General features: G+C 40.3%; 38 protein-coding genes. 24 read left to right on the forward strand and 14 right to left on the reverse strand.

The annotated features are described in order from the left end of the window. From AB7E63_RS05230 to AB7E63_RS05240, 3 genes are all read left to right on the forward strand, one after another. On the forward strand, positions 1–601 hold a 601-nt coding region (locus tag AB7E63_RS05230), incomplete at its 5' end, for a hypothetical protein (protein WP_428418901.1). Between the two features lie 12 nt (positions 602–613). Then, a complete protein-coding gene (locus tag AB7E63_RS05235) occupies positions 614–1,252 on the forward strand; it encodes a hypothetical protein (protein WP_006341371.1) in 639 nt (212 codons plus the stop codon). 448 nt (positions 1,253–1,700) lie between these two features. Continuing rightward, the gene (locus AB7E63_RS05240; RefSeq protein ID WP_226987468.1) at positions 1,701–1,937 is read left to right on the forward strand and encodes a hypothetical protein; all 237 of its coding nucleotides are present in this window, start codon (positions 1,701–1,703) and stop codon (positions 1,935–1,937) included. Between the two features lie 225 nt (positions 1,938–2,162). On the opposite strand, the gene AB7E63_RS05245 is transcribed toward AB7E63_RS05240, so the two are convergent. Then, the gene (locus tag AB7E63_RS05245) at positions 2,163–3,386 is read right to left on the reverse strand and encodes a cation:proton antiporter (protein ID WP_006341368.1); all 1,224 of its coding nucleotides are present in this window, start codon (positions 3,384–3,386) and stop codon (positions 2,163–2,165) included. 421 nt (positions 3,387–3,807) lie between these two features. Here AB7E63_RS05245 and AB7E63_RS05250 point away from each other — a divergent pair, with 421 nt between their 5' ends. Continuing rightward, positions 3,808–5,163: an amino acid carrier protein gene (locus AB7E63_RS05250; RefSeq protein WP_006341367.1), complete on the forward strand. Its 1,356-nt coding sequence runs from the start codon at positions 3,808–3,810 to the stop codon at positions 5,161–5,163. Here the strand turns inward: AB7E63_RS05250 and AB7E63_RS05255 are convergent. Beyond that, positions 5,160–5,963: an inositol monophosphatase family protein gene (locus tag AB7E63_RS05255; protein WP_006341366.1), complete on the reverse strand. Its 804-nt coding sequence runs from the start codon at positions 5,961–5,963 to the stop codon at positions 5,160–5,162. The genes AB7E63_RS05250 and AB7E63_RS05255 overlap by 4 nt on opposite strands. 154 nt (positions 5,964–6,117) lie before the next feature. Between AB7E63_RS05255 and AB7E63_RS05260 the strand changes: the two genes are divergently transcribed. After that, positions 6,118–7,989: an acyl-CoA dehydrogenase family protein gene (locus AB7E63_RS05260; protein ID WP_006341365.1), complete on the forward strand. Its 1,872-nt coding sequence runs from the start codon at positions 6,118–6,120 to the stop codon at positions 7,987–7,989. Between the two features lie 37 nt (positions 7,990–8,026). Here the strand turns inward: AB7E63_RS05260 and AB7E63_RS05265 are convergent, their stop codons facing one another. Next, positions 8,027–8,464: an ester cyclase gene (locus AB7E63_RS05265; RefSeq protein WP_006341364.1), complete on the reverse strand. Its 438-nt coding sequence runs from the start codon at positions 8,462–8,464 to the stop codon at positions 8,027–8,029. A 184-nt stretch (positions 8,465–8,648) separates the two neighbouring features. Between AB7E63_RS05265 and AB7E63_RS05270 the strand changes: the two genes are divergently transcribed. Beyond that, positions 8,649–10,196 (forward strand): glycine--tRNA ligase, encoded by a 1,548-nt coding sequence (locus AB7E63_RS05270; RefSeq protein WP_006341363.1) that lies wholly within the window; start codon positions 8,649–8,651, stop codon positions 10,194–10,196. 38 nt (positions 10,197–10,234) lie between these two features. Here the strand turns inward: AB7E63_RS05270 and AB7E63_RS05275 are convergent, their stop codons facing one another. Both AB7E63_RS05275 and corA read right to left on the reverse strand, forming a co-directional pair. After that, positions 10,235–11,113, reverse strand: coding sequence for an HIT domain-containing protein (locus AB7E63_RS05275; RefSeq protein WP_006341362.1), 879 nt, complete (start codon positions 11,111–11,113; stop codon positions 10,235–10,237). A gap of 26 nt (positions 11,114–11,139) precedes the next feature. Continuing rightward, complete coding sequence (gene corA / locus AB7E63_RS05280; RefSeq protein ID WP_006341361.1) at positions 11,140–12,201, reverse strand: magnesium/cobalt transporter CorA; 1,062 nt, start codon at positions 12,199–12,201, stop codon at positions 11,140–11,142. A gap of 134 nt (positions 12,202–12,335) precedes the next feature. Here corA and AB7E63_RS05285 point away from each other — a divergent pair, with 134 nt between their 5' ends. The 10 genes from AB7E63_RS05285 (at position 12,336) to rpsJ (ending at position 21,967) form a co-directional block, all read left to right on the forward strand. Then, on the forward strand, positions 12,336–13,010 hold the full coding sequence (locus AB7E63_RS05285) for a TIGR00153 family protein (RefSeq protein WP_006341360.1): 675 nt from the start codon (positions 12,336–12,338) through the stop codon (positions 13,008–13,010). After that, positions 13,010–14,422, forward strand: coding sequence for an inorganic phosphate transporter (locus AB7E63_RS05290; protein ID WP_006341359.1), 1,413 nt, complete (start codon positions 13,010–13,012; stop codon positions 14,420–14,422). The genes AB7E63_RS05285 and AB7E63_RS05290 overlap by 1 nt, the downstream gene beginning before the upstream one ends. A gap of 16 nt (positions 14,423–14,438) precedes the next feature. After that, positions 14,439–14,987, forward strand: coding sequence for a hypothetical protein (locus tag AB7E63_RS05295; RefSeq protein ID WP_232503244.1), 549 nt, complete (start codon positions 14,439–14,441; stop codon positions 14,985–14,987). A gap of 93 nt (positions 14,988–15,080) precedes the next feature. After that, positions 15,081–15,413: a hypothetical protein gene (locus AB7E63_RS05300; RefSeq protein WP_241208991.1), complete on the forward strand. Its 333-nt coding sequence runs from the start codon at positions 15,081–15,083 to the stop codon at positions 15,411–15,413. A 468-nt stretch (positions 15,414–15,881) separates the two neighbouring features. Continuing rightward, on the forward strand, positions 15,882–16,583 hold the full coding sequence (locus AB7E63_RS05305; protein ID WP_006341354.1) for a hypothetical protein: 702 nt from the start codon (positions 15,882–15,884) through the stop codon (positions 16,581–16,583). 323 nt (positions 16,584–16,906) lie between these two features. Then, complete coding sequence (locus tag AB7E63_RS05310; RefSeq protein WP_080502588.1) at positions 16,907–18,202, forward strand: ankyrin repeat domain-containing protein; 1,296 nt, start codon at positions 16,907–16,909, stop codon at positions 18,200–18,202. A gap of 300 nt (positions 18,203–18,502) precedes the next feature. Then, entirely contained in the window at positions 18,503–18,874 is a 372-nt protein-coding gene (rpsL, locus tag AB7E63_RS05315) for a 30S ribosomal protein S12 (RefSeq protein ID WP_013924496.1), read from the forward strand. A gap of 169 nt (positions 18,875–19,043) precedes the next feature. Continuing rightward, positions 19,044–19,517 carry a 30S ribosomal protein S7 gene (rpsG, locus tag AB7E63_RS05320; RefSeq protein WP_006341350.1) on the forward strand — a complete coding sequence of 158 codons (474 nt, stop codon included), beginning with the start codon at positions 19,044–19,046 and terminating at the stop codon, positions 19,515–19,517. Positions 19,518–19,531: 14 nt separating this feature from the next. Further along, the gene (gene fusA / locus AB7E63_RS05325) at positions 19,532–21,619 is read left to right on the forward strand and encodes an elongation factor G (RefSeq protein ID WP_006341349.1); all 2,088 of its coding nucleotides are present in this window, start codon (positions 19,532–19,534) and stop codon (positions 21,617–21,619) included. A gap of 12 nt (positions 21,620–21,631) precedes the next feature. Continuing rightward, a complete protein-coding gene (gene rpsJ / locus AB7E63_RS05330; RefSeq protein WP_006341348.1) occupies positions 21,632–21,967 on the forward strand; it encodes a 30S ribosomal protein S10 in 336 nt (111 codons plus the stop codon). A 43-nt stretch (positions 21,968–22,010) separates the two neighbouring features. Here rpsJ and AB7E63_RS05335 read toward each other — a convergent pair whose 3' ends face one another. The 3 genes from AB7E63_RS05335 to AB7E63_RS05345 form a co-directional block, all read right to left on the reverse strand. Then, positions 22,011–23,084 carry a hypothetical protein gene (locus AB7E63_RS05335; protein ID WP_039376381.1) on the reverse strand — a complete coding sequence of 358 codons (1,074 nt, stop codon included), beginning with the start codon at positions 23,082–23,084 and terminating at the stop codon, positions 22,011–22,013. A gap of 66 nt (positions 23,085–23,150) precedes the next feature. Further along, positions 23,151–23,588 (reverse strand): hypothetical protein, encoded by a 438-nt coding sequence (locus tag AB7E63_RS05340; protein WP_006341346.1) that lies wholly within the window; start codon positions 23,586–23,588, stop codon positions 23,151–23,153. Beyond that, positions 23,588–24,730, reverse strand: a complete 1,143-nt coding sequence (locus AB7E63_RS05345) for an FtsW/RodA/SpoVE family cell cycle protein (RefSeq protein ID WP_006341345.1) — start codon at positions 24,728–24,730, stop codon at positions 23,588–23,590. Before AB7E63_RS05345 ends, AB7E63_RS05340 begins: the two co-directional genes overlap by 1 nt. Positions 24,731–24,822: 92 nt before the next feature. Here AB7E63_RS05345 and AB7E63_RS05350 point away from each other — a divergent pair, with 92 nt between their 5' ends. Next, positions 24,823–25,554 (forward strand): biotin--[acetyl-CoA-carboxylase] ligase, encoded by a 732-nt coding sequence (locus AB7E63_RS05350; protein WP_059359963.1) that lies wholly within the window; start codon positions 24,823–24,825, stop codon positions 25,552–25,554. Positions 25,555–25,558: 4 nt separating this feature from the next. Here the strand turns inward: AB7E63_RS05350 and ppdK are convergent, their stop codons facing one another. Genes ppdK through AB7E63_RS05365 form a run of 3 tightly spaced genes read right to left on the reverse strand, consistent with a single transcriptional unit; the run spans position 25,559 to position 29,845 of the window. Further along, positions 25,559–28,342 carry a pyruvate, phosphate dikinase gene (gene ppdK, locus AB7E63_RS05355; RefSeq protein ID WP_284452511.1) on the reverse strand — a complete coding sequence of 928 codons (2,784 nt, stop codon included), beginning with the start codon at positions 28,340–28,342 and terminating at the stop codon, positions 25,559–25,561. An 8-nt stretch (positions 28,343–28,350) separates the two neighbouring features. After that, complete coding sequence (locus AB7E63_RS05360) at positions 28,351–28,938, reverse strand: hypothetical protein (protein ID WP_006341342.1); 588 nt, start codon at positions 28,936–28,938, stop codon at positions 28,351–28,353. Between the two features lie 31 nt (positions 28,939–28,969). Beyond that, a complete protein-coding gene (locus AB7E63_RS05365; RefSeq protein ID WP_006341341.1) occupies positions 28,970–29,845 on the reverse strand; it encodes a hypothetical protein in 876 nt (291 codons plus the stop codon). A 219-nt stretch (positions 29,846–30,064) separates the two neighbouring features. On the opposite strand from AB7E63_RS05365, the gene AB7E63_RS05370 reads away from it, so the two are divergent. Then, positions 30,065–31,396 carry an ATP-binding protein gene (locus AB7E63_RS05370; RefSeq protein WP_006341339.1) on the forward strand — a complete coding sequence of 444 codons (1,332 nt, stop codon included), beginning with the start codon at positions 30,065–30,067 and terminating at the stop codon, positions 31,394–31,396. Here the strand turns inward: AB7E63_RS05370 and AB7E63_RS05375 are convergent. Continuing rightward, positions 31,368–31,847 (reverse strand): DUF4442 domain-containing protein, encoded by a 480-nt coding sequence (locus AB7E63_RS05375; RefSeq protein WP_006341338.1) that lies wholly within the window; start codon positions 31,845–31,847, stop codon positions 31,368–31,370. The genes AB7E63_RS05370 and AB7E63_RS05375 overlap by 29 nt on opposite strands. 67 nt (positions 31,848–31,914) lie before the next feature. On the opposite strand from AB7E63_RS05375, the gene AB7E63_RS05380 reads away from it, so the two are divergent. Further along, positions 31,915–32,286: a VOC family protein gene (locus AB7E63_RS05380; RefSeq protein WP_006341337.1), complete on the forward strand. Its 372-nt coding sequence runs from the start codon at positions 31,915–31,917 to the stop codon at positions 32,284–32,286. 15 nt (positions 32,287–32,301) lie between these two features. Here the strand turns inward: AB7E63_RS05380 and AB7E63_RS05385 are convergent, their stop codons facing one another. After that, the gene (locus AB7E63_RS05385; protein ID WP_006341336.1) at positions 32,302–33,342 is read right to left on the reverse strand and encodes a hypothetical protein; all 1,041 of its coding nucleotides are present in this window, start codon (positions 33,340–33,342) and stop codon (positions 32,302–32,304) included. A 231-nt stretch (positions 33,343–33,573) separates the two neighbouring features. Between AB7E63_RS05385 and AB7E63_RS05390 the strand changes: the two genes are divergently transcribed. The 5 genes from AB7E63_RS05390 (at position 33,574) to AB7E63_RS05410 (ending at position 40,326) form a co-directional block, all read left to right on the forward strand. Beyond that, entirely contained in the window at positions 33,574–34,608 is a 1,035-nt protein-coding gene (locus AB7E63_RS05390) for a S49 family peptidase (protein WP_006341335.1), read from the forward strand. Between the two features lie 50 nt (positions 34,609–34,658). After that, positions 34,659–37,349, forward strand: coding sequence for a DNA polymerase I (gene polA, locus AB7E63_RS05395; protein WP_006341334.1), 2,691 nt, complete (start codon positions 34,659–34,661; stop codon positions 37,347–37,349). Next, positions 37,343–37,945, forward strand: coding sequence for a dephospho-CoA kinase (gene coaE / locus AB7E63_RS05400; RefSeq protein ID WP_006341333.1), 603 nt, complete (start codon positions 37,343–37,345; stop codon positions 37,943–37,945). Before polA ends, coaE begins: the two co-directional genes overlap by 7 nt. A gap of 180 nt (positions 37,946–38,125) precedes the next feature. Continuing rightward, entirely contained in the window at positions 38,126–39,352 is a 1,227-nt protein-coding gene (rho, locus tag AB7E63_RS05405) for a transcription termination factor Rho (protein ID WP_232503263.1), read from the forward strand. A gap of 131 nt (positions 39,353–39,483) precedes the next feature. Continuing rightward, positions 39,484–40,326, forward strand: a complete 843-nt coding sequence (locus AB7E63_RS05410; RefSeq protein ID WP_036746214.1) for a PepSY domain-containing protein — start codon at positions 39,484–39,486, stop codon at positions 40,324–40,326. Positions 40,327–40,360: 34 nt separating this feature from the next. Here the strand turns inward: AB7E63_RS05410 and AB7E63_RS05415 are convergent. Next, on the reverse strand, positions 40,361–42,624 hold a 2,264-nt coding region (locus AB7E63_RS05415), incomplete at its 5' end, for a protein-tyrosine phosphatase family protein (RefSeq protein WP_428418914.1).

The raw sequence follows: 42,624 nt of genomic DNA on the forward strand, positions 1-42,624 counted from the left end.
TATTTCTCAATTAATCACATCTACTTTTTCAGGAGGAATTCAAAACATGAACAATGAAATGTATCAAAGTGCAGGCTTAGTCGTTGTCTTAGCTGGTATTATTTGGGTTTTAAGCAACTGGGTAAAACAAAAAATTAGCATTATGGAAAGTTGTATCGAAATTATGACTCAAGAGGAACTCTTGATTCGTAAAAAATGGTTAATTTTGTTTGTTTCACTCAATTGTTCGACTTGGCTTCTGATGATGATTAAGGGAATGATGGATGGGAAGGCGGATTTCTGGATAGGGGGATTTCTAGCGATTTCCTTTTTTTGCAAGGGGTGTTTGATCTATTGGAGGGCTTGGATCAAAAAGGGGACTTGGCTTTTAACCCTGATTGGTTGCCTAGGAATCCCAGTGGGGCTGATCATCCTGACAAGTATTCCCAGAACAATGATTTTTTTACATCAGACGAATGGAATTAAGGATCTATTGCATTATAAACCGTACGCTAACTTTGTTCTGCAGTGCATGTTTGTGTATTTTAGTTTTTATTGTTGGAGACTAAGAAGTAAAAATTATGCGTACAAAATGCGCAAGCTTATTTCTGTACCAGCTTAGTAGGAGAATAAGATGTCTTTAAATGAATGTTTAAATATCGGCTATTGGTTCATCGCTCTTGGATTTTTAGGAGTGGCTTGTTATGAGCTAAAGAAGTGGTTTAATCGAAAAGTAGATGTGCTTCAGGAGCAATTTATCCATGACTTATCCTTAGACTGTAATCAGACCGCTGAGCAGCAAGAAAAGATTCAAAGTGAGTTGAGTATTCGAAAAAAATGGCTTAAAACATTTACTATAATCAATTTGTTAAATTGGTTGGACAAATTACTGCTCATATTTTTTTCATTAAGTTCAAATGCAGTGGCATTTATTTTAAGTGAATTTTTTTTGACTCTGATTTTTATGGCTGTTTCTGGATTTGTTTTTTGGAGAATTTGGATCAAGCAAGGAACTTGGCTATTAATGTTAAATGCCATTATGGGATGTCTTTTTTCTCCTATCGCATTAATAGCGCTCAGTCTGAAGTTTATGTTTTCTATGATTAATAATGGAATTCTGGGACTTTACAATGCAGAGGATTTCGCTTTATTTACTTCGGGTGTTTTTATGTATTATTCAATTCATTACGGAATTTGTTGTTGGGAATTAAGGAAAATCAATTATGCCGCGCGTAAACAAAAGAAAGTCTTAAAACTGGCAACTGTAACCTAAATTAATTTATAAAATATCCATTTTGTGTTACCTCATGGGAATAAAAGTCTTTAAGGGAAACAATATGGATGAGCAATTAGAGTTCAAAAAAAGGGCAAGTCGGTGGATGATCTTGCTTGCTCCCCTATCTGTGCTTCTTTTTCTTTTGCTCGCCTTCTTTCTTTTTTTTAAGGCCTAACTTCATTCCGGGTTTGTCTCAATTGAAAAATGGGGACAAACAGGAGATTTTTTTGGTGGGATTCTGAATCCGATTCTCGCTTATTTCAGTTTTATTGGGGTCTTGTTCACTATCTTTTTAAATCAAAAATATTTGGAAAAATCTACGCAAGAAGTCAAATTATCACGAGAAGAAATGTCTTGATCTACACAAGCTTTGCAAGAGCAAAATGTATATATTCGATTACAGCGTTTAGAGACGATTTTTTTTGAACTGTTGAAGCATCTTTCCTTGATCACACAAGATATCTTCCTAGATTCAAAACGTTTGGAAGAAAGGGATTTGCCAAAATCCGCATCAAACCAAGGCGTTTATATTGGCAAGCTGGCTTTACAAGAATTGCTCTCCCTTTTTATTGCCTACCGTAAGCAATTTTCTGAAAAGGGGGCGGTCGAAGCTCCTAAGGGTTTTTTTGAAAGACAGGTGATTTGGTCGATTTTTATGTCGACACGATTTCCATTATTTTAAGATTTTTGAATTCCAACTTTTTTGAAACGAGAACGTTTTATCGAGATCTTTTGTCTGCTCAAATGTCTCGGATGAATTGTTGTTGCTATTCTATTATTCTTTGCAAAACCAAGAGAGTGAATTGGCTCAAAATATGATAAAATCCCATATTTTAAAGGTTTTACCTTCATCTGATCTTATTGATGAAAAGAACGATTTGCCTCTTTTCAAAGCATATAGTCAAGTTTAATGGCCGTGGAGCTCTTCTTTCTCGTCATGTTCGCTTTGTGCAGGCGTTTCAATCAATTTAAAAAGGAGTGGATTGAGTGCAATGGAGACTAGCGCGACAGCGACAATCGCATCATAGCCTTCGTCGGGAAGTAGCTTTAACCGCATGGCTTCTTCAGACAAAATAAAAGAAAACTCCCCGATTTGTGCGAGGGCTAAGCCTACAACAGTTGCTGTATAAGTGGTTTGTCTAAGGGCAATAGCGATGAGAAATGCGGCTAAGGGTTTTACAATTAAAACGATTCCGAGGATTGAAATGAATAACGGAAAAAATTCCCAAATAGCACCTGGATTAAAAAGAGTCCCGACGGAGAGAAAAAATGTGACAACGAAAGCATTTTTTAAGGGCTCAGCATGCCGAAATGCTAGATGTTTAACGTCAGATTGCCCAATGATCATTCCGGCAATGAAGGCTCCCATTGCGATGGAGGCACCAAAAACTAAGGCAGAAGCTGTGGCGACTCCAAAGGTCAGAGCTAAAATGGCAACTGTGAATAACTCTTTAGACTTTGTTCTTTCGACAGCAGACAAGATATAGATTACTAGCTTTTTACCAATGGTAAACATCAAGATCGTGAGAAGCGCAAATTTAGAAAGAGCAATCGCCATGAGGTAGAAGCTTTCCCGCATGGAAAATCCTCCACTTTTGGAGAGAGATGCAATAACGGGTAGCAAAATGAGCATGATCACAGTTAAAATGTCTTCTACAATCAGCCAACCAACGGAGATTTTCCCTTGTTGGGTATGCAAAAGATGAAAATCAGATAAAATACGGACTAATACAACTGTACTTGCCACTCCAATCGCAAGGCCGACGATAATGCCTGTCTGGATGGGCCAACCGAGATAGGACATAAAAAGAGTGGAAAAGATGGTTGCACAAAAAGTTTGGCCTATTGCCCCTGGAATAGCGATCCATTTGACATTATACAGATCTTCTAGTTTAAAATTTAGGCCGACCCCAAACATCATCATGATGACACCGATTTCGGCAAGCTGTTCTGAAACGTCAATTTCCGTGACAAATCCGGGCGAATAGGGTCCAATAACATACCCGGCAAGCAGGTAGCCTAAGAGAGGGGATAAGCGCATGCGGAGAGACAAATAACCCAGCAATCCTGCTAAAGCGAATCCGATGGTTAAAACAAGGACGATTTTTAAACGGAAAAGTTCGGTATCCATATGTCCTCTCTATTGTCTTCACTATACATAGTCAAAAATAACTAACAATCTTAATTTTTAGGAATTTTAGCAGAGGAAAAGAACACAATCTTTTTGAAAACAAACCTTGACTCTAAAGACAAAAACGTTTAAATTTGTTCTAAATAATTCAAGTTAAAATTATCAAAATGAATGTTTAATTTCATAGGGTAAATATGTATTGCGCTTTTAATGGTTGTTTGTTGAATGAAAATCAATATAAGCAGTATAATCTTTTGAAATTCAAACCTTCCTTCGTTAGTTCTAAATGAATTAACTTCTTTTTATGATGTTTAGTTTCCATGAACATATTAGTTGTTTGTGAGATGCCCGTGTGAATTAATAGTAAATTGTTTTTTTTGATTGTACGAGTGAAGACTGCAGGAGCTTTTAGAGAATGTCGATGACAGATGCTTTTTTTTATTACCTTAGCCAATTAGATAGCATTTTCTGGAGTTATATTGCATTTGTTTTAGTCATGATTCTGGGAATTTACTTGTCAATTCGCACCCGTTTTTTCCAAATTCGCGCTATCCCCTCCATTTTTCGAACCTTTGCTAGTTTTCTTAATAAGTCAAATTCAGAGACAACCCGAGGCGTCCATCCCTTGCGAACATTTTTTGCTTCAGTAGGAGGGATGATTGGAATTGGGAATATTGTCGGAATTGTGACCGCCATTCAAATTGGTGGGCCAGGAGCGCTTTTTTGGGTGTGGATGGCGGCTCTTGTGGGTGGAATTATTAAATATTCAGAGATTTATCTTGGGATTAAGCATCGTGTGACAAATAATCATGGCGGTTATGATGGAGGGCCGAAGTATTTTCTGCGCTCCGCTTTTAACAATCAATGGATCTCCATTTTTGTGGCTGTTTTGCTGTGTATCTATGGTGTAGAAATCTACCAGTTTTCTGTTGTAACCAATAGCCTTTCCACAAACCTGGGAATTAATCGTTTTGTGATTATCGCCTCTTTGCTCGGTGTTATTTTGTATGCGGGTGTAGGAGGGATTCCTCGGGTTGGGAAAATTTGCAGCTGGATCATGCCATTTTTTATGGTGATATATCTAGGAATGAGTTCGTGGATTATTTTAAACGAAATCGCTTTTTTACCTGGGGTTCTTAAAAATGTCTTTATTTCAGCTTTTACAGGGCATGCTGCTGTAGGTGGCTTTGCTGGGAGCTCTGCTTTGCTTGCGATTCAACATGGGATTTCAAGAGCTGCTTATTCTTCAGATATTGGGATTGGATATGATTCCATCATTCAGAGTGAATCGAGTACTGTTTATCCAGAAAGACAGGCTCAGCTTGCCATTTTAGGTGTCTGTATTGACAACTTAGTTTGCACAATGAGTATCCTGATCGTTTTATTGTCAGGTGTGTGGACAGCCCCAATTGAAGGATCTTCTTTAGTTCAGCAAGCCTTGAGTGCTTACTTTCCTTTTATGCATGTTTTTATTCCGATATTTCTTCTCATTGTCGGATATACAACGATGATTGCCTATTTTTGTGTGGGCATTAAATGTGCGCGCTTTTTAAGCCCAACGTATGGCTTTGCAGCTTATGTAGTTTATGCGATTGGTGCATTTATTTTCTTTTCTTTCTTTGATCAAACCCAAGCGTTGTTGGTGATGTCCGTTGCAGGTTCATTGCTTTTAATAACCAATCTTTTAGGGATTTTCAAATTGCGTCATCAGATTGTTTTTTCTCTCGTTCCTGCAGAAAAAACGGATACGGCGCTTTCAGGGAATGGGAATGCCTAAGAGCTTAAATATTGAATGAGCTCTTGGTGAATTTTTCCATTAGAAGCTAAAAGCGAGCTTGAATTTTTCAGTTGGCAGGTTGATCCATCTACTTGTGTGACAACCCCTCCAGCCTCTTCTATCATCAAAATGCCGGCTGCAATATCCCATGGACTTAAAGCTCCACTGATACTCCAGTAGGCATCGAGCCTTCCCGCTGCTATATAACCCATATTTAAAGCTGTTGAACCGAGAGCTCGCATCGGGGAACCTAAGTGGGCGACTTTGCTAAAAACATCAATCGAATGAGTGGGATGTAGATGGAGATTAAAAGAAAGGCTGGTTCCGATATAGGCTGCATGGGCTGAGGAGGTGGCGCTAACCTTTAAACGTCTTCCATTTAAATAAGCCCCTTTCCCTTTTTCTGCTATAAATAGCTCCTCTAAAACCGGTGCATATGTGACTGCACATAGAACGTCGTTTTCTTGGCAGGCTGCAATGGTGACACAGAACAGGGGGACATGGTGGGCGAAATTAACAGTCCCATCGAGAGGATCGATCATCCAACAAATCGACCCGTCTGGATGGGGCATTGCCCCACGTTCTTCACATAAAAATGAATGCGTGGGAAATTGATCACTTAAACGCGCGACAATTAATTGTTCAGAGGCGTAGTCATAGCTTGTGACAACATCATTTTTCATCTCTTTAGGGATGATATCGAAATCTTTTTGATAACCCGATTTTAAGAGACTTCCAGCTTCTTTAGCAACGTGAAAAGCAGCTCGAGCTAAATCTGAAAAATGATTGGGAATGTCCATTAGTTACTACAATTGGTTCCTTTTTAAGAAAAATAGTATAAAAAGACTTTATGCTCAATGGGGAAATCATTAAATGATGTCTTTTTGTAAATTTTTTATTTTACAAACAAAAAAAACTCTCTAAAGTAAAGAAAAAGAATGTAAGGAGAGAGAAATGGGGACTCAATTAGAACCAACTAAAACGACGCACGATCAGGCAATGGAAGTTGCTGAAGAGGCACGTACTGAAGGAGGTAAACAGCCAAGCTTTGGTGCTCAGCTATTTACGGGAAATTTTGACTGGCGTTTATTATTTCCGTTTCCTGAGCAAGATCCCGAAGATCAAAAAATAGGGGATGCCTTTGCAGACCAGCTCATGGCTCTTTTAACCACGCAGCTTGATCCTGACAAAGTCGATGAAACACGGGAAATTCCTAAGGAGGTGATTGCAGAAATGGCTAAGCTTGGTGTTTTTGCCATGAAAATCCCCAAGCAATATGACGGATTAGGTTTTTCCAATACCAATTATAATCGGACCGTCATGAAAGTTGCATCCTACTGTGGATCAACGGCTGTGCTGATTTCGGCTCATCAGTCTATTGGTGTTCCTCAGCCTTTGCGCTTATACGGCACAGAAGAGCAAAAGAAACGGTTTTTCCCCAGGTTTAGAAAAGGATCGATATCAGCTTTTGCTTTAACAGAACCAGAAGTCGGATCCGACCCCGCTAGAATGGTCGCTGAAGCTAGGTTATCGGAAGACGGAAGCCACTACATTTTAAATGGGGACAAGCTGTGGTGTACGAACGGAACTATAGCCGATATCATCATTGTGATAGCCAAGACAGCTCCTAAAATTGTGAATGGCAAAGAAAAGCAGCAAATCAGCGCATTTATTTTGGAGATGAATACTCCGGGAGTCGAAGTGGTGCATCGTTGTAATTTTATGGGTTTAGGGGGAATTTACAATGGATTATTACGATTCAAAGATGTAAAAATTCCTGTTGGAGATCGTCTTGGAGAAGAAGGGCGTGGACTTGCCATGGCTCTTGCAACTATTAATGTAGGGCGTCTAACACTTCCTGCAGCATGTACAGGAGCTGCTAAACAATGTCTCTACATAGCACGCGAGTGGGGGACTCATCGTGTGCAATGGGGCATGCCGATTGCTTTGCATGAAGAAGGTCGTCAAAAAGTTGCGTACATCGCCTCCACAACTTTTGCAATGGAAGCTGTGTGTTGGTTGACTAGTAACTGGGCCGATCAGGGGAATGTGGATATTCGCATTGAAGCTGCCATGTCAAAGCTATTCTGCACGGAAGCCCTTTGGAAAATTGCCGATTTAACCTTGCAGCTGCGTGGTGGGCGGGGTTATGAAAAAGCAAGCTCATTAAAAGCTCGAGGGGAACTTCCATACCCCGTAGAAAGAGTTTTGCGTGATTGCCGAATTAATACCATCCTGGAAGGTTCAACCGAAATCATGAAGCTGTTCCTTGCTCGAGAAGCGATGGATTCCCATCTTCAAAAATTAGGATTTCTATTAAAGGGCAAAATACCCGTTTCGCAGCTTTTTCTGCAGGTGCCAAAATTAATTGGGCATTACAGCTGGTGGTATTTAAAACAGCTCTTTAAACCCTGGAAAACAGCGTCTTACAAAGAGCTTTGGGCTTTAGAAAAACATTACCAATTCATTGAAAAAACGGCTCCGAGATTAGCTAGAACCGTTTTCTATTATATGGGGAAATATAAGAAAAAGCTCGAGCATAAACAAATGCTATTAGGGCGGTTAGTGGAAATTGGTACCGATTTGTTTGTGATGGCCGCCACCTGTTCTTTTGCGATTCTAAAATCAGAAAAAGAAAAACAAGAATCCGCCATCGATTTGGCCGATTATTTCTGTGTGGAAGCTAAGCGACGTATTGAAGAGAACTTTGCGGCTTTAACCGATAATAATGATGCGCAGACAAATAAGATTGCTAAGCGTGTTGTTGAACGAGATTACAAGTGGTTAGAAAAAGGGGTTGTGGATCTCGATACACTCTTTAAATAGGCGATGGCAAAGCCTCAAGGCCTTTATGGCCTTGGGGCTAGTTATGCAATGCTGAAGTCATGGCAATTGCTCCTATTTGTTCTAAAAGGCTTAAGCGATCCCATGATTGTGCAATGTCGGCAATTTTTCCGTTAACAATATGAAAGATACTGATGCCTGTCACTTTAATATTTTTTCCTGTAGCAGGGATGTCTTGTAAATGACCCGAATGGGTGCCCTGAATTGTCCATCTCACCACAACCTTATCTTCGGCTGCAAAAATATCGTCGAGACGAGCTACTTTGTTCGGAAAGGCGGTTCGATAAGTATTTTCTCTTTCTTTCATTGCTTCAATTCCCCCTCTAAAGTTCGGCATGGCGGGATCAATTAAGCGCACATCGTTTGCAAAGAGTTGGTCACACAAGGCCGTATTGCCTTTTGTGTAAATTTCTTCATAAAGCTTCCGGACTAGAGAAATATTGGATTGATGATTCATCGAATAGATTCCTGTTTAAAAAATAATTTTAATGATTTATTTCTGCTTAAGGGAACTTTACTTTTTTGTCAAATGGTAGAATTGTGCTTTTCAAAGATCCGGCCGGTAATTATAATCTTACCTTAATTATCTCTTGCCAAAGAGATTAATCCAATGCATGAATTTCAAAAAAAAGAGTTTCTCTATGTCAGAAGTCAAAGTTTCTAGCAAAATGGACAAATTGGTCGCTTTATGTAAGCGAAGAGGATTTATTTTTCAATCTTCTGAAATTTACGGAGGGATTAATGGATTTTGGGATTACGGTCCATTAGGTGTCGAGCTAAAACGCAATCTCAAAGAAGCTTGGTGGTACGACAACGTATTGTGTCCTGATATGGGGATTGATGGAAAGTTTGTCGAGATGGTTGGATTAGACTCCTCAATTATCATGAATCCTAAGGCGTGGATTGCCTCAGGACACGTTGGTGGGTTTAGCGATCCGATGGTGGATTGCCGTGAAACAAAGAATCGCTATCGTGCAGACCATCTTAAATGTGCAGAATTGGTTGTGGTAGACCAAACTGAAAGACATTCTCTAGGCTGGTTAGCGGTTGTGGATGCTGAAGATGTCGAAAATGTCTGGAAGAAACGCGCAGAGAAAATTCTAAAAAAAGACAAAAGAGAATGGATTCCTCCCACAGAGCTTTTTCCCTATACAGAGCTGCCAAGTGATATCCAAAGAATCATGATTGGTCCCGATACCGATCAACCAGGGACATTGACAGAACCTCGTCTATTTAATCTGATGTTTAAAACAATGATTGGTGCAATTGAAGACCCCTCTGCTATTGCTTATTTGCGTCCAGAGACTGCACAAGGTATCTTTGTTAATTTCCGCAACGTTTTAGATACTTCGCGCGTTAAAATGCCGTTTGGTATCGCTCAGATTGGGAAAGCATTTCGCAACGAGGTGACACCCCGCAATTTCACATTTCGTTCACGTGAATTTGAGCAGATGGAAATCGAATTTTTTGTTCCACCCAAAGACGCGGCTGATTGGTACCAATACTGGAGAAAGAAACGGTATGAGTGGTGGCAGTCCATTGGGATTTCCTCTGAAAATCTGCGGTTACGAGCACAAACTCTCGAAGAGCTGGCTCACTATGCGAAAGAAGGGGCAGGAAGTAGCGATATCGAATATAAGTTTCCTTTTACGGATCCCGATTTTGGGGAATTAGAAGGAATTGCGCACCGTACAGATTATGATTTAAGACAGCATGCAGAACATTCAGGTCAAGGCGATCGCCTCAAGTATTATGACCAAGAGAAGAATGAGCGTTATTTCCCTCATGTGATTGAGCCTTCTGCAGGAGCTGATCGCGGAGCGTTGGCACTGCTTTGTGAAGCCTATCATGACGATCCAAATCGACCAAGTGGGGTGGTGATGAAATTTCATCCAAGAATGGCACCGATCAAAGCCGCTATTTTCCCATTAGTTGACAAAGATGGAATGCCTGAAATTGCTAGACAATTATTTACAGATTTGCGCAAAAAATGGCCTATCCAGCTCGATGTGAAGCAAAATATTGGAAAGCGGTATGCGCGTATGGACGAAGTGGGAACACCTTACTGCTTTACTGTAGACACGCAGACCCTGCAAGACCAAACTGTAACAGTGCGTTATCGGGATACACTTCAGCAAGAAAGAATTGGCTTAGATCAAGTGAAACAATTTCTCACAGATCATATTTAAGTTCAAAAAAGCAGGTTGCGCAATGCAACCTGCTGACGTTATGCCACAAAATGGGGCTTATAAAGATCAATTCGCTTTTTCAGTTCGGGTTTAGATAACGCTGAAGGAAGAAGAAGTCTTAAAAAAGCTCGGATTCTCTCCCACCTATTTTTCGGAAATTGGATGCCGATAATGTGACTGTGTTTATGTGGGACACTCTGGAGCTTTTTCCCATTCCTCTCTAAATATAGACAATCTTTGAACTTTTCTTTTTCAAAAATTTGCATCGTTTTTTGCACAAGCTCGAGCATGTGGATACGTCTTTTTAACGGCACTTTTGAGCCATCCACGTGACCACTTTCGGCTGAAGGAATAATTAAAATATGCGGATCTTTTTTTAATCTTCCTTTGGGGCGATTATCATGTAAAATCTCGTAGTTCTCTCCTTCTTTAGAAACGGTCGCGATGCGTTGCTTGCTCAAGACAACATCCTTACAAAAAGGATCTGCGGGCTTTTTGAGTGGCTTTTCTAAAGTCGGCAGGCTTTCAATGTCACTCTCGAAATCCATATTCTTAAAAGCGGTTCGATAAAACTGACTGATTTGATCGATTTGATTTTGTTTTAATATTGAGCTTCCAAAAATAGCGTGGTATGCCCCTTGAACCTTTTCGTACCAATTACAACGGGGGTAGGGGACAAATGTGATCGCGCGTTGTCTTCCAAAAATCAACGAGTTCGAAATATGCTCTTTTTCGTGTATTTGTAAAATTTTTTGTGTAATCGCAGCAAGATTAGTTAAATCCTCTTTACTCCATTCTGTAAAAACAAGGTAATTGGCGTGAGAAACGGTTAAAGTGCCGACTTTGCCTCGATAGCCGCCTATAGGTTTTGATTCAATCGCAATTTTTAAATGATTATATTGATAAATGAGATTCATGTTTGACCAATGTATGAATAAATGTGTTAAATCCATTTTTTTCGTCTAAAGTAGACCATCATGCCACAGGCAAGGCAAGCCATGACGAATAGGGTGAGCGGATAGCTCCATTTCCACTCGAGTTCTGGCATATGCTTAAAATTCATTCCAAAAATACTGGCGATAAAGGTCAGAGGAACAAAAATGGTGGAAACAACAGTAAGAACTTTCATGATTTCATTCAACTTTTGACTTAAAGTTGAAATATAAATTTCAAGCATACTGGAGGCGATATCTCGAAAGCTTTCAATAGTATCTATTGTTTGGATGGTATGATCATAGACGTCATGTAGATAAAGTTTTGTACTTTCAGAGACAAGGGGTGTCTCGCTTTTGCGAAATTGATTAATGACCTCTCTTAAGGGCCAAATCGATTTGCGTAACATAATCATGTCTCGTTTGGATTTTTGCAAACGTGTTATGGTGACTGTTTTTGAGGCTTTTATAACCTCTTCTTCAAGCTTGTCGAGCTTTTCATCTATCTTTTCTAAGATTAAAAAGTAGTTATCGACAATGCAGTCGATCAGGGCATAGCATAAGTAGTCGATCCCCAGTGTGCGGATACGGCTAGATTCTTTTCTAAGGCGCTGTCGAACGGGATCAAAAACATCTTGGTCTGCTTCTACAAACGAAAGCAAAAAATTCGGACCTAACACTAAGCTTACTTGCTCATCTTCGATGGAGTCTGTTGTTTCCTGGTAACGAAGCATCCGGATCACAATAAATAAAAAATCTTTGTAGTCATCTAGTTTAGATCTTTGTCCTGATATTAAAATATCTTCTTGTGCAAGAGGGTGAATATGAAAATGTTCTCCCAAAAAACTGATGGCATGCGTATCGTGGCTGTTTTGCACATGGATCCAATTGGATAGATCTTGATTTAATTGTTGAACACTCGCTTCTGGTGAAAGATTTTGGTGTTCTTCAAAAGTATGGCTATCATATTGAATGAGAGAGATACAAGCTGTAGAGGGTGTACTATCGGTATTTACCAAAGCGCCAGGCGGAAGGCCAGCTCTTTTTGCACTTTTCTTGAGGGTCTTGAACATGAATTTTGTCCTAATTGACTGTTTATTTTAATTTATAATGTTTATTGTTTTTTTGAATATGCTAGAAAGTTTGGGTTTACAGAAACTCGCATATCATGTATTCAATAAGCAGTTTTTTGCAGAGAGATCACACGATGTTGACAATTCTTAATCTTTTTGGACGTTCTCCTTTTGCTCTATTAGAATCTCATATGGGCAAGGTGGCTTCCTGTGTTTATTTATTGAAAGATTTATTTCAAGCGATCAAAGACCGCGATTATCAGGCGGTAGAACAAATTGCCGAGAGAACCTGCGAATTTGAGCATCAGGCAGATATTGCAAAAAATGACATACGAAATCATCTTCCTAAAAGTCTTTTTTTGCCCATTGACAGAGGAAACCTTCTGCAAATTTTAACGATACAAGATAGCATAGCGGATAAAGCTGAAGATATTGCTGTGTTAGCCACTTTAAAAGAGATTACTTTTCTGGCTCCTTTGGAAAATCATTTTCAAGAGTTTTTGGATAAAAATTTAGAAACTTTTGAGGGTGCCCGTCATATTATTCAAGAACTTCACGAATTATTAGAATCCTCTTTCGGCGGAATAGAGGCTGAAAAAGTACGCAGGATGGTCGATGAAGTTTCTTTCAAAGAACATGAGGCAGATCTTATTCAAAGAAAGCTCCTTAAAGGATTGTTTCAAATGGATCAAGAGATTTCCTATGGAACATTCTATCTTTGGCAACGTATTTTCTACTCTTTAGGAGAAATTGCCAACTTGTCTGAAAATCTAGCTCATCGAGTTAGGACAACTTTGGAATTAAAATAATGTCAATTGAAATTATCTTGTTAATTCTAGTCCTTGTGGCTGGTTTTTACATGTCTTGGAATATTGGGGCAAATGATGTTGCCAATGCTATGGGGACTTCTGTAGGATCAGGCGCTTTAACTTTAAAACAAGCTGTGATTATTGCTGCTGTTTTGGAGTTTTCAGGGGCTTTCTTTTTTGGATCCCATGTATCGTCCACGATTCAAACAGGGATTGTGGATCCGGAAATTTTCGCGCATGATTCCCGTATATTAGTCTATGGGATGCTTTCTTCCTTGATTGCAGCGGGAGCCTGGTTACAAGTGGCTTCTTATTTTGGATGGCCGGTCTCTACCACCCACTCCATTATTGGGGCTTTGATTGGATTCGGTGTTGTTGTAGGGGGGATCGAAGCTGTTTATTGGTCGAATGTTTTTTCAATTGTTTCGAGCTGGATTGTATCACCTCTGCTAGGTGGATTAATCTCTTATGGTGTTTTTAGTTTGCTTCGCAAACAGATTTTTTATTCCTCTTGCCCATTGAAGGCCGCTAAAAAGTGGACGCCGCTACTGGTTTTTCTTCTCATTTTGATCCTCTTTTTGATCATGATTCCTTCAGGATTGAAAAATTTAAATCTCTCTCCTCTGCAGGGCCTTTTTATGAGCTTGGTTGTGGGGGGAATTGGAGCATTCATCAGTTGGTTATGTCTTAAGCGCTTATTTCCTACCGAAGTGCAGATCCGGTCGGTTGCTCAAATCAACCTTGAGCAAATAAAAGAAATGGAAAAAGCCAAAAAATGCCTGGAGCGTGTGCAGTCTGCATCTTGTGGAGAATTACAATTTCATTTAGAGAATGTCGTTGAAGAAATCGATGGGATGATTCACAAACAAAGTGAGCCACATGATGATGCGCATTCCGAATATAGTGGTGTGGAAAAAATTTTTGGATATTTACAGATTATCAGCGCTTGCTTGATGGCTTTTGCCCATGGTGCGAATGATGTTGCGAATGCTATTGGTCCTTTATCCGCTTCCGCATCCATTTTGCTAACGGGAGAAATTCCTTTTGAAGCACCTGTGCCAGCTTGGGCTTTAGCTCTGGGTGGGGTTGGGATTGTGGCAGGATTAGCGACTTGGGGATGGCGTGTGATTGAGACAATTGGAAAAAAAATTACGGAACTCACTCCAACCCGAGGCTTTGCGGCCGAATTTGGTGCTGCAACGACAATTTTACTAGCATCGCGTTTAGGATTGCCTATTTCGACAACACATACTCTAGTGGGGGCTGTCATAGGCGTTGGTCTTGCGCGCGGAATAGAAGCTTTAGATCTTGGAACAATGCGCGAGATTGTCATTTCGTGGGTCGTGACAGTTCCAGCCGGAGCTGCTGTGGCTGTGGCTGTATTTTATTTGATAGCAGGAATTTTTGGTTAAAATCGTACGAGGAATTGTGAACAAAAAAATTATCTCTTTAATTTGTCTATGTTTGTGGCTGGCATCTCTTGGAATTGCGCATGAAACAAATACCTCTAAAGCTCTCCTGAAAGGGGAAGTTTCCATAAAGCCTGTTGCGACTGTTGACAATCCACCAGAACAAATGCGAGAGGGGCAAATTCAGGCCGGTATAGAAGTGGCTTTTAGTGTAAAAGTTAAGAACGAAGGAAACCAAGCGAGCCAACCGGGAACTCTGCAAGTCTACTATCGATTCCCCCCTTCTCTTCAACATCTATCATCTGCCTCTTTATTCGAAACAGAGGAGGTTTCTTTACCAGTATTACAGCCAGGTGAAGAAAAGATGATCACATTTGATAAAAAACAAAGAATGCCTACATTATACGATTTTGTGAGAGATGATTGGGGAAAACGCGAATATCAAGCTATTGCTAGAGTGGCAGGGCAAGATCAAGTTCTGCATGTGGTTGCATTGACATTTTCAGCTTATTATTACGAAATTCCGATATCAACCAAAATTGCGGCGGTTCCTGTTTTTAATCACTAAATCGTTGGTGCATAATGCCCCTGTTCCTTCACCCTGTTTTGCAATCTTCTTTAACGAGAGTGTTGCTATTAAGAATGGTATAGGGGCGCAAATTTGCTAAAGAGAGCTGCGGACAAATTTGTAAGTGAAGTTTTTGTTAGGTTCAGAATAGGTGTAATTGTCCTGATTGGAAGAGGGGAATCACTTGTCAAGGAGATAAATATCATAGCCATCAACATGATTGGCATTTTTTCTGATGAAATGCTTGAAAGAGGAGAGCTTGAAGCTTGCTTTTTCAAAGGAGTTGTGGTTTCTGTTTATGCTTTGGCTAGAACTGGAAGAGCCTTTATGCTCATCATGCGGATTGAAGGAAAGGCGATGTACAATTTCATGAGATTTCTTCCCAGGATCCGGCTAGATTTAAGATTTTCTCGAAAAAGTACGTAGAGCCAGGATTGAAGAATACCTAGCACAGAAAAAATTGGCGTGTGGGATCTCCAGACGGCAAAGGCTAAAAAACATGTGCACATTTTACCCCACATCTAAATAAGATCTACCCTATGCGGCTTTCTGACGAAAAGTGTTCCATTTTAAGAAAAGCTTCTGTTCATTCTGGATGCATCTAGTCAATTTGCGCACATTAAATTTGAAACAAAGGCGCAGGCATTGCTCGCCCTGTAATCTTGTAAAAAAAAAGATGATTGCATTTGATAAAAAACAAAGAATGCCTACATTATGCGATTTTGTGAGAGGTTGATTGGAGAAAGCGTCGGTACCGAGCTGTTGCGAGATTGGCTGAGTGGATCAAATTCTGCACAGGATTGCTATGGCATTTTCAGCTTATTATGACGAAATTCCGATATCAACCAAAATTGCGGTGATTCCTGTTTTTAATCATTAAATTGGTTGTGCATAATGCCTTTGTACCTTCAACCTTTTTTGCAGCCTTCTTTAACGCGAACGTTGCTACTAGGAATGGTAGAGGGGCACGAATTCGCTAAAAAAGAGCAGCAGACAAACTTCGTAAGTGAAGTTTTTATTCGATTCAGAATAGGTGTGATTGTCCTGATTGGAAGTGGCGAATCACTTATCAGTGGGATAAATGTGATTGCCATCAACATTATCGGCATTTTTTCTGATGAAATGCATGAAAGGGGAGAGCTGGAAGCTTGCTTTTTCAAAGGGGTTGTGGTTTCTGTTTTAATTTCTGTTTATGCTTTGGCTGGAACTGAGAGAGCTCTTGCGCTCATCGTGCGGATTGAAGAGGAGGCTGATGCGCAATTTCATGAGATTTCTTCCCAGGGGCTAGCTAGATTTGAAGAGTTTCTCGAAAAAGTACGTAGAACCAAGGTTGAAGAATACTTGGCAAACGGGAACAATCCTGTAGAGCTTTTTCCTGGCGTTTGGGACCACCAGACGGCAAAGGCTAAAAAAGCATTTGCACATTTTACCCAACATTTAAATAAGATCTATCCCATGCAGCTTTCTGACGGAAAGTATGCGGTTCTAAGAGAAGCGAGAAAGACGATTCAGTTCATTCTGGATGCTTCTAGTCAATTTGTGCTAGTAAAAGAAGATGTTGAGCAGCCTTTATTCACTCCCTTCGATTTTATTTAGTAATTCTATTGATTTTTTTATTTAGAGATTAAGATTTGGTTGTCTTTATCAGATTTTTTTTGTTTAATGCTACCTTGTGGTTTTCTGGTAAATAAATTAATTTAAACTTCCGTTAAAAATTTCATCTATAACTAGGAATAAACTTTTTCTTGTTATTCTTTGAGCAAAGAGGATGATTTTTTATCACGAAATGAATTCTGTAGACGATGTTTAAGCTCATCACGTGTATAGTAGATGTTTGCCTTAGGGATTGCAAATAACTATTCGATTTTTACGATTTTTATTAATTTCAAATCAATGACATGTCTTAGTTAAGAGGGATTATGATCGCAAGAGTTCAGACAAAAATAAATGATGCGTACGCCGCTCTAATTCTGGAAAATAAACCGGTGTATTTAACAACGCGGTTAGAATTAAAAAATGAACGAATCAAAATTCGCTTTCATTTTTTGCATAATCTTTTGCGTTTCTTTGGAATGCGACTGGCGTCGACAAAAGAATCTGAAGTCGCAAAAATTCTACAAAAAGTTGCGATAGAAAAGAAATATAAGTTGGATGATGAATATAAAAATAAATTAGTTGCACTTGTTGAAAAATTGAAAGAAAAAACCCTGCAAAGTAAGAATGCAAAAATTTGTTGTGAGTTCGATACGATAAAACAACGCATTGGTGGAAAGGTTATAGAAATAAATAATAAAGCTAATGCGATCATTCCTGAAGGGGATTCCATAGGAAGTGATAAGCAAGGGGTGTCGAGTGATATTGTGAGAGATCTGGATTCACTCAGGATAAACAATGCAGATAGAGAAGAAAAGTTAAAGAAAGAAGAGCCTGAGGAAGAAGATACCCAGGATGTAGAGCCCAAAAATGTAGAGCAAAAATTATCTGATGATAATGTGACAGAGCAAGATTCTTCCAAAAATAGTCATGGCGACCCTCAAGTTGAACTGAAGCAAAAAGAGGTTTCTTATGAATCTGTTCCTGAGGGGCATGAAGGAAAGCGAAGTCCTATTGACTTTGCTACAGTAGCACCGCTACCACCGGTTCCTCCTGCTCCTCCAACGCCTCCGCCAGCGCCGTTGCCAAATGTTAATTCTAATAATAGAATGCAAAAGGGGACTGGGAATAGAGCGTCGGTTGCGCAGAAAGTGAGGGCGCAAGTTCCGCACCTTACAATCGATTTGGCAGCTATTAATGAGGCAAGAGCTCGTTTGAACAGTTCTGGATCAGTACGAGTTAAAAAGGCGCTTCCCCAAGCAAGCTCTATTGAAAACAAGCCTGCTGCATCGACTCCAAAAAATATGAAACAAGGAACGGCGAGAATTAATACACGACTAAAAGGGGCATTATTAAATCTTGTCACATTGGAAGAATTTTTTGATGGGAAAAGTTCTGAAGAAATCAACCGCGAACTTTCAGCGACAGATGAAAATGGAAATACGATATTGCATCTGGCGATTAAAGCTAAACCGAGGTTTATTAAAGATTTGATCGAATATGGGGCGGATCCTTCCAAAACCAACAATTTTGGAAAGATAGCGCTTCAATTATATAATGATGAATTAGGATCTTATGGAGATGAAGAAATTCGCACATTATTAACTCCCCAAACTGTTTAATTGATCAGATTTAACCCGGTTAGAAGAATGGCCGGGTTTCTATTTCTCCCTTTATTATTAAAAAGTTAGGGTGTTATTCACTGCATTTCTAAATTTAAGTTTGCGTTTTGGGCTTGTCTGCTTTTTATCTTTAACTTCTCTTTGCAAAAATCTTTCTTTCCTCTATACTTACTCCATGTCTTCATAAGGAAATCTAAAATTTCCAGAGGACTATTTCGTTAAATGTTATCTTTAAATTTAACAAAATCAAACCGTATCACATGAAGAAAATCGTGTGGAAAGTATAAGGAGAAGGCAAACATGCCGACAATTAACCAGTTGGTTCGAAAAGAACGACGACCAAAGACAAAACGTAGTAAGTCTCCTGCTCTGCAAGCATGTCCACAAAGACGTGGTGTATGTCTGCAAGTTAAGACAAAGACTCCAAAAAAACCTAACTCCGCTTTGCGTAAAGTAGCTTGGGTTCGGTTGTCTACAGGTCAAGAAGTTATCGCTTACATCGGTGGTGAAGGTCACAACCTCCAAGAGCACAGCATTGTTCTCGTGCGTGGCGGACGTGTAAAAGACTTACCTGGTGTGCGCTACCATATCGTACGTGGAGCATTAGACTGCGCGGCGGTTAAAGACCGTAAGCAAGGAAGATCTAAGTATGGGGCAAAACGTCCTAAGTAACACTGGGATTCTCCTGAATGAGTATCCTAGTTCGTGATTTGTGTTTTAAATGTTAAAACGTAAATCACGCACAGGCTGACAGATTTGTCAAGCCAGGTGAATTCGTTGAGGTTTTCCTATTCAGGCTTTATAATACCTGTTTTAAGAACACAATTTTATTGAGGAAATTATGTCAAGAAGACATCGCGCAGAAAAGCGAGAAATTGAACCAGATCCCCTTTACGGGAGTGTGCTACTCGCAAAATTTATTAACAAAGTGATGGAGCAAGGAAAAAAATCTTGCGCACGCAGAATTGTCTACGGTGCGTTGGATGAATTTTCTAAAAGAGTGAAGTTTGAAAGCCCATTAGAAGCTTTCGAAGAAGCTTTAGAAAACGCAAAACCTTCTCTCGAAGTTAAATCCCGCCGTATCGGTGGTGCAACGTATCAAGTTCCAATCGAAATTTTGCCTCACCGTCGTACTTCGATGGCAATGGGTTGGATTATTGATAATGCAAGAAAAAAACCAGGTCGTTCAATGAAAGATGCGCTTGTTGCAGAGTTAACAGACTGCTTTAACAAACAAGGAAGCACGATCAAGAAAAAAGACGACACTCACCGTATGGCAGAAGCTAACAAAGCCTTTGCTCATTACAAATGGTAAAAGGAGAATGACGCATGGCAAGAGGTGAAAAAAACCAATTAAAGAACATTCGTAATATCGGGATTATGGCTCACATTGATGCCGGTAAAACGACAACAACAGAGCGTATTCTCTACTATTCAGGCCGCGTACACCGTATGGGTGAAGTGCACGAAGGTGCAGCGACAATGGACTGGATGGAACAAGAGCAAGAGCGTGGAATTACCATTACTTCTGCGGCCACGACTGTATTTTGGAAAGATGCAAAAATCAACATCATCGATACCCCTGGACACGTTGACTTCACAATCGAAGTAGAACGTTCTCTCCGTGTTCTCGATGGCGCTGTTGCTGTATTCTGCTCCGTATCTGGCGTTGAACCTCAATCTGAAACTGTATGGCGTCAAGCTGACCGCTATGGAGTTCCACGTATCGCATTTGTAAACAAAATGGACCGCGTTGGAGCTGACTTTGCAGATGCTGTTCGCACAATGCGTGAAAAGTTACATGCAAACGCAATCCCTGTGCACTGCCCAATCGGTGCAGAAGCTGATTTTAAAGGGATGGTTGATCTTGTTAGCATGAGAGCTCTTTTTTTCCATGATGAAACCCTCGGTGCTCAGTGGGAAGAAACAGACATTCCAGAAGATCTTTTGGAAAAATGCAAACAGATGCGTACAGAACTGTTAGATGAATTGGCGACAATTGACGACAGCGATGATGAATTCATGACAAAAGTTTTGGAAGATCCAGATGCTTTGACTGTTGATGAAATCAATGCTGTAATCCGAAAAGGGGTATGTGCAAATAAATTCAACCCAGTTCTTTGCGGATCAGCTTTTAAAAACAAAGGGATTCAGCAGTTACTAGATGCGGTTGTTAGTTGGATGCCTTCTCCATTAGATCGTGGTGCAATTAAAGCACATGATTTGAATACGGATGAAGAGATCATGTTGCAACCATCAGATGACGCCCCGTTTTCTGCGCTTGCATTTAAGATCATGACAGACCCCTATGTTGGTCGTTTAACATTTATCCGTATTTATAGCGGAATGTTGACTAAAGGGATGAACCTGATCAACAGTACAAAAGATAGTAAAGAACGTATTTCTCGTTTGCTTGAAATGCACGCTAATAAGCGGGAAGAAAGAGACGAGTTTTACACAGGGGATATCGGAGCTTGCATTGGCCTTAAGAAAGCAAGTACAGGCGATACTCTTTGTGAAGCAGAACGTCCTTTCGTCTTGGAAAAAATGGAATTCCCAGAGCCTGTGATTTCAATGGCGATTGAGCCAAAGTCAAAAGCAGATCGGGAAAAACTTTCTGGTGCGCTTTCCGCTCTATCAGAAGAAGATCCTACTTTCCGTGTAACAACGAACGAAGAAACGGGTCAAACAATCATCGCAGGGATGGGTGAGCTTCACTTAGAGATCTTGCATGACCGTATGAAGCGTGAATTTGGCGTGGAAGCAAACGTTGGTAAACCACAGGTATCGTACAAAGAAACGATCACAATCCCAGGGGCTTCTCAAACGAAGTTTGTGAAACAGTCCGGTGGTCGTGGACAGTACGCGCACGTTGAGCTTGAAGTCCAGCCTAATGAAAAAGGTAAAGGAAACGAAGTCGTCAGCAAAATCGTGGGCGGTGTGATTCCTCGTGAATACATCCCAGCTGTTATTGCAGGTGTAAACGAAGGTCTTGCGACGGGCGTGTTAGCTGGTTACAACCTAGTTGACGTAAAAGTTGCGATTGTTTTCGGATCTTATCACGATGTCGACTCTAGTGAGATGGCGTTTAAAATCTGCGGTTCCATGGCGATTAAAGATGCTGCACGTAAGTGTAAGCCAATTATCCTTGAACCGATCATGAAAGTAGACGTTACAACTCCTGAAGCTTCTTTAGGAGATGTGATTGGAGACTTGAACCGTCGTCGCGGGAAGATTTTAGGACAAGAGAACCACAAAGGATCTGTCATCGTAAGCGCTGAAGTGCCTTTGAGTGAAATGTTCGGATACTCAACGCAATTGCGTTCGTTATCCTCCGGACGTGCAACGTATACGATGGAACCAAGTCACTTTGAGAAAGTTCCAGCTAAAATCCAAGAAGAAATTACTAAGAAGTAAGGCTTATCCTATATGGCAAAACAAGAAAAACATACTAAGCAATCTAAGCAAAAAATCCGTATTCGGCTTAAAGGTTACGACCAACGTTTGTTGGATCGTTCAACAGCTGACATTGTGGAAACTGCTAAACGTACTGGAGCTGGAGTGGCTGGTCCAATCCCTCTTCCAACACGTTGCGAGAAGTTCACAGTGCTACGTTCTCCAAACATTGACCGTAAATCACGGGAACAGTTTGAGATTCGTACGCACAAAAGATTGATTGACATTCTACACCCAACAGGTAAAACAATCGATGCTCTTAAGACATTGACATTGCCTGCTGGTATTGATATTAAAATCAAAGCTTAAGTCCTTTTTAAGGCTGTCTCTCAGAAGACAGCCTTTTTCTTATCTATTTCAGATATTCAATCCACCCATCATTTAAAATTTGTTTAACAATAACTGGATAATCTTCATAAGCTTGTTGTACAGATTGTTGAAAGACTTCCCTGGCCTCTTCTACCCGTTGATCTAAGATCAAGGCTCGCACTTGATAAGCAGCTATGCGCCAATGTGCAAAAGGTGTTTGTTGTAAGGTTTTAAAGTGTTGAGCAGCTTCATTATAAAAATGGTTGCCTAAGTCTTGTAAAGCTTTCCATAAAAGATAAGTAATCTCTCCACCATTTTTGCCAGAAGAGGCGTAGAATCTTTGATAAAGCTTTCCAATTTTTTCCCCTTCGGCAGAATAGGGTTTACTAGCAGCTATGCCAAACAATTCTTTATCGACGATATCTTGTAAATAAGACTCTGCTTGATTTTCTGGATCAAACAAAAGAGACGCTGAGCAAGCTTTGACAAGATCTGACACGACAACGTGAGGATAAAACTTGCGGTTAAAAATGAGAACAATATCACCAATTGTGTAGAATTCATGATGCGGATTCATTTCTTTAATCTGTGCGTACATCTCCCTGACAGGCAATAGGGCTCTTTGATCTGGAAAATACATCCCTCGAATATCATCAATAAGGATTACATCATCGGCAGAACCGTAGGCCTTAATAATATTTAATTCTGTAGGAATTGGATTGTAGCCAGGAATTCCACCAGTCCCTTCTCCGGAGCAGTGGGCGTCCAGCCAATAGAGGCGTCTTTGAGGGGCCAACTGAATCATATCTTTCAATAAGACGCAGGTATCGCCTAGATACAGGCGCACATTAGGATATTTATCTAATCTTTTCTTGGCGATCCGATAGTTGTTTTCGAAGATTTCGATGCTATGTACTTGAGGAAATGTTTTGGCGGCTAATTCTGTTGTTTCACCGCCAGCCGTACCCGTTTCAACGAAAGAAAAGATCCCAAAAACTCTTTGAAAGTTGCGAAGATCATGAATGTTGAACGTATAGAGCTCTTTAGAAATTAAAGTGATATCGTTTGCATACGCAAGTATGGGTAACAACAGTAAAGCTAGTAATGTTTTTTTCATAATCTATCCTTGGTTGATAGAAAATGTAGATAGCATGCTGTGCGATTTATTTGTATAAAAATATGTTTAAGTTGTTTTTTTCCAAATTTTCCCATCGATAATGGTTCTAAAGTCTTCTGAAGACGAAAATTCTGCATGCAAAGCGTACTCTTCCAGTTCGGGATTGAAAATGTAGACTTCAAATCCTTCTAAGGTATCACTTCGAAACTCCCAAGCAATTTTATTTTGCTCGATGACCCCTATACCAGATACCTTTCCCATCGTTTCGTTTTCTAGCTCTAAAGAAAAAGAGGTGGGGGTGATATCAAAAAAACGAAAGTGGTTACGCATTTGCTCAGTGACGCTCTCCATTTCCACTTGCTGAAAAGTATGGATTTCATCTTGAACGAGCGAAGACACTGTCCATTTTGTGAAAAATCGCAATGTTTCTGAAGATGTATTGAACGTGAGTTTTCCTTCGCCAATCCAAAGACCAGGTTGAAAAATAAAAAGATGTTGAAACATTAAAACATGAACCTCCGACTATAAATGCTCTGTAAAATTCCCAGGGCCGCCATGGTGGATAGAATCGAAGATCCTCCATAGCTAACTAGGATTAAGGGAACTCCTGTGATCGGTAAGAAACCACTCATCATTCCGATATTAATTAAAATGTGAATTGCCAGGTAGACGGTGATACCAGCGGATAAAAGCCGACCAAAAGGGTCTTTTGCGACAGCAGTTGCTTGGAAACTTAAATAAATGAGGGCATAAAAAAGGGCGATTAAGGCCACTAACCCAAAAAAACCAAATTCTTCTCCAAAAGAGGGGAAAACAGAGTCTGTATAGGGAAAAGGCAGCCAGCCTCCACGCGTGTAGTCGCTATTGCGCCAACCCGTTCCTGTTAGCCCTCCCAGAGCAATGGCGGTTGCTGAAGCTCGCTGGTGGTGGGTGCGTGGGTCGAGTCGGTTAAATTGATATTCTTTCATCACAAGTGTGGCATACGATCTAACGGATTCATGCGGCACAATTTCCAAAAATATTAAGGCAACAATGGATAACATCAGGGCGCCACCCCAGGTCATTAAGCGGATGACCCATGGCTGAATATTACCAAAATAAAACATCACTAACGTAATGGGATAAAGAACAAGTGCCGTTCCTAAATCTGGTTGTTTGAGGATAAGAAAAAAAGGAATGCCAACAATTAAAAGGCCTCCAAAGGCTGTATTCCAAGTCGAAGATTGATGGCTCTTTCTTTCCAAAAACCAGCTAAGGGCAATCACAACAATTAATTTAGCGCCTTCAGATGGTTGAAAAGCGGCATGGATAATGGGAATACGATACCAGCGATGAACTTGTTGAATGGAATCTGTAAAAAATAGCCCGAAGAGTGCAACAAGCATGGTTGCGTATAAAATCCAGGCCCACTCACGTAATTTATTGTAGTCAAATCCAGCAAAAAAAAGATAAATACCCCAGCCTAGCAAAAAGCGTTGCAGTTGATTTCCAACGACAGGGGTAAAAAAGGATTCATCGACAATCTCAGAAGTCCCTGCGGAGCTATAGGAGGAAATAATCAAAATGCTGACAAACATTAAACTTAGAATCACGGGAATGATTCTAAAATCCATGCGCGCTAAATAATGGTAGTTCCATATCGCCATTTTTATTCTACGGTCGCTTAATGACTAATTTTAAATTAATTGAGTTTGTTTGTTGCATAATGCTATTCTACATCGCAGAGGATTTTTGAGTTATGAAAATTGTCAGACACCATTTAAATACTGTTTCATCTACAAATACCTGGGCCAAAGAACACCGCAATCAATTTGATCGGGAAGTCGTGACTTTGATCACGGCCGATGCACAAACATCGGGCAGGGGAAGATTGCAGAGAACGTGGTTTTCTCCACCTTCTCGCAATATCTACGCCACTTTTTGTTTTTTTATTCCGAATACATTGCGTGTTTCTAGTTACTGTCTGGCTCAAATTAGTGCCCTTTTTATTGCAGAGCTTATCCAAGAGCAGGGCTTAGTCGTAAACATCAAATGGCCGAATGACTTGTTGATTCGAGATCAAAAAGTAGCAGGTATTTTGATGGAAACTTGTGTGGAGGACTCCTACTCTTTAGTTATTTTGGGTATTGGGATCAATGTAAACATGACAGAAGAGGACCTCTTGTTGATTGAACGAGCTGCGACCTCGCTCATGGTTGAAGCTAAAAGACCATTCGAACGAGAAATACTGTTGCATTCCTTAGAGGGTAAATTTTTGAGAGATTATACCTTATTTTTGAAAGAAGGATTTTCTCCTTTTTTTGAAAGGTATGCGAAGGAAGTTCAGGGGCTAATTGGAAGAGAGGTGACCTTAGCCCAAGGCAATGACCAATGGAGAGGTGTTATCGATTCGATAACGGAAGCCGGGTTTTTACTCGTACGCCTTTCAGACGGCTCTCTAAGAGTTGTCAGTTCGGCTGAAATTTTCTAAATTATCACTCAGAAATGCTTGCTTGTGCGGCCGCTAAACGCGCAACTGGAACTCTAAAAGGAGAGCAAGAAACGTAGTTCAGCCCCATTTTTTGGCATAAAGCGATTGATTGCGGATCTCCGCCATGCTCTCCACAAATGCCACACTTAAGATCGGGCTTAACGTGTCTTCCTTTGTGAATAGCCTCTTGCATGAGCACTCCCACTCCTTCTTCATCGAGATTTTGAAAAGGGTCATGTTTAAGAATTTGAAACACTTCCGTTGGTTCAAGTGGATTTACTACCCCTTTGACATATAGAGGGACAAATTTAGCGCTATCATCCCGACTAATCCCAAATGTTGTTTGAGTTAGATCGTTTGTCCCAAAGCTAAAGAAGTCGGCGTGTTCAGCAATTTTATCGGCAATTAGGCAGGCTCTGGGCAATTCGATCATGGTCCCAACCAGATAAGGAATCGATTTTCCAGTTTCCAAAAAAACGCGGTGAGCTATTTTATCAATTAAGGCCTTTTGATGAATCAGTTCATTTTCAATTCCAACAAGAGGGACCATAATTTCTGGGTATACCACCATGCCATCTGTAGCGACCTCTATAGCGGCTTCAAGGATCGCGCGTGTTTGCATTTCTGTGAGCTCTGGATAGGAAATGCCTAAACGACAGCCTCGATGTCCTAACATTGGATTGAGTTCTTTCAGGGAATTGCGAATTTCCACCAGACGGTTGCGTGAAATTTTCATGATGTGAGCGAGTGTATCGAGCTCATCTTCATTGTGTGGCATGAATTCATGTAGGGGAGGATCTAGCAGCCGAATGGTAACCGGAAGTCCATGCATAGCCCGAAAAATTCCGATGAAATCCTTTTTCTGATGAGGAAGTAATCGATCGATAGCCAATCTGCGCTCATCGGGATGGATGCTAAAAAACATGCAACGCACATCATTTAAGCGATTGAGGTCCATGAACATATGTTCAGTGCGGCAAAGACCGATTCCATCAGCTCCAAAGAGACGTCCATACTCACTATCTTGGGGGGTATCGGCATTCATTCGCACTTTGATTTTGCTATAGCGATCGGCGATTTCCATCAATTTGTCATATTGTTGATAGAGAAGGCTATCTTCAGGTTTTTTGGTTTTGGCTAGAAGAACCTGTGCGATTTCTGAAGCGCTTGTGGGAAGATGGCAGAAGAAAACTTCACCGGTTAAGCCGTCGATAGCGATAGGGTCTCCTTCTTTGATAGTTTGCTTGCCATCAGAAAGTGTTTTGGCAGCATCATTATACAATAAAGAAGAGCATCCCACGACACAAGGTTTTCCCATCCCTCTTGCTACTACAGCTGCATGGCTGGTGCTGCCTCCACGAATCGTTAAAATTCCCTCTGCTGCGACCATACCGGGAAAGTCATCAGGACTTGCTTCTTCTCGAGCAAGAATGCAGGGAATTCCTTTTCTTCTCATTTCTACAGCTTTTTCCGACGTGAAAACCAGACTTCCAGAAGCCGCTCCAGGACCTGCATTGAGCCCTTTAGTTGCTAGAAATTGTTCGGCACTTTTTTTGACTTCGGAATCAAAGATGGGAGTTAGAATTTGAGTGAGTTGTTCAGGTTGAACACGTTTTAAAGCTGTTTTTTCGTCGATCAAACCTTCATCCAGCATCTCTGCAGCGATACGGATCGCTGCAAAACCCGTACGTTTTCCTGCACGTGTTTGAAGCATGTAAAGATGACCATCTTCAATGGTGAACTCGATGTCTTGCATATCGTGAAAATGCTGTTCGAGCTTTTTGACGATCGAGAGAAGTTGCTGATAGACAGAGGGCATCAGTTTTTCTAAGCTTTCAAGAGAAGAATGAAAAACATGCCTTTGGTATTCGTTAATCGGGTGGGGGGTCCGGATTCCAGCGACCACATCTTCCCCTTGTGCAGATACCAGAAATTCTCCGTAAAACATATTTTCGCCAGTCGCAGGATCTCTTGTAAATCCAACTCCGGTGGCAGAGCGCTCATTTTTATTCCCGAAAACCATTCGTTGCACATTCACGGCTGTTCCCCAATCATCCGGGTAGCCATGTAGGTGCCTGTACAACACTGCTCTTTCGCTGTCCCAGCTGTTGAAAACGGCTCCTATGGCGCGCATTAATTGTTCTTTTGGATTTTGAGGAAAAGGTTTGCCGCAATGGTCTTCGTAAATTTGCTTGAAAATGATGCAAGTCCTTTTAAGTCCGTCTGCTTCGAGTTCTTGGCTTGAGGAGACTTTTTCTATCCGCTTGATCTCTTCAAATGTTTGATCAAACTGTTTTCGGCTGACTCCGTCAACCACTTCCCCGTACATTTGAATAAAGCGGCGATAATTGTCATAAGCAAATTTAGCGTTACCCATTTTCTCTGCAAAACCTGCCACCGAAGCATCATTTAAACCCAGGTTGAGAATTGTATCCATCATGCCTGGCATAGAAACTCGGGCACCCGAACGCACTGACACGAGTAAGGGATTTTTCTCGCTGCCGAATTGAGATCCTGTGTTTTTTTCTAAAACCTGCAGGGCGTGGAAAATTTGTTCAACAATTTCATTGGATAAGCTTTTTTGGTTACGACGATAGACATTGCACGCTTCGGTTGTGATAATAAATCCAGAGGGAACTGGAAGAGCAAGTGCGCACATTTCTGCTAGCCCATGCCCTTTTCCCCCCAGAAGATTTTTATCTAGGGGAGGAGAAGGGATGTGCTCCCCAAATGGAAAAACATAAGCCATTTGGGCATTGCGGTCGGTTCTCCAAGTTGGTGAAGTCATTCCGACACCTATTTTGTAGCGGGTACAGGAGCATCTTTCATGTATTCAACCACCAATTGTAAGGGAACGACTCTTTCTGGCTGAAAGAGAGGGCCTTCAATAATGACCATCTGTCGCGCTTTTTCTTTTTGACGCATTTCTTCTACAACCGGAGGCGGAAAAGCTCGGGTTTGAATGTTGTACTGTTCCGTGTATTCGTCTTGTACAGGAGTGATCCGATTGACAAGATTAAAAACAGTTCCATCTTGATCGGAAACTAATGTAATATTATTTCCACTTGTACGAATATGCCCTCGTACAGTTAAGCGGATGATTTTTAAACGTGGACCTACCATGCGCATAGTTCCGTTGATAGGTGCAAAAGAGAAAGGCACATTCGGCTGCCATTTAAGCTGTAGTTGGCCTGCCGAAGCATTCATGAGGACCTGAGAAACTCCGCGCACTTTTTGAAATTCTTTTTGAAGAAGTTCTGCACATGCCGGAGGACAAAGCGCACTTTGCCAGGTGATTGCAACATTTTGAATTTCCCCATGCAGCCAGATTGTTGATAAAGTAAAACAAGCAAATAAGGAATGGAATAAACGTGAAAGCTTCATGGTTTCCTCATTCTTTATTTAGAAGGATTCATTATACAAGTTGATACCGCCACTTTTTGCGATTCATAAACCATGCAAAATATAAATTCCAACAAAAATAAAATATGTAAAGATAGTTAAATGATTCAATAAAAGAAAAATGAAAGGGTTGTGGATTTTGCATGCGCATATTTAAGCGGGCTAAATTAAAGGCAAACTCTCCCTTCATGATTTGTTTTTTGCGCAATGAGGGGTTTTGCGATATGAGTTCTTTTGCCCATTCCTGAATTAAATAAAGTTCCCAACCTCTTTTCAATTGTTTATGCTGCTCTAAAATACTTGAGCTCAGAGGTTCTTTTACATATTCGTGCATAAGCCGTTCTTCAGAAGGAAAGAGTTGATTTTCTAATTGCAGGGATTTGGTTCCTGTATGTCGGGCATCAAAAATAAAAGCGATGCAAAGGATGGGTAAAACCCATGTCGCTTGTGCCGCGCCTTCTCTTTTACGAAGAAGGAGAATGGATAACACAACTGAAAATAAAATCCATCCTTTCGTAAAGGCTGGCGTTTTAAGAAAAAGCAAGAGAATGGAGTCTTTGCATTTTTCTAAAAAGGATTGATTTCCCATACTTTGGACTTGTCGATAAGAAGAGATAATATGCTGTCTTTCGTGTTCTGGGAGTTTTTCAAAGTGTTGTCGATTAAAAAGTTGATGCTCTTCAGATGACGGATGAGCGAGTGTACCCATGACATTTTCAAATAGAAGCGTGTGAGATTTTTGTGTAAAAAGAGCTCCCATAAAAGGATGGCCTGCATACAGACAAATGGCCGTAAATGCCAGGCAAAGCTGAAGAATGGCTAAAATGCGTAGGGGCGTGGGAAGAAATGTATCGGGAGGGAAGTCTTTTTTAGCTTTTTTTGTGAACATTGTAAAAATCTTCAAGTTTGTTGAAATGATCTCCCAACCTAAAAAAGTTAGTCATTATTTTCAATAAGAAGTATTTGATAGGGGGAAATTTGTGTCGTTTGGTATTTATTATGTTCGTTTTAGATACCAATTATAACCCAAAATTGGCTAAAATAGGGGGCAATTCCAACCAAAAAATGGCTAAAATTGGGTGCAAAAATAACCAAAAAGAGATTTTTTATGAAAAGGACGCTTGAGGCTGAGTTAATTGCATGGAAAGATAGAGGGGAGCATCTTCCTATTCTTTTGCGAGGAGCACGACAAGTCGGAAAAAGTTATTTAGTTGAAGATTTTGGTAAAACCTATTTTGAGGATATCGCGATTGTTGATTTTGAAAATCGACCAGAGTTAAGAATCGCATTTAATACAAGAGAGCCTAAAGAAATTTTGTCGCGTTTAGAAATCGCTCTGCAAAAAAAAATAAAGGAAAAAACAACTCTTCTTTTTCTTGATGAAATTCAATCATGCCCAGAGGCGCTCATCTCTTTGAGATATTTTAAAGAGCAGATGCCAAATCTTCATGTGATAGCAGCCGGCTCTCTCCTTGAATTTTTGCTACACAATGAAAACTTTAGTTTTCCTGTTGGACGAGTTGAATTTCTTTATTTGCACCCTCTTTCTTTTATAGAATATCTTCAAGAAGCTGCTCCCATTTTAGCGACCCGACTCAAAGAATATAACCTCGATCACATACCGAGTGAATTAGAGCACCAAGAATTTTTAAAATGGGTAAGACGTTATCTTTTTATAGGTGGAATGCCAGCTGCGGTAAAAGCGAGTTTGAGTCAAACAACATTCTATGATTCGCAAAGAGTTCATGAGAGAATTCTTCAGGCTTATGAAAGTGATTTTGGCAAGTATGCTAAGCACGTGCAGCATAAATATTTGCATGCTATTTTTCAAAAGGCTCCATCTGTTGTTGGACAAATATTAAAATATAGCCGTATTCATGAAGATATTCGATCTAGAGAGTTAAAGCCCGCTCTCGAACTTCTTTACAGAGCTGGGCTTATTCAGCGCATATTTGCAACCACAGCTGCAGGCCTGCCTCTTCATGCCCATATTAAAAGTGAACGATTTAAGTTATTGTATTTGGATGTTGGATTGCTCCAGACAGCGACAAAAACCGATGCGACGCAATTTTTTGAGCAAGAGATCATGCAAATTAATTCAGGCATGGTTGCTGAGCAGTTTGTGGGACAAGAACTTCTTGCTTATTCTGCGCCTTATCAAAATGCACCCCTTCTTTTTTGGGAGCGAATGACGGGGGGATTGGCAGAGGTTGATTTTGTTGAGACTATTAAAGCAAATGTGATTCCAATTGAGGTAAAAGCAGGGGCAACAGGTACATTGCGATCGTTGCACGTTTTTCTCAATGAAAAAAATAGTCCATTAGGTGTAAGAATCGGAGAAAATCCTCTCTCCTTCCATCAAAAGGTTCTGTCGATTCCCTTCTACTTAGTAAATTCCATCGATTCCTTAGTTACTCAGGCATTGTCAAGGACATTGTGAGCTTTTTTCGGATTGAAATCACTTTTTCAACTTCGGCAATCTGTTCTCCATGGGTGTCTTTAATGAAAATCTTTTTATTCCAAAGCATTCGACTTTGTGTTTGAAGGGTGCTTAAAATGGAATCGATCTCTTCTTGAGATAGGGTAAATTCAGCTAAAAGATCTGTGCGTCCTGGCCTGAGGTAGCGAATGGTTGCCGATTTATCCCATACCTCATAGTCTGAGCTAAGATTTTTGATAAGCATGATCATATAAAAAGGATCTGCCATCGAGTAAATGGATCCTCCGTATTGAGTTCCTACATAATTGGTATTCCAGGATCTTAGAATTAGCTTTGTCACGATGCGACGATAGTCTTTAGCTACTTCGACGATTTTGATTCCTGCGAACAAAAAGGGGGGCCAAAGATTCCATAATTTGGGTGAAGCCTTTATTTTTCGCATCAGGGCCATAAATGATTACCTCAAAAAAAAACAAATGCATATTCTTGCAACAAATCCCTAAAATTAGGAGACAAAGATGAAGATTCAAGCGATTAAATTATGTTGGGTTGTTGTTTCTAACCTTGAACAAGCCGTTAAATTTTATCAAGAGTGTTTAGGACTGCAATTGATAGAATGGGATAAGCAATTTGGCTGGGCTGAGTTTGAGGGATATGAAGGAGGAGGACGCCTAGGGGTTGCTCAAGTAAGTGAATACACGCAAATTCCTGCGGGATCAAATGCGGTTGTAGCTTTAAATGTAGAAGATATAGAGAATGCTAAAGAGGCCTGCGTGCAGAAAGGGGTGACTTGTGTGGGAGATGTGATCGAGGTCCCCGGGCAAGTTAAATTATTGGCTTGTCGTGATCAAGATGGAAATTGGTTTCAATTGGCTCAAGTGCTTTCTTAAAACATTTTTTATGGTTTAGTTTTCTTTTCGAGCAAAGCGTTCACGTTGAGCCTGAGAGGCAACTCCTCCAAAAATTTGAGCCATTTGTGAGACTCTTCCAGGAGTTGCGGGAGGTTGATTCACATCGTTTGCACCTAGATCATGCAGTGATCCTGTTCTTGGACTACTAGAACCTGGTATTACGGATTGCGATGTAGAGCTTGAAGGCGGAGAAGAAGAAAAACCTGAACCGACTCTGCTGTGATCTTCATGTTCATTAGGATCGTAGTCACGCTCGGATGCTTTCCATTCATCCTCAGTGCAGCACCCTCCCTCTTGGGCTTGCTGATCACGTACAGCAGGGTCTTCAATGACATGTGGCGGGTCTTTTTCAGCCTGGCGTTCTTTAACGCTATCGATTTTTTTCTTTACCTTTTCTCCAAAAGGACCTTCAGGCTTAAAGTTTGCGATCTCTTCTGGTGGGACATGATTCAAGCCTCGTTGGACGCTCTTTAACGTTGCTTTATCCAAGCCTGTGGTAGAGTCATTTGGTGTGTAAATCACCGCGGGAGCTGTAGGAGGGGCTGGAATTAAAAAAACTCTACCGCCAGAATGACAAAGAACAAGGCTTTGCCCAGATTTTGCAGCATTAAAACGTTTCTCTTGCAATCCCCAGCTATAAATTTTAAACAAATTATTGAGGCCGATTTCAAGCTTAGTTCCGTTAAAAACCTTGATGATGGTTTGTATTTGGTTGTAACACTTTTCAAAATTTTCGATGTCTGCTGGAGTGATGTTTGTCAATTTGGAAAACTTTTCCAATTCTAAATCAAATTGGTGCGCACATTCCTTGCGTAAACATTTTTGAATGGTGCTGGTTCGCAAAAATTGAAAATGTTGAAAAAAATGTGCAATACGATGGGCTAATCGAGAGAAAGGATCTAAAATAGAGCCTTTTTTCAAAGGAATAAAGCGGCGAATTTCTTCTAGTTGCTTCAAATGGTATTTCTTCACAAGGTATTCTGGCACGGTGTTTTGTGCAATAGCAGATGTGTTAGGGAATGCTAACTCTGACATAGAATGTCCTTATTTGTGATTCAATAAAGAAGCGACTTGTTTTCTAACTAAAAGAACTTTTTAGAATTATTAAGTAGGATCAATTCTAACGAGAAACCAAATTAATCGGTAGGTTTTTTTAATGACTTTAAAAACAATTTTAAAAAGGAGTTGATCGATAGATTTTTATTGTCAATCGGGGCGTGAAGTCGTACTATCTTGTCAAACGAATATCGTTAATAGGAGTGATGCATGCAAGAATCTGTTTTCGTTTCGGGATTCCGAACCTTTATTATCGCCTTTTGCAAAATTTTTGGGGTCTTACTGGGTGTTCTTTTGGCAATCAGTGCCTTTTCTCTATTTGAATCTAAAGAAAGTGAAATTACAAGCGAATATTCTTTGGAAATAGCACCGAATGCGAAAAACGTGCGTACCGCACTTTCTAGTACGGCTCCTGTCGTGCTCGTTTTGCCCATTGATGGATTGATTGGTGGTGAGTCATTAAACGCAAAAACAGTTCGCCAACAATTGATCGAATCCCGCGAAGGGACATTGAGTAACAATCGCGTTAAAGCCATTTTTTTAGAGATTAATACTCCGGGGGGGACCGTTTTTGATGCCGATGGCATTTATCGTTCTTTGAAGGCTTACAAAAAAGAATTTGATGTCCCGGTATTTGCTTATGTGGACGGATTGTGTGCTTCGGGTGGAATGTATGTCGCTTCTGCTGCTGATAAAGTTTATGCGAGTGATGTGAGCTTGGTCGGGAGTGTCGGAGTGATCACATCTTCTTATTTGAATCTTTCTCAGCTTTTGGATAAAATTGGCGTGCAATCGTTGACTCTTTCTGCAGGCAAAGGCAAGGATGAATTAAATCCTTTACGTCCTTGGAAGCCTGGAGAACAAGACAAAATGCAAGGCCTCATTAATTTTTATTATCAGCATTTTGTGGGTGTGGTGACGGCAAATCGTCCCCAGTTAAACAAAGAAAAGTTGGTTGATGAATATGGCGCTTCGGTTTTTCCAGCGGATGAAGCCTTTGCGAAAGGATATATTGATGGGAGTGGATTTAGCCGGGGAGAGGCTTTAAAAGCACTTCTTAAACAGATTGGAATTGAAGATGATTTCTATCAGGTAATGAAATTCCAAGGGAAAAATTGGTTTTCACAAATTTTTAGTGAAACAAATGCTTTAGCATCGGGTTCGATTCAACTGCGATTACCACAAGAATTGGATGCTAAATTTTCAAATCAACCTCTATATCTTTACCATCCTGACGCAAAATAAATAATTCAGATCTTTTATCCCCCAAAGAGACTCTTTGGGGGTAATCTTTAATGCGTGGTTCTTATAATATGCACAATCTCTATGTTCTCGATGCTTCAGGTTTTTTATATCGTTCTTATTTCGCGATTCGGAATATGACTAATAAGCAGGGAGAATCCACAAATGCTCTCTATGGTTTTATTCGTTCTGTATTGAAATTATTTAAAGACTTCAATCCTGAACATCTTGTTTGTGTGTTTGACGGACCTAATAATGCCAAAAAGCGGTTAGAGTTATATCCAAATTACAAAGCACACCGCTCAGCCATGCCTCCTGATTTACGCTATCAAATTGAATGGGCGCAAGATTTTTGCTCTCTGATGGGAATCCCTTATCTCTCCGTTCCTGAAGTAGAAGCTGACGATACAATGGGAACTGTTGCAAAATGGGCCGAACAGCAAGGCGCGATTACATATCTTTGTACAAGCGATAAAGATATGGCGCAACTTGTCAATCCGCATGTTTTTCTTCTGAATACACACAAAGATAACACGATTTTAGACGCCGCGAGTATTGAAAAAGAGTGGGGTGTTCCTCCTAGTCAAATGGTTGATTTATTAGCCATGACGGGTGATGCTTCTGACAATATTCCGGGCTTGACAGGATTTGGCGAAAAAACGGCCGCCGCTTTGCTTCGGCAATTTGGTTCTCTCGACTATATTTTAGCTCATCCAGAAGAAGTTCCTGGCAAAAAGAAGCAGGAAACTCTTCAAACAGAGGCCGATCTTGCGCGCATAAGCCGAGACTTAGTCACAATCGATTTGAGCGTTGAGATTCCACAAGAGATTGCATTTTATAAAAAAACGGATCCGGTAATAGACCCTTTAAAAACGTTTTATGCTCGCATGAATTTTAATTCTTTGCTGCGTGAACTAGGACAAGAAGAGCCAGTGGAAGCAGCCGTTGAGGCAGAAAAGGAAACGGTTGAATACGTGCTTGTCGATGAACCGGAGGCTTTTGATGCGCTTCTCAAAAATCTTTCTTCCGAAAAACAGATTTGTTTTGATACCGAAACAACCGATATACAGCCGCTAAAAGCAGAACTTGTCGGAATTGGTTTTGGAATTCATCCTAAAAAAGCTTGGTATGTGCCTTTAAATGGAAAACTTGGGAAGCAGCGTGTTCTAGAGGGGGTAAAGCCTCTGTTTGAAAACTCGGCAATTGGTTTCTACGGGCATAATGTGAAATATGATTGGCATGTTTTGCAAAACGAAGGCATTCAGATTCAAAATATCTGTTTTGATACCATTCTCGCCTCTTATATTTTAAATGCGCATAGTCGACAACATTCTTTAGAAGTTCTAGCTTTAGAGTATTTTGGAAAAGTGACGATTCCGATTAGTGAACTGATCGGGAAAGGAAAAAATGTATTGAGCATGCGTGATGTGCCCATTGAGCGGGTTACAGAATATTGCTGTGAAGATGTCGATTTTACTTGTCGCTTAAAAGAAGTGCTTGAAAAGCAATTAAAGGAACGAGATCTTTTGAATTTATATCATCAAATTGAACTGCCTTTACTCGTTGTGCTTGCTAAAATGGAGCGGAGGGGAATTTATGTCGATATTCCTTATTTAGAGCAGCTTTCGAAAGAGCTTACGCAAGAATTAAAAACCTTGCAAGAGTCGATTTATACGATGGCCGGAGAGGAGTTCAATTTGAATTCTCCCAAACAAGTGAGTGAATTGTTATTTATTAAGCTAGGAATCCCGGCTCCAAAAAAAACGGCTACGGGACATTCGACTAGTGCAGAAGTTCTAGAATTTTTGAAAAATGACTATCCATTGGCAGGTAAAATTCTAGAATATCGCCTTTTAGAGAAATTGCGATCCACTTATGTTGATGCTCTTCCTTCACAAGTGATTCCTCGAACGCATCGTATTCATTCCACTTTTAATCAATCTGTTGCGGCTACTGGACGCCTTTCTTCTCAAGATCCCAATCTTCAAAACATTCCAATACGAACAGAAGAAGGCCGAAAAATTCGAGGGGCTTTTCGACCAGAAAAAGAAGGGTGGAGCTTTCTTTCGGCTGACTATTCTCAAATAGAACTACGTCTTTTGGCTCATCTGAGCCAGGATCCAGTTTTAATGGCGGCTTTTCAAAATAATGAAGATATTCACACATATACAGCAGCTTCCATGTTTGAGATCCCTTTGGAGCAAGTGTCAAAAGAACAACGTTATCAAGCAAAAGCGATTAATTTTGGAATTATTTATGGGCAGCAAGCCTTTGGATTGGCGCGCGAGTTAGGGATCGAAGTCAAACAAGCTTCAAAATTTATCACCATGTACTTTCAGCGTTACCCTAAAATAAAAGAGTATCTGGATCAGAGCAAAGAAAATGCACGTGCCACGGGAAAGTCTGTTACGTTGACTGGGAGAGAGCGAATTATTCCTGAAATTTTAAGTAAAAATATGCAGATTCGGGCTGCAGCTGAACGGCTGGCAGTTAACACTCCTTTACAAGGAACGGCTGCAGATTTAATTAAAATGGCGATGCTGAAAATGGACGAAGAAATTGAAAAACAGCATTTAAAAGGGTTCATGATTTTACAAATTCACGATGAATTGATTTTTGAAATTCCAGATGAAGAAATTTCACTTTTTTCTCAATTGGTTCCAGAGGTTATGCAAAGCGTTATGTTATTAAATGTTTCTTTAGTTGTTGACATCAATATTGGCAAAAATTGGAAAGAATGTTAAAATATAGAAAAATAGCTGTAACAGGCGGTCTTTCTTCTGGCAAATCATCGGTTTGTCGTTTCTTTAAGGACCTCGGTGCATATGTGGTCAGCGCCGATTTAATTGTCCATCAACTTCTATCTCCAGAAACAGCCCCAGGTCAAAAAGTAATTCATCTTTTGGGGGAGGAGATCTTAGTTGATCGCCAGATCGATCGTTCTAAAGTCGCCCAAAAGGTTTTTAATAATCCGGAGCTTTTAAAATCATTAGAAAAAATTTTGCACCCAGCTGTGTGGGATGAAATCGAAAGAAGCTATCAAACTGCCTACCGCGAACAGAACACTTCCCTCTTTGTGGCAGAGATCCCTTTACTTTTCGAAGCTGGAGCCGAAAACATATACGACAGCACAATTGCTATTCTGGCCGATCCCAAAGTATCACAGCAACATTTTATGGATGCAACAGGTTTAGATGCCATCGCCTATGAAAAACGGATGGCCCAACAGCTGTCTCCCTACGAGAAAGCACACAGAGCTGATTATGTGATTATCAACAACGGCAATCTGGTTGATGTGCAGGAGATGGTAAAAATACTTTTTGATCAATTAACTCAATAACCCTTCACTTAGGAGTCCGATTCTTTCATGAATCCCGAAAATACTCAAGAAGAGACCTCGCCTGAGATCCTCTCAGCCGATAAAATGACTACAACCGAAAACTCTCAAAACGAAGTCTCTTCCTCAAAAGAACAGGAGCCGGTCGTTGGAGAAATTACGCGTATTGCTGATATCCAGCGAATGAATATCGATCAGCTTAATCAATATGGTAAGAAAATTGGATTAAAGCATTTAGGTTCTTTGACAAAATCTCAAATGGTTTTCGAGATTGTAAAAGCAATTTCTGAAAATCCCAATGAGATTCTTTATGGCGAAGGAGTCTTGGAAGTTCTACCAGATGGTTTCGGATTTCTTCGTTCAACAAACTACAACTATCTTCCATCTGCAGAAGATATCTACGTTTCACCCGCACAAATCCGCCGTTTTGACTTGAAAAAAGGGGATACTGTTTGCGGAACAATTCGTCCTCCAAAAGATAAAGAAAAATACTTTGCGCTTCTAAAAGTTGATAAAATCAACGGAAAGTCCCCAGAAAAAGCACGTGAAAGAATTTTATTTGAAAACTTGACACCGCTTTATCCAAATGAGCGTATGGTGATGGAGACGACTAAAGACAAGCTTTCTACTCGAGTGCTTGATCTCGCTGCACCAATCGGTAAAGGGCAGCGTGGACTTATTGTTGCGCCTCCTCGTTCCGGAAAAACGATGGTGCTGCAAGCCATGGCGAATGCGATTGCTATAAATAATCCTGAAATTGTGCTTATCGTGCTGTTGATTGACGAACGCCCTGAAGAAGTGACGGATATGCAACGGATCGTGAAAGGTGAAGTCATTTCGTCTACCTTTGATGAACCTCCTGAAAGACACGTGCAAGTTGCTGAAATGGCCATTGAAAAAGCCAGAAGACTTGTTGAGCATGGTCGGGATGTTGTGATTCTTTTGGATTCGATTACTCGCTTGGCGAGAGCTTACAACACCATTCAGCCGCACTCCGGAAAGATCTTGACAGGTGGTATCGATGCGAATGCTCTTCATAAACCTAAACGATTCTTTGGAGCTGCTAGAAACATTGAGCAGGGTGGATCTTTAACAATCATCGCAACGGCTCTAATTGAAACAGGTTCTCGTATGGATGAAGTGATCTTTGAAGAATTCAAAGGCACAGGTAACATGGAGCTCGTCCTAGATCGTCGTCTAGCTGATCGTCGTCTTTATCCTGCAATTGATCTAATTAAGAGTGGAACACGTAAAGAAGAGCTTCTTTACCATCCAAACGAATTAGAGAAAATCTATTTATTGCGTCAAGCTGTTGCAGATTTAGCTGCAGTCGATGCGATGAATTTATTGCTCGGACGCCTAAAGAAAACAAATAGCAACGTCGAATTCCTTCTTTCAATGAAAGAGTAATTGAATTCATTTGAGGGCTTCATCAGACAGATGAAGCCTCTTTTCACAAAATTCTTGATTTCGTTTCTCTGATCGACTAACAATAGTTTAAGTAATAGTGAATTTTTAATAATCTGAAGTGTAGGATGAAGATGCGTTCATTTGTAATAGCAGGACTTTTTGGAGCGTTCGTAATCGGAGCTTGGTGGTTTTGGAATTACCATGAAGATATGCGCAATTTAGTGACCCAATATGTCGAAAATGGGGAAATTGTGACATTAGAAGCCCGTTTTACTCCTCAGCAAATTATGGATTTACATCGTGCTGAGCTATTAGGTGACGATCAAAGGGCATTCAAAGATCCCGCTTTAAAATTTCATCCTTACTTATTTATGGAAGTCAAATTCACGCAGCCCGACAAAAAATCGCGGGAAGGTGTGGTCCTGTGGAGTCTCGTAGAAGGCGAAATGGTCATGAATACGCAAACGTGGGAAAAAACACATGGGTTTGAAGATTCGATTAATGCGGGAGCAACGCGCGAAGATTTCAAGGTGATGAATGCTCTCGCACAAAACAGAGGCTCCATGTCTCGTGAAAAGCTGCGACAAGTTTTAAATTTAGAGGAAGAAATCATAGAGCCGTGGATCGATAGTGCACGCCAAAAGCATCTTATCATTCAACGTGGAAATGATCTGCAATTGCATTTTCAAAATCCCAAAATTTTAGTATCTCCTCAGACAAAAATTTTCCATCGTCTCGTGACAAAGCCCTATGATCATACGCAGCGTGTCAGTCGCAAATATAGTCAAAGGCAAGTGGAAAAGATTGCTCAAGCTGCATTTGGACAAGACTTTGCAATTCGTACGGTTAAAGAAGTGTATCTCCCTGTCTATCGTATTGAAGTCGCGAATCCGGATGGCTCAGTTATGACCTCTTATTGGAATGCTTTAACAGGTCAGCAGCTTCAGACATCTTATTTGGCAGATGCTGCCTAAAGGATAGCTTTAATTATCCTTTAGGTTTAGTGATTCATTCAGAAGCAATTTGATTGATTCTGTAATTAAAATAATTGACCGCAGAAATCAGCTGTTGAGATGTCGCGACCATTCCATCACGCTGCACGCGAAGCGCCTTCAAAGCTTTTTCTACATTAAATTTGATCTTGCGAGGGTGGACTTTATCAACCTGGGTCAACTGCTGAATCGATTTTTCAATGGCAAGACAAAGAAAGACGAGTCCAGTCCTTCCAATTCCAGCACTACAGTGGATCAAAGTTGAAGAGTTGGGTAAGGTATTTTCCCATGCGATGATTCTGCAGACAAGATCATGCAACTGTTCATTTGTTCTTCCTTCATGATCTTGCCAATCGGTCACATGCAGATGTCCAATCATTTGTTCCTGAGAGGTATCTTCGCACCGCACCAAAAAGTTTCTAAATTCTAGTCCGGTTCTAATGGGAATTTCTTCTATCAATTCTATATGGATTTTTTGCGAGCGTTGATCTATGAAAGAGAATACTTCTCCCTTGTTAGTAGGCCAATAAGGTTCACATTTCACAATAGAGCCTTCTGAACAAGCTGTTAGCATCACGATAAGAGAAGTTTCAACTTGCAATGCCCCACTCCAAAAGTCTCCTTGAGTAACCGGTAAGGGACCTTGAGCAGCATATCGATTCCTTTCATCAATTCCTCTGATAGGGCTCGCATTCAAATAAAAGCGAAGTTTTGGTGTCAAAGAATTGTATATATAAGGGACAACATTTCCGTAGCGATTGCGTGTATAATTGGCAGTTCCTTCGTGCGTATTCAAAACTTCACTGTAAGAGAGCTTTCTGACAAGCTCTTCTGCGTCTTCTTCTGACAGCGTTGTTATTTGATTTTCTTGAGTGACTTCCATAGCCTGACGAAGAGAAGTCTTTAGAACTAGAAGAAACAGCATTTTATTGAGATTTTTGGTTTCTTCTCGCAAGATCTCAACCCCCTGGAATCTATTTTGCAGAGTCATAAGCTCATAGCTGAAGGATTTAAAAGGAATGAGCGTTGAATTTTTAAAGGGCTGAAAACAAAATGAACATTTTTTGAGATTGATTTTCTTTAATGTTTTGGAATCCAAAATCTGGACCAAAGCAAAAGCATCAATCAAATCGATGTTTTCAAGTCCTAAATTTTCTAATTTCGGTAGACTAGCGATGGATTTTAAAGCCTTAGGAGACAAGATCCCTTCTGAGCGTTCTTTTTCCTTATCAGAAACATCATGGAATGTCAATTCCCTTAAATTTGTCATCAATTTCGGGCGTGTAAAGGGGGCTACGGAGCTCTTTCGATTGACTGTGATCACAATTTTTTCTAACTGCGGCATTTTTTCAAACAAAGATAAATCGACCCAATTAGAGACAAAGGTAAGATGAAATTTCTTAAGATTGGGTAAAGTGGCAGCAGTTATCATCGTTTTCCATTTATCGGAGGTTTTTTTTGTAAATGTCAGGGATTCCAAGTTAGGAAACAATATTGAGATATTTTTGTGCACGCCCGATTTCAATGCAATGCGTAAATTTTTTAAAAGAAAACCATATTTTTCTAATAAATCGACGTGATTCTTTCGAGACAAAGGGTTATTCAAAAAACTTGCTAAACATTGGGTGATTTGTCGATCAATAGCATTGGAAAATAGTCTGTCCACGAGATCGCTTTGAGGAGCTGGACCGTTTTTTTGCATCTCGACGAAGTTTTCTAATAAACTGAGATTAAACGCTGTCTCAGAGCAGTATTTAGCAAGATGATGGAGTCCTTTTTGATAATTCAATAGGATAGCCGCCCGGATATAATCTGTGAGTTGTTCAGGATTAAGGGCGTTCAAGACTGTTGGCGTATCGGATAATGATGCTGTTAATAGCAACTCCAAAATAAAAGGGATGTTATCATTCAATTCATCTAATTTTGAGAGAATGTCAGTTGTTTTAAAATCTCTTTGAAGTACCACAGAATAGAGTTGAAAAACTTTGCCATTACAATGAATCATGTAATCGGCATATTCATTCTCCTGGATTTGACTTAAATTTATCCGATAGTTGAGATCCACGAATCTTTTGATGACTTCAAGAGGCACAGCACGAGAGAATTTAAAAAGAGGGATATGGTTGGGCACGCGTATCAAAAATTTTTGGAAAAAATCTGGTAACCTTTTTAAGGATTCAAAGCTCAGAAATTCATCAAATTTTTTATCAAATACAAGTACATTAGATCTCTTGAAATAATAGCATACGAAGATTAAAGCACGACAAAATTGCTCAAAAT

The sequence above is a fragment of the Parachlamydia sp. genome, assembly GCF_050255895.1.
Classification (GTDB): domain Bacteria; phylum Chlamydiota; class Chlamydiia; order Chlamydiales; family Parachlamydiaceae; genus Parachlamydia; species Parachlamydia acanthamoebae.

Bases quoted from the DNA above. Each gene is read 5' to 3' on its own strand.
- AB7E63_RS05235 (WP_006341371.1), top strand. From the start codon at position 614: ATGTCTTTAAATGAATGTTTAAATATCGGCTATTGGTTCATCGCTCTT.
- AB7E63_RS05245 (WP_006341368.1), bottom strand. From the start codon at position 3,386: ATGGATACCGAACTTTTCCGTTTAAAAATCGTCCTTGTTTTAACCATC.
- AB7E63_RS05250 (WP_006341367.1), top strand. From the start codon at position 3,808: ATGACAGATGCTTTTTTTTATTACCTTAGCCAATTAGATAGCATTTTC.
- AB7E63_RS05255 (WP_006341366.1), bottom strand. From the start codon at position 5,963: ATGGACATTCCCAATCATTTTTCAGATTTAGCTCGAGCTGCTTTTCAC.
- AB7E63_RS05260 (WP_006341365.1), top strand. From the start codon at position 6,118: ATGGGGACTCAATTAGAACCAACTAAAACGACGCACGATCAGGCAATG.
- AB7E63_RS05265 (WP_006341364.1), bottom strand. From the start codon at position 8,464: ATGAATCATCAATCCAATATTTCTCTAGTCCGGAAGCTTTATGAAGAA.
- AB7E63_RS05270 (WP_006341363.1), top strand. From the start codon at position 8,649: ATGTCAGAAGTCAAAGTTTCTAGCAAAATGGACAAATTGGTCGCTTTA.
- AB7E63_RS05275 (WP_006341362.1), bottom strand. From the start codon at position 11,113: ATGAATCTCATTTATCAATATAATCATTTAAAAATTGCGATTGAATCA.
- corA (WP_006341361.1), bottom strand. From the start codon at position 12,201: ATGTTCAAGACCCTCAAGAAAAGTGCAAAAAGAGCTGGCCTTCCGCCT.
- AB7E63_RS05285 (WP_006341360.1), top strand. From the start codon at position 12,336: ATGTTGACAATTCTTAATCTTTTTGGACGTTCTCCTTTTGCTCTATTA.
- AB7E63_RS05290 (WP_006341359.1), top strand. From the start codon at position 13,010: ATGTCAATTGAAATTATCTTGTTAATTCTAGTCCTTGTGGCTGGTTTT.
- AB7E63_RS05305 (WP_006341354.1), top strand. From the start codon at position 15,882: ATGCCTTTGTACCTTCAACCTTTTTTGCAGCCTTCTTTAACGCGAACG.
- AB7E63_RS05310 (WP_080502588.1), top strand. From the start codon at position 16,907: ATGATCGCAAGAGTTCAGACAAAAATAAATGATGCGTACGCCGCTCTA.
- rpsL (WP_013924496.1), top strand. From the start codon at position 18,503: ATGCCGACAATTAACCAGTTGGTTCGAAAAGAACGACGACCAAAGACA.
- rpsG (WP_006341350.1), top strand. From the start codon at position 19,044: ATGTCAAGAAGACATCGCGCAGAAAAGCGAGAAATTGAACCAGATCCC.
- fusA (WP_006341349.1), top strand. From the start codon at position 19,532: ATGGCAAGAGGTGAAAAAAACCAATTAAAGAACATTCGTAATATCGGG.
- rpsJ (WP_006341348.1), top strand. From the start codon at position 21,632: ATGGCAAAACAAGAAAAACATACTAAGCAATCTAAGCAAAAAATCCGT.
- AB7E63_RS05335 (WP_039376381.1), bottom strand. From the start codon at position 23,084: ATGAAAAAAACATTACTAGCTTTACTGTTGTTACCCATACTTGCGTAT.
- AB7E63_RS05340 (WP_006341346.1), bottom strand. From the start codon at position 23,588: ATGTTTCAACATCTTTTTATTTTTCAACCTGGTCTTTGGATTGGCGAA.
- AB7E63_RS05345 (WP_006341345.1), bottom strand. From the start codon at position 24,730: ATGGCGATATGGAACTACCATTATTTAGCGCGCATGGATTTTAGAATC.
- AB7E63_RS05350 (WP_059359963.1), top strand. From the start codon at position 24,823: ATGAAAATTGTCAGACACCATTTAAATACTGTTTCATCTACAAATACC.
- ppdK (WP_284452511.1), bottom strand. From the start codon at position 28,342: ATGACTTCACCAACTTGGAGAACCGACCGCAATGCCCAAATGGCTTAT.
- AB7E63_RS05360 (WP_006341342.1), bottom strand. From the start codon at position 28,938: ATGAAGCTTTCACGTTTATTCCATTCCTTATTTGCTTGTTTTACTTTA.
- AB7E63_RS05365 (WP_006341341.1), bottom strand. From the start codon at position 29,845: ATGTTCACAAAAAAAGCTAAAAAAGACTTCCCTCCCGATACATTTCTT.
- AB7E63_RS05370 (WP_006341339.1), top strand. From the start codon at position 30,065: ATGAAAAGGACGCTTGAGGCTGAGTTAATTGCATGGAAAGATAGAGGG.
- AB7E63_RS05375 (WP_006341338.1), bottom strand. From the start codon at position 31,847: ATGGCCCTGATGCGAAAAATAAAGGCTTCACCCAAATTATGGAATCTT.
- AB7E63_RS05380 (WP_006341337.1), top strand. From the start codon at position 31,915: ATGAAGATTCAAGCGATTAAATTATGTTGGGTTGTTGTTTCTAACCTT.
- AB7E63_RS05385 (WP_006341336.1), bottom strand. From the start codon at position 33,342: ATGTCAGAGTTAGCATTCCCTAACACATCTGCTATTGCACAAAACACC.
- AB7E63_RS05390 (WP_006341335.1), top strand. From the start codon at position 33,574: ATGCAAGAATCTGTTTTCGTTTCGGGATTCCGAACCTTTATTATCGCC.
- polA (WP_006341334.1), top strand. From the start codon at position 34,659: ATGCGTGGTTCTTATAATATGCACAATCTCTATGTTCTCGATGCTTCA.
- coaE (WP_006341333.1), top strand. From the start codon at position 37,343: ATGTTAAAATATAGAAAAATAGCTGTAACAGGCGGTCTTTCTTCTGGC.
- rho (WP_232503263.1), top strand. From the start codon at position 38,126: ATGAATATCGATCAGCTTAATCAATATGGTAAGAAAATTGGATTAAAG.
- AB7E63_RS05410 (WP_036746214.1), top strand. From the start codon at position 39,484: ATGCGTTCATTTGTAATAGCAGGACTTTTTGGAGCGTTCGTAATCGGA.